Source organism: Gordonia sp. p3-SID1431 (assembly GCF_025143765.1).
GTDB classification, from domain to species: domain Bacteria; phylum Actinomycetota; class Actinomycetes; order Mycobacteriales; family Mycobacteriaceae; genus Gordonia; species Gordonia hongkongensis.
The window spans coordinates 1-56,569 of sequence record NZ_JAMBDT010000006.1 but is presented as its reverse complement, the minus strand read 5'-3'; the positions used below and the strand labels follow the sequence as shown (position 1 = coordinate 56,569).

Below are 56,569 nucleotides of genomic sequence, written 5' to 3'. Positions count from 1 at the left end.
ATGATCCCCTCGCTGCGCAAGCCGCTGCAGAACGGCAACCAGAACGCGGTGAACGTCAGGGCGCCCGCCCAGATGGCCGACGAACTGCGCCGTACCGCGGGGCCGAGGCGTGGCAGCAGCACCCGGCTCAGGACGAACCACGACACGAGTCCGGCGACGAGTTGCGGGATGTGCATCCACAGCACCGACGGCGAGACCGACGACCACGCCGCGAGGAAGCTGTAGTACCAGTCGAACGGTGCTTCGGGGATGCCGTAGAAGCGGTAGTAGTTGGCGAGGTAGCCGAAACCGTCGGCGGTACGGCCCATGTTGAGGATGTAACCGTCGTCGGGCGAACCGGCCCCGAGGACGCTCCAAACCAGCAGGATCGCGGTGACGACCAAGTCGCTGGCCCGGGGTTTCAGTGAATGCCACCACGAGCGGGTGCGCGCGCCGATCCGCCGGTGGTACCCGCCGATGCGGTCGAGCAGCCCGAGCGCGACGACGGCGACGAGTACCGACAGCGCGGCGAGCACCATCACGATGATCTTGAGGATCGACGGGGACGACTCGTACCGGTTGTCGATGGCCACCTGCACGCGCAGGCCGTTACCAGCGGCGTCGCGTGCCTGTTCCGGGCTGAGGTTGCTGAAGATGCCGTCGACCTGCGGGCGGCGGTCCGGCGGCAGGGTCGTCCACTCGCCGAGCCCGACGAACTGCGCACCCGGGCCGGTGGGGGCGGAGAAGATGCGCAGTTCCGAGCATCGGCTCAGGTCGGCGCGGGAGGCGGTCGCGGCGAGACTGTTCCGGAAGGTCACGGTGATCGCGGCGTCGGTGGCGGTGACCCACAGCGACGACGACTTCGAGCGCGGCGCATTGGTCGGCATCGTGGCGAGGACCACGCCGTCCGGTGCCGACGCCAGCGTCGCGCACGGAATGCGGGCGTCGAGGGTCTGCGGGGTCTGCGCGATGAGGGGCGCCATCACCGACGACGTGTCGGCGTTCAGATCCTGCCCGGCCGGCCACTCGAAACCTGCGTCGACGGCCTTGACCGGCAGCAGCGGGGTGAGGGCACACAGCACGATGCCGGCGACCCCCGCCACGATCGCGATCCACCGCGCGGTGCCCGCGGAGATCCTGGTCCCGTGCCCCGACGATTCCGGCCCCGACGAGGACGGTTCGGCGGAATCCTCAGGCGAGGTCGGGGCTGTCACAGGCACGGTGCCTCATCGTAAGCGACGTCCCCCGGGGTACCTAGGGCCCACCCCGCGGCTCTAAAGGTTGAGGTGCGTGAGCGCCGGTACCCCTGCTCCCTGATCCGAAAGAACGACACAACCATTGCGTCGAGAGCTGAGGAGCGGCCGGAGCTTGCGGAGGGCGCGGCCAACCACTGCTCCCTGAGGAGCGGCCGGAGCTTGCGGAGGGCGCGTCACGAAGGGTCCCACACCGCAAAGACCGCACAGTTCTTGCCCGCAGGCGGAGACTACCAGCAACCACCGACAATCCAAGGTGGCAACTCCGCGCAGCAAAGATTCTGTTGGACAACGTATTTCGAGCTGCCGTTTACCCTTCTTTCGTGTACAGTCGAACGTACATTCGCAGCAACGGTTCTCGGGCGAGGTGACCGTCATGTCCGACACCACACGCGTCGGTGGCGATTCGACAGCGCCGCAACCGCGTGCCGTTGAGTTGGTGGCCGATCTCCACCGCACCCTCGACAAGTTGCAGACCGTGGATCTGTCACCGTGTACCGATGCCGAACTCGCTGAAGTGGCCGCGGAGACCGAACGCGCCATCGCACGTCTGACCGTCGCCGGAGACCGGCAGATCGATCAGGCCGTCGCTCGCGACCTGCCCCGCAAGGCCGGCTGCCGGACCCTCATGCAGTACATGACACATCGGCTACGAGTCTCGAACCCGATGCGCCGCCGTAAGCAGATGGACGCCACCGCCCACCGGACCAGCCTCGGCGGCGAGGTCCTCCCACCCGAATACCCCTGCCTCGCGGAAGCTTTCGCACAAGGCGCGGTCGGCACCGCGCACGTGCAGGCCGCATTGGATGTCCTCGACCGCATCCCGGTCGCCGTCGACCACGACATCAAGGTCGCCGCTGAGCGGCAGATGGCCGAGATCGCCACCGACCACACCCCCGCTGAGATCACCCAACTCGGTGCCCGCCTGCTCGCCCACCTCGACCCCGACGGCACCCTGACCGACGACACCGACCAGAAACGACGCCGCGGCCTGTGGATCGGTCGGCAACGCGCCGATGGCACCGCCAAGATCTCCGGCACCCTGACACCCGCACTCGCCGCCCGACTCACCATGATGTTCGCCGTGTGGGGCAAACCCGGACTCAATAACCCCGACGACCCCGCCTCGCCCAGCGGGCCGGCCGGTGCCGCCGACCCCGACGCCCTGGCCACCGCAGCCGACCGCGACGGCCGCACCCTCGCCCAGTCCAATCACGACGCGCTCGACGCTGCACTCGCCGCAGGTTTCGCCGACGGCGCACTCGGCACCTCGCACCGCGGCCTGCCCGTCCAACTGATCATCAAAGCCGACCTCGGCGACCTCGTCCGCGAAGCCGGACTCGCGACCACCGCCACCGGAACCCTGCTGCCCATCCGGGACTTGATCGCGATGGCCGGTGACGTCCAGCCGTGGTTGGCGATCTTCAAAGACGCCACCACTGTGCCGCTGCACTTCGGGCGCGGCAGACGTCTGGCCACCCGCGAACAGCGCCTCGTCTCTTTCGCCCGCCCCGACGGGGAAGTGTGCTCGGCACCCGGGTGTGATCAGCCCGCCACCCAGGTCGACATGCATCACGCCCACAGGGATTGGGCCAAGGGCGGTCTCACCGACATCGACGACCTCGCCCCGGCCTGCCCGCGACATAACCGGATGGTCGGTGACCAGCCCGGGCAGTACACCACCCGCATCGCCCGGTCCGGACCCGACGAAGGCCGCTGCCTGTGGCGGTTGAACGCCGAACCCGGTGCACCGCCCAACCCCGAGCGCCTCAACCGCCGACCCGACATACCCCGGCGGTTCGCAGAACACCTGAACACCGTGCGCAACGAGATCCACGGACCTGCCACCAGGTCCGGCGATGACTCGCGCCCAACCCTTCGTGACGCGCCCTACGCAAGCTCCGGGCGCTCCTCAGGGAGCAGCGGGCGCCCCGACGCCGTCGGCTACGGCGACCGCGGCCGGCGCCTCGAACTCGCTTATCGCGAACTGGTCCATCCGCGAACACCGCCGGAGCACCTCACCAGCCCACCGCTGACCCCGGTCGAAGCAGAACTCGCACGCATACTCACCGACCACCGGTGACGGCAAAGCAGATCGCCTCGCCGACTACCACCGCGGCGACCGGGCCGTCGAACCGTCAGTGCCGCAACGGCGCGGGACTCCACAGTCCGCTGCGGGTGGCGGTGCCGGTCTCGATCTCGGCGAGCGTGTCGACGTCGCCGTATGGCTCGTAGCGTTCGAGGGCGCCCCAGTCGCGTCCGATGTCGGCCATCAGATAGGTCGGCACCGCCGTCGCCTGCTGGGAGACCTCGAGCCAGCCGAGCGGACCGCCGCCGAAGCGGTTCTGCCACGCCGACACCGCGGCTGCCAGGTCGGAGCCCGGCTTGATGCGCCACTTCGGGATCTCCGCGACCCCGACGTCGTGGGTGAACGGGCGCTGGCACGGGAACGCCAGGCCCGAAGTCCAGTCGATGTGGACCGGGTCGGTGCTGCCGACCACGTCCTGCAGGGTGTCCATCTGCGGGATCCGCGGCGGGGTGAGCACGATGAACCGGTCCTCGGCGAGGTTGTCGTCGGTCGCGACGATCCGCACGGCGGTGGTGTCGGACGGCAACTCGTCGGTGTTGTAGCGCAGGTTGCGCCACGACGGCCGTGGACCGGGATCGATCAGTTCGGTGTCGCCGGCGGCCTCGAGGTCGGCATCGCCGGTGTCGGGACCGATCGGGTCCGCGGTGTACTCGAGCATCACGTTCGGGTTGTCGTACTCACCGGCCACCGACATCGTGAGCAGCGGGCGGTCCCGCCAATCCGGCGGCAGCGCGTACCACCCGGAGGTGAGGCGGGCCGGGACCTGGTCGAGCTTGGAGTAGCTGCCCATGACCGGCGTCGAGGCGGGATCGAGGAAGAACGGGAGCGCCGCGGTGCTGCCGTTGATCCCGGGTTCGGCGATCTCGCCGCCGCCGGTACCGCCGGGGTTGGAGTTGACGATGTCGGGGGACTGCCAGACGTCGCCGGACAGGACACCCAGCGACCCCTCGCTGGCTGTCGACTCGAGTGCTGTCGGCACACCGTTGGGGGAGAATCCCGAGGTGGACGGCACGCTGCCCGGTGCGGGCGGTGGTCCGCCGAGAGGGTTGGGCAGCGTCGGGTCGACCGGGCGGAGCATGTCGCGGTCGGGGTCGGACTCCACCCAGACCTTGTCGGCCATCCCGCACGGGTTGCCGGCGACGGCGGCGAAGTTGGACCGGGGTACCGAGTACGACGAGCTCTGGTGGATGCCGGCGAAGATCGCGGTGACGATCTGGAAGACGACCACCGCCATCGCCAGATAGGCCAGCGGGGCGGCCGCCATCGAGGCGACCAGTCGTCGGTACCACCGCTGATGCGCGGCGTCGGCGCCGGTGGATTCCTCGACGTGCGGATCGGTCCCGGTGAACGGCTCGCGGAAGTGGAACCACAGTGCGACCAGCAGCAGGGCGAGCGCGGCATAGAGCAGCACGCTGCCGAGCATGATGCCGCCGATCTTGACCTGCTCGACGCCCCACGGCATGCCCCACGCGGAGTAGTAGTAGTACGAGTTCGGCGCGGTGAAGGCGAGTCCGCCGATGAAAAGGACGAGCGCGCAGAACAGGGTGCGGTTTCGCCTCGAGTGCATGGACTGCTGGCTGGCGGCGATGGCCGCGATCGCGGCGAGGGCGGCCGCGATACCGGCGAAGACGCCGAAGTGGTGGGTCCATTTGGTGGGGGTGAACATGAGGAACACCAGCGATGCGAAGGTGATCGCGACGATGCGGCGGGTCGGGCCGATGGCGGTGCCGGGGATGCGGTTCTTGCGGACCAGCACTGCCGCCGAGACGACCAAGCCCAGGATCATGGCCAGTACCGCGAACCGACGGGCGATGGAACCGTCGGCGGAGAAGGCGAAGAGCGCCGAGTAGCGACCGATCTCGTTGTACCAGCTCATCGACGGCCCGAGCGCCGACTTCATGCTCGACGCCTCGACGAACGACCGCAGGGTCAGGTTCGAGAACACGACGAAGACGACGAAGGTTCCGGCGGCGAGGATCGGCGCGATGAGCGCCACGAACGACCATCGCAGCGAGCGTTTGCGATCGCGGTCGGCGGTCGCGGGATCGCCGGATGCCGATCCCGCGGATTCGGTGTCGGCGGAGGACAGTTCGGCGACGACGCGGGCTCGCTTGATGAGCGCCATGATCATCGGGCGTGCGCCGGCGATCAGTGCCGCCACCGCGAGCAGGCCCGTCGGGCCGGCGGCGATGCTGAACGCTCCGATCAGGCACGCGACGGCGGCCGGCAGCATTCGACCGGTGGCGATGGCCCGCTCGACCGAACACCAGGTCAGCAGGGCACCCAGGCAGATGATCGGTTCGGGCCGTAGGCCGTTGTTGAAGGGGAACCAGCACGCGAGGAACGCGAACGCCGCCGTCCAGGCGACCATCGGGCGGGTCAGCGCGGCACGTCCCAGGCGGGGGAGAACCTCGTGACTGACGATGAGCCACACCAGGATTCCGCACAACAGTGCGGGCAGACGCATCCACGGACTGGCCACCGAGATGTGGCTGAGCAGTCCGAAGACCTGGTAGTACCAACCGAACGGCGCCTCGGGCGCGCCGTACCAGCGGAAGTAGTTCGCGGTGTAGTCGCTGTCCTGGGCCACCCTCGACATGGTCAGGAGGTAACCGTCGTCGGAGGTGTTGGGCCCGATCATGTGCCACACGATCAGCGCGCCGATCACCACATAGTCGCGCGCATTGAGTCGCCACCACCGTGCCGGGAAGATCCGACGATGCCGTCGGCCGTCGGTCGAGTCCAGTGCTGCCAGGGCGGACAGAGCCAGTAGCGTCGACGCCACTCCGACGATCACGACCAGCCACTTCGAGATGGTCGGCGCGGTGTTGTAGCGCGAATCGATGGTGACGTGGGCGTCGAGTCCCGCGATGTCGGCCGCCGGCCCGGCGAGATCGGTGAAGAGGCCGGTCACCTGGGGGCGCTGGTCGGACGAATACTTGAAGGCCTCTTTGTCCTCGGTCGTGCCGGCGAGTGGCTCGTCCTCGCCGTCCTCGTTCCGGATACCGCTCGTCATGCCGACGAATTCGGCGGTCACCGCGTCGGAATCGGCATGCACGACGATCTCTCGGCACCCCTGGTCGCGCATGTCCTGCAGCGTCGCCGACACCAGCGAGACGTTGCGGATGACCACCTCGACGCCCTGCCGGTCCAGGGGCGCATCGGCAGCACCGGTCTTGCGGATGAACAGGCCGCGCTCACCGGACTTCGGTGCCTGCTTGGGAGTCGTCGAGAGCAGCACCGACCCGCCGGGCGGCAGGGCGTTCACGGCAGTGCAGGGAATCGAGACGTCGAGGTCGACGGGCGTGTAGCCGATCAGCGGGGCCGACACCGAACCGATCTGACCGTTCTGCGGCCAGTCGATCTCGGCCGTTCGCTGCGACACCGGCATGAGGGGAGTCGCGAGTGCGAGCAGGAATCCGAGTAGACCGTTGACGATGGCGACGATCCTCGCTCGTCGAACGGTCTGCGCTGGCACAAAGAGAGATGGTAGCCGTTGGGATGTCTCACCCCCGTCGGCGGCGGTGCGGGCACGACGGGCGGGTGCTCACGGTCGCGCCGCGGCGACGCAGGAACGCCGATCGCCAGGTCAGGGCCAGTAAGGTGAACGCCATGTCCGACGCCGAGGTGCCCGACCGTCTGCCGATCCTGCTGCTCAACGGCCCCAACCTGAACACTCTCGGCACCCGGGAGCCGGCCGTCTACGGCTCGGACACCCTGGCCGACGTGGTCGACCTGGCCGAGCGCACCGCCGCCGAACTCGGTTTCGGTGTACGCGCGGCGCAGACCAATCACGAGGGGCAGATGCTCGACTGGATCCACGAATCCGTCGGCGAGATCAGCGGCATCGTCATCAACCCCGGGGGATGGACCCACACCTCGGTCGCCCTCGCCGATGCGCTCGTCGTCCCCGATGTCCCGATCCTCGAGGTGCACATCAGCAACGTCCATCGGCGCGAGGCATTCCGGCATCACTCCTATGTGTCACCGATCGCCGCCGGGGTCATCGCCGGTTTCGGCATCCGCGGTTACGAATTCGCGGTTCGCCGACTCGTCGATCTGGTCGGCTGACCAGAGCGGCACGGTTCCCAGGAACCGTCCAGGTTTCTCCCAGGGAGGGAGCAGTGGGCGCCGATAGCTTTCGTCGTATGCACAAGCGAACCTCTGCCTCTGCCCTTGCCTCTTCTCCTCGCCGCGTGCGCGTCGCCATCGTGTCGGCGCTGCTGGCCGGGGGCCTGCTCCTCGGTGGCTGCACCACCGACGCTCCCAGCACGTCATCGGCCTCGACCTCTGCGTCTTCGTCCGTGTCCTCCTCGATCACCACCGAAGACGCGTCAACCACCGCCACCACGATCTCGTCGTCCGCCGAAGCCGCTCAGGCGTTCCTTGCCACCCTGTCCGATGAACAACGCGAGCAGGTCACCTACGACTACGACGACGAGACCAAGACGACGTCGTGGTCGAACTTCCCGGTCACCTTCGTCGACCGCGCCGGGGTGAACCTCGCAGATCTGTCCGACGAGCAGCGGGCCGCCGCGATGAAGGTCCTGGAAGCGCTCCTCAGCGACGAGGGCTACGCCACCGTCACCGGAATCATGGGCAATGACAAATATCTTCATGAGAAGAGCAGTTCGACGGAGGAGTCGCTCGGCCAGTACTACATCGCCTTCTTCGGCGATCCGTCTGATTCGAGTGCCTGGGAGATCCAGTTCGGCGGGCACCATCTCGGCATCAACGCCACACTCGATGGCGCGGCCGATGAGATCACCTTCGCTCCCACACATCTGGGAATTCAGCCGGCGGTGTACACCGATTCCGACGGCAACGAGGTCCAACCGTTCGACGGCATCTACACCACGGCGTTCGCGTTCTACGACAGCCTGACCGACGAACAAAAGGCAGCCCTGTACCAGGGGTCGACCGTCGCGAACATGGTGTGCGCTCCCGGAAGCACTTGTGATTACCCCACGGGGACAGGAATTTCGGGCGCTGATCTGACGGATGAGCAGAAAAAGCTGCTGCTCGACGTCATCGCGAACTGGGTGGGCCTGTCCGACGAGGAGACCACCTCCGAGGCACTCGCCGAGATCGAAGCGACGCTCGACGAGACCTACATCAACTGGTCGGGAGCCACCGCCTACGACATGACACAGGGTGACGGTATCTACTTCCAGATCTCCGGCCCCGACGTGTACATCGAATTCGCCGCGCAGCAGGGTTCCGCCGGTGCCGATGTCGAGGGCGTGACGACGTCGGGCTGGGGACACGTCCATACGATTTATCGCGATCCCGGCAACGACTACGCCGGCAGCGTGACCCAGCAAGCCGCCACCGGCATGGCCGGAGGAGCGGGCGGTCCCGGCGGGCAGGCTCCGGCTGGATCTCGCCCCGCCAGTGGTTAGTTGTCAGCCTCGGGCAGCCGCCGTCAAGCGACTCGCGAGTCCAGAAATCATCGACTGGCGCAACCGTAGGGTTGCAGAACCTCCGGACTGCTGCAACTATGGAGTTGCAGCAATCAACTTAGGCGAGGGAGTATCGATGAGCGAGAACACAACCACACATGACGTGACCGATTCGGCGACAGGAGAATTCGACCGGATCGAGCGCGAGATCGCGATCGACGCACCCGCCGACCGGGTCTGGTCTCTGGTCAGCGAACCGGGATGGTTCATCAACGACAAGGCGATCACCGAGCACCGGATCGAACGCGACGGCGACCTGTCGACCATCCACGACCCGGTCCACGGCGCCTTCACCTTCCGCACCGTCGAACTCGACGAGCCGCGATACGCAGCGTTTCGATGGCTCGCCGATGCCGCTGATCCGCAATCGGATTCGACCCTCGTCGAGTTCTGGATCACGCCGGCGGACTCCGGCGTGCTCCTCAAGGTCGTGGAGTCCGGTTTCGCGTCGCTGCCGGGAACGGAAGCGGAGCGACGCGCACGGTTCGACGGCAACAACGAGGGATGGACCATCGAACTCGAGCTGGCCCGAACACATCTCGGCGGCGTGCATGCCTGACGTCGCTCCCGTCGAGGTCTTCGCCGCGCTGTCCGACGAGAGCCGATGGCAGATCCTCACGCGACTGGGTTCGGAACCCGCGTCCGCGTCACATCTCGCGGCCGAACTCCCGATCAGCAGGCAGGCGATCGCGAAACACCTTCGGGTCCTCACCGAGGCGGGGCTGGTGACGTCCTCACGTGTCGGCCGCGAGATCCGTTACGAAGCCGTGGGGGCACAGCTGTCGCGGGTTGCGCATCGGCTCGACACCATCGGCCGTGGTTGGGATCGCCGTCTGGCCGACATCAAACTCCGCGCCGAAGAGGGCTGAGCCGCACGACAACCCTCCATGATCCGAAAGAAGCGACACCCATTGCTCCCTGAGGTGCGAGGAGCGATAGCGACGAGCCTCGAAGGGTCCTGGTGAGACGACTCGAGAGACCCTTCGTGACGCTCGCAAGTTCGCTCCTCAGGGAGCAGAGGGGGCGTCGACTCGCTCCCTCAGCTCAGAGAGCGCAGGGCTCCTCAGGGGGCGGCTGTAGCGGAGGGAGCAGCGGATCCGATCACCTCGTCGATCGCCCTGGCGGTGTCGGCGGCGTGGGGTGCGCGGATCATCGAGATGTGGTCGCCGGAGACGTCGTGAAAGGTCACGGCGCCGGTCGACATCCGCCGCCACAGGCCCGGGTCATCGGGATTGGTGCGGGCGCGGATGACGCCGACGGGACCCGCGTACTCCCGGGGTCGGTACCGGCGGATCATCCTGGTGCCCAACCGGAAGAACACGATCCACTGAACCGGCGTCGGGAGCTCGACCATCCCCGCGGTGGGGACGAGGACGGCCAGCGCGAGCTCCTTCACGATTCGCTGGGGGAGCGGTTCGCGGGCAGGCGTGGGGTCGTCCCCGGTGCGGTCGGGCAGGGCGGTGTCGCGGGTGCCGCCGCGCAGCGCACGCAGGCGTCCGACGATCCCGACCTTCTCACCACGAACCCGCTTGGCCAGTGCCGGGTCGAAGAGCGAGTCCAGCACGACGACTGGATCACATGTCTCGCCGGCCTTGGTCAGCTGCGCCGCGACCTCCATCGCGACGAACCCGCCCAGCGAGTAGCCGCCGACCTGGTACGGACCGTGTGGTTGCACCGATCGCATGTCGGCGATCGCGCGTCGTGCCGCGGCGCGCACGGAATGATCAGCGCGGCCGCGCTTTTCGACGCCACGCGACTGGATCGCGTAGACCGGCCGGTCGGTCTGCAGTGCTCGGACGACCGGGGTGAGGCTGGTCGCCAGGCTACCGGCGCCGGCCACCAGGAAGATCGGCCGGCCCGTGCCCTGTCGCAGCGGGATGAGGGTGGCCCCCGACGCGTTCGCCGACCGCTCCTTCGCGGCCGACTCGATGCGCTGGGCGAACAGCGCGATGGTCGGCGCCTCGGCGAGCATCGCGGTGTTGACGTCCAGCTGGAGGTGATGCTGCACCTCGGCCAGCATCTTCGCGGCGGCCAGCGAGTCGCCGCCGAGTTCGACGAAATCCTCGTTCCGGCCGATGGATTCGAGGCCGAGGATCTGGCACCAGAACCGGTGCAGCGCCATCTCGGTCATCCCGCTGGGCGGTTCGTGATCCGGACGTGCGGGCGGCGAAGGCATGGCCGCCCGGTCCACCTTGCCGCGCTCGTTGCGCGGAAGTTCGGCGAGCACGATGATGTCGCGCGGAATCATCCACGGGGTCAACGTCTTCCCGAGCTCCTGCCGGATCTCGGCCGGGGAGGGTGACCACTTCTCGGGGTCCACGGCGACGTGGGCGGTGAGCCGTGCCTCGTCGCGGTTGGCGGTGACGACCGCGTCGGTGGTCCAGGGCAGCGCGCGGATGGCGGCTTCCACCTCGAGCGGTTCGACGAGGTACCCGCGGATCTTGATCGCGTCATCACTGCGCCCGAGGAGCGCGAGTTCGCCGGACTCGTCGAAGCGTCCGAGATCGCCGGTGCGATAACGTGTCCGGCCGTCGTGCAACCCGATGAAGCGCGTCGCCGTCAGCTCCGGATCCTGGTGGTAACCGGACGCTACATGGGCGGATTCGACGATGACCTCGCCCGTGCTGCCGACCGGCAGATCGTTCCCGTCCGCGTCGACGATCCGGACGTGCTTGTCCGACGCCGGCACGCCCACGGGGATGGCGCCGGGCTCGACGTCCCGCTCAGGCGGGAACAGGTTGAAGGCCAGGTTGCCGACCTCCGATGCGCCTGCCCAGCAACAGAAGACTCCGTCGGTCAGGATCGTGTCGCGGGCCAGCTGGATGTCGGCGCGGTGCGTCGGCTCACCGCAGGTCGACAGCAGTCGCAGGGATTCGACGGCGTCGTCGGCCGACAGCTCACCCAGCCAGGATCGCAGCAGCGACGGGGTGCAGTGCGCGGTGGTCGCCTCCTGTGCGACAAGCCAGTCCCGAAGCCCGGTCGTGGTGCGGCGGCGGACATCCCAGAGCAGCATGGTCGACCCGTTGAGCAAGCTCATCGCGAGCGCGTCGAGGCCGCCGCCGAAGCTGAGGGGCAGTAGGACGACGGCGCGGTCGTCGGGTCGCATGCCGAGGAAGCGACGGCCGTCCCGGGCGTGGTTGACCGGCATCTTCTGCGCCAGCACCACGCCTTTGGGGGTGCCGGTCGAGCCCGAGGTGAACAGCAGGACCGCCGGATCGTCAGGACCGGGCTGGTCCGCGATACGCGTCTGACCTGGTTCTCGGGCATCGGCTGCGGTGTCCAGGACATGGGCACCGGACCGTTCCAGCACGACCTCGCGTCGGTCCGGCGGCAGGAACGGGTCGAGAAGGACGAGGGGGCGTCCCGAACACAGCACCGCCAGCATCCCGATCACCGAGTCGATGTCGGATTCGATCTCCACCGCGACGGGTCGGTCCGGATCGGTGGTGGCGACGATCGTGCGCGCGAGGTCGTCGACCCGGGAGGCGGCGTCGGCGAACGTGATCGACTGCTCGGGGGTCTGGAGTGCGACGGCCTCGCCACGTACCGCGGCGACGGCTCGCCATCGGGCCGCGGCGGTGTCGGCGGCGTCGACGCCCGGAAGGTCGGTGACGACCGTGGCGCCGGTGGGAGTCACCCGGGCTTCGGGAGGGTTATGGCTGTTCATGTCCTCAAACTTCCGCGGAGCGGGAAACGTCGACGGTCATGGACGGGCCAGGCGAACTCGAGCCCGGGCAACGGTGCCACGCCGCGCGGGACTCGGCCCCTCCTCCGGTCCCGACAGCTTGCCTGGCAAACCTACCCTTAGTCGCGCGAAGGAGCACGATCGGAGCGGGTGGGAGTACGGAAGCGGCCTGGTCGGCCGGGCATGACACCGGAAGCGGAGACATCCGGCCGGTCGGCGGTAACGTGTTCACCGGTCGTCGGACGGTGTGGTCCTGCATCGCCGTCCGCGACGACGGGTGTTCGAGGCGTGCGAGGAGAGATCGACGATGCAGTACGACGAAGTGGTCTTGGGACGTCGCAGCACCCGCGGGTTCACCTCCGACCCCGTGCCTCGGGAGCTCATCGAGGAGATCCTCACCCTCGCCATGCGAGCCCCGTCGTCGATGAACACACAACCGTGGAACTTCCACGTGATCACGGGCGAACCGTTGGATCGCATCCGCGCGGGCAACACCGAGCGCAACCTGGCCGGCGTTCCCCATTCGCGAGAGTTCCGGACGGGCGCGGAGAAGTTCACCGGAACGCACCGCGACCGTCAGGTCCAGGTTGCGAAGCAACTGTTCGGCGCGATGGGCATCGCCCGCGAGGACATGGAGATGCGGCAGGACTGGGTGCTGCGGGGGTTCCGTCAGTTCGACGCCCCGGTCTGCGTGATCGTGACCTACGACCGCATCCTCGACGGCAGCGACGACACCCCGTTCGATTGCGGCGCGGTCTCGAATGCGCTGGTCAACGCCGCCTGGTCGCGCGGTCTCGGCGCGGTCATCAACAGCCAGGGCATCATGCAGTCGCCCGTGGTTCGCGAGCACGCCGGGATCCCCGACGATCAGGTGATCATGAAGAGCATCGCGCTCGGCTGGCCGGATGAGACCTTCCCGGCCAATGCGGTGGTCTCCGAACGCAAGTCGGTCGCCGAGGCCGCGACGTTCGTCGGCTTCGAGTAGCGGTGGGGCTGATCCTGCCGGGGCTCAGCGTGACAGCGCCGCACGCGCGGCCGCGGCCACGCCCCCGTGATGAATCGGGCCGTGGCCCGGGAGCAGGATGTCGGCGTCGAGGTCGGTGAACCGTTCGACGCTGCGTCGCGCGGTGGGTTCGTCGTGCTGGAAGAGCGACGGGATGCACTGCGGGCCGGTGATCGACGAGATCTCGTGTCCGCTCACCAGTGCGTCGCCGGACACCAAGGCGCGGCCGTCGGCGACGAGGTAGGCGCTGTGGCCGTCGGTGTGGCCGGGGCTCGCCACGGGGACCGGTGCGCCCGGGAGGTCGAGCGGTCGGTGCCCATCGGTGGAGAACCCCGACGCCCGCGCGAGACCCGCGCGGCTGAGGACGCCGAGCGGAGTGGTCTTGGCCAGCCACGCCCACAGGCGGGGATTCGCCACCTGCGGGGCGAGATCGAGCGCGTTCGCCTGCTGGAGGTGATGGCGCAGCGCGTGATCCACCTCGACCGGGTCCATGTAGACGTCGAACCCGTACTGCGCCTGCAGCTTGACGAGACCACCCAGGTGGTCGACGTGAGCATGGGTGAGGAGCGCGCCACGTACGTCCTCGGGCTTGCGGCCGATCCGTTCGATGGACTCGACGACCTGGGCGGCCTGGCCCGGATAACCGCCGTCGATGAGCGTCAGCTCGCCGTCCTGCTCGAGCAGCACCCAGTTCACGACGTCGGTGGAGACGAAATGGGTTGTCGACGAATCGCCGTCGACCCGGGTGATCGTCATCGGTCGCGCGGTACGGAACGGGAGTCGCATCATCGTCACTTCCGGACGACGAGGACGAACGGACCGCGCTCGGTGACCTCGAAGCGCGGGTCGTCGAACACCGCCGGGTCGAATGTGACCGTGTAGCGTTTCACGTTCGGATCGTTGGGATAGACGTCCTCGGCGAGGCGGAGCGTGTAACCGTCTGCGCTGTAACGGAACAGGAAGACATTCGGCGGGGTCCAGGGGGATCGGTCGAGCGCGTCGACGAGCTGGTCGGCGTTCTCGCTCTTCGCCCAACGCTCGATCGCGGCTGCGCGCTTGTCGAATTCGGCCAGCGGGTTCGCGTAGTGCGAGGTGAGTCCCTGGAATCCCCAATACGGGTAGATCGACAGGAAACCGAAGTCGGCGGTGAGGACGACGTTTTCGGTGCGCGGCCGGCCGGTCTGTTCACCGATCAGCTTGTCCAGCTCCGCGAAATAGGATTCGGCACCCGCCGGGCGGGCGTCGGCGCGTTCGCCGTATCCGTCGGTGTCGGTGTAGGCGGTGGTGATCTCGGTGGCGAGATGACCCGGGATGCTCTGTGCCATCGCGATTGCCGAGAGGACGGCGAGTGCGCCGACGACCACACGAACGTCACCGAAGCGCCGTACCGCCGCATGCGCGAGGTCGACGACACCGAAGACGCCCGCCGCGCTCAGTGTGGCCACCAGGATCGGCTCGAGACGGAACGAGAGCAGGGTCGTGCCCAGGGCGGTCATCAGCATCGACAGCAGGCAGAAAAGATAGACCGTCACCACCGTGACGCCCATGGCCAGTGCGACGGTGCGGGTGCGGAAGCGCAGCAGAATCCAGAGGAGGCCGATCATCGTGATCGCGCCCACGAGGTTCAGCCCGAACATCGGCAGCGGCAGCACCGAACCGCGTTCGGGCAGATAGTGTTCGGCGGTACCGCCGCTGGCGGGCGTGTTGGTCAGGCGGGCCCACAGGTAGGGCGCCCACACCAGCAGGGCGATCAGGCCGGAGATGACCCCGACGGCGACCAGACGACCGATCACAGCGAGCACGACACCGCGCCGGCGGCTGGTCACCGTGGCCGACGGAGTGGCCTTGTTCGACGCGCTCAGCCAGCCTTGGACGGCGAAGTAACCGGCCAGCAGGACAGCTGAGAGGGCGAACAGTCCGGTGTAGAGCGTGTAGGTAGCGGCCGAGATCCCCAGGAACACACCGGACGCCGCCACCGCAGGCCAACTCGTCGCGCCGAAGAGCGGACCCACGGGTCCGTCGGCGGCACGGGTTCGTCCGCGCAGCGCGTAGGTCAGCGTGATCAGCATGGGTACGCCGATCAGCACCAGAATGGCCGCATACGGCTCCGGCGAGGCGTACAGCAACGTTACGGTGGTGACCGCGAGGCCGAGCGCGACACCGCGATCCGCCCCGAACATGCGGATGAACAGGACGACGCCGACGGCCGCGGCCACCGCCATCGACACGATCGCCCAGGTCTTGTAGGCCTCCCAGCCGGGTTGGCCGAGCAGGTTCGCGAACCGGCCGCCCCACCAGAACCAACCGGCTGGGTAGTAGGGCGGCAGATCGGTGTAGGTCATGTCCGCCAGGTGCGGGCTCGACGTCATGCGGGTGAGGTACTCGGTGCGGAACTCCTGGTCGACCGAGAGTCCGAAGAGGTAGAGACGTGTCGCGCCCAGCGGCATTCCGATGGTCACCGTGACGAAGCCGGACATCGCGGCCGCCGACAGCACCGGCACCAGCAGTCGGCCCTTGCCGTAGCGATAGAGCAGTGCGGCGACCACCAGGATGGCGATCGCCAGCACCTGTCCGGCGGTCGTCAGCGACCGGGTCACGTTGGAGGAGTTGAACGCCGGCCACTCGACGGTCCCGATGGCCGTCAGTCCCGCCATCGACACCAACCCGCCGACCACCACGGCGATCAGCAGTGACAGGACGGCCCGCCCGTAGCCTGTTGTACTTCGAAGGTCGGCCGGCGAGGCTTCCCCCGCTCCCTGAGGTGCGGTTGGCGACTCTCCCCCGGCTCCCTGAGGTGCGGTGGGCGACTCTCCCCCCGCTCCCTGAGGAGTCCCGGAGCTTGCGGAGGGACGTCTCGAAGGGTCAGGTCGGTTCATCACGTCCACTCAGACTCTGCTGTTCAGCGATTGGGCGATTCAGCGATCAGATCGGCAGCTTGCGGAAGATCGGACGCGGGATGTGGCGGAGCACCATCATGATGTAGCGGAACGGCCCCGGCACCCAGACGATCTCCTTGCCCTTGGTGGCCGCGGCCACCGCGAGGCGACCCACGTCCTCCTTGTCGACCGTGAGCGGCGCTTCCTTGACATGCGCCGACAACCGGGTGCGCACCTGGCCGGGACGGATGACGAGGACGCGAGCACCGAAGGGGCGCAGCGCCTCTCCGAGCCCGAGGTAGAAGCCGTCGAGTCCGGCCTTGGTGGAGCCGTAGACGAAGTTGCTGCGGCGGACGCGCTCGCCGGCGACGGAGCTCATCGCGATGATCTGTCCGTGCCCCTGCGCCTTGAACTTCTCGCCCAGCAGCACCCCGACGGAAACGGCTGCAGTGTAGTTGATCTCGGCTTCGGCGACCGCGAGACCGTGGTCCTGCCAGGCCTGCTCGTCGTCACCCTGGATGCCGAAGGCGACGATCGCGACGTCGACGTCACCGTCGGCGAACGCCTTGTCGATGACCGCCCGGTGCGTGTCGGTGGCGCGGGCGTCGAAGTCGATCTGCGTGACCTCGGTGGCGCCGGCGTTCTTGGCCTTCTCCACCGCCGCGTCGGCGGTGGGATCACCCGGCAGGGTGGCGAGGATGACCCGCGCGGGGCCCTTGCTGAGGTACTCCGCGGTGATGGCGAGCCCGATCTCGGAGCTGCCGCCCAGGACCAGGATGGACTGTGGGACGCCCACGGCGTTGATCATTGTGTACTCGCTTTCGGTGACGTAGAGGTCGGGTGCGCGTGCGGCGCGTCGAAAAGGGCAGTCGGTCAGGCGAGTTCGAGTCGCCGACCCATGTCCGACATGAACACCCGGTTGGGGTCGATGCGACGACGCGTCGCGATCCAGACATCGATCTCCGGGTACATGGCGTGGAAGTTCTCGGCCGAGGTGCGCGAGTCCTTGGCGGTGTAGAGGCGGCCGCCCATCGCCATGACGCGGCGGTCGAGCTCGTTGAGGAACTCGGCGAGGCCGGCCTTGACCGGGAAGTCGAGGCAGACGTTCCACCCCTTGAACGGGAAGCTCAGGGGCGCGCGATTGCCCTCGCCGAAGAGCTTGATGACGTTGAGGAAGCTGACATGGCCAGACGCCTGGATGTCCTCGATGAGCGCGGTGAACTCGCCCTCGTTGCCGGTCGGCACGATGAACTGGTACTGGCAGAAACCGCCGCCGCGTCCGTAGGCGTTGTTCCAGTCACCGAACACGTCGAGCATGTGGTAGAACTGCGCGAGATTCTTGACCTTGCCCTCACTGGGCGGTCCGATCCGGTAGTACGCCTCGCCGACCGCCGAGAAGCTGAGCTTGTTGGCGAGCCCGCGCGGGAAGATGTCCGGGAAGCGGACCAGTGGCTTGTTGTTGAACGACAGCGGGTTGTCGCGGTACTTCTCCGGCAGTTCGTCGACGCGGGCGAGATTGCCCCGGGAGAACGTGCCGCGGCCGAGCTTCGGCGGCGCGCTGATGGTGTCGAACCAGCCCGAGGCGTACTCGTATCCGTCCTCGAATCCGTCCTGGAGATGCAGGTCGAGGGTCTCTTGGAGCGAGCCGGTGCGCGCGGTGTCGGCGATGAAGTAGGCGCTTTCGGTGCGCTTCATCTGGATCTTGGCGCGCAACACGATGCCCGTCAGTCCGATGCCGCCGATGGTCGCCCAGAAGAGTTCGCCGTTCGGGTCGTCGGCCGAGCCGCCCGGCGTGAGGGCGAGGATGCGGCCGTCGGCGACGAGCAGTTGCATTTCGACGACGTGGTTGCCGAAGCTGCCCTGGCTGTGGTGGTTCTTCCCGTGGATGTCGTGCGCGATCGCGCCGCCCACCGTCACCTGTCGGGTACCCGGGAGCACCGGGACCCACAAGCCGTGGGGGAGCGCCGCCTGCATGAGCGTGTCCAGCGAGACGCCGGCGTCGAGGTCGACCGTGGCCGACTCGTCGTCGATCGCGTAAATCCTGGTCAGTGGGGTCATGTCGATGGTGAGGCCGCCACTGTTCTGGCCCGACTCGTTGTACGAGCGGCCCAGCCCGCGGGCGATGACACCGCGCTTGAGGTAGTCCGGCTTGTCCGCGTTGTCGTCGGCCACGCGGGCCACCGCCTCGGCGATGACCTCGGGATACGGCGTGGACAGGACGTGACCCTCGATCGGGGTGGTGCGAGACCAACCCACCAGCTTGCGGGTCGTGATCGGCAGCAACTCTTCAGTAGACATCGCTAGAGAGATTACCTGGGCGGGGTTCGCGCACCGACCGTCATGCCGAGGGGAGGCGGAGTCGTACCGCGGGTCGAGCGCCCCGTCGATGCCATCGAGAAACGCACCATTGACTGATGGCACGATCCGTGGTGGCATGAATCACAGACGTAATACCGCGCACGACGAGGAGCCCGGCATGGAAGCGCTCAGAGATGTGACCCGTTCCGACGACGGAATCGACGAGGTGTCGCAGCGCCTGCTGGCATCTGCCGCGCGGTTGTCGCGCAATGCACTGACCGAGATCGACTGGGATGCGCCGCTCGAGAAGGACAAGTACGGCTGCAGCCCGGAGTGGTCGACTCTCTATGGAACGGCCTACTGGGATGAGATGACCGAGCAGCAGCGGATCGCCCTCACCCGGCACGAGACGGCGTCGATCATGAGCATCGGCATCTGGTTCGAGATGATGCTGCAGGAGATGGTGATCCGCGATCAGTACCTCGGCGACTACCACCGCCCGGAGTTCCAGTTCGCCCTGACCGAGGTCGCCGACGAGTGTCGGCACTCGCTCATGTTCGCCAAGACGTCGTACAAGCTGACCGGGACCAGCTACACGCCGCACCCGCGCCTGGGTCGCTTCGGCAAGTTGTTCATGCGCGTCGCGGGCAGTGAAGTCGCCTACGCCGGAATCCTTGCCGCCGAGGAAGTCCTGGACGTGCTGCAGCGTGGCTGCATGCGTGACGATCGGGTGCTGCCGCTCGTGCGCACCGTCAACGAGATCCACGTCCTCGAGGAATCTCGCCACATGCGTTTCGCGCGTGAAGAGGTGCGCCAGTCCATGGCGGACGCCAGTTGGATTCGGCGACAACTCAGTTCGGTGATCACCGCGATGGCCGTGTCCTACATCCTCGTCAGCCTCGTCCGCCCGAAGGCCTACGCCGACGCCGGTCTGGACCACCGTCGGGCGGTCGGAGAGATGCGCCGCAACCACCATTTCCAGTCGATGGTCCGCTCGGGTTGCGCGCACTTGATGGGCTTCCTCGACGAGGTGGGTCTGCTCACCCGGCCCGCGGCGCGCATCTACCGCAAGGTGCACATGCTCTGACGGGCCGGTGCCGAACGTCCCCGGCGATCACGAATCCTGGTGCGGCGGAGTGATGATCGCGGCGTTGACCAGCGAGAGCAGGTCTTCGATGCCGGTGCCGTCGGGCAATTGGTCGGCGAAGTCGGTCTCCAGTGCGGCCAGGCCGTGCGCCATGGCGAAGGTTGCGACGGCGATGAGGTTGCCGGGCACGCCGCCGCCCCAACCGTGGTCGGCGGCGTCGGAGACGGTGCGCGTGTGCAACTCCCATCCGCGCGCCCGTGCCGCGACCAGGTCGGGCGCCTTGTTGTCGACGAGTCGTGAGCCCATCATCAGCGTGACCGTGGCGCGGTTGTCACGCGCGAATCGGACGTAGACCTGCCCCAGCGTGGCGACGGCCTCGCCGAGCGGGGCGTCGTCCGGCAGCTGCTCGAGCGCGCGCATGTGTTCGGTGTGGAGGTTGTCGAAACCGCGTACCGCGACCGCGGTGAACAACGCCCGACGATCGGCGAAGTGGTGGGCCACCGACTGATGCGTGATACCCACCCGGCGGGCGATCGCACGCAGGCTCGCGTTCTCGGGTCCGGCCTCGTCGAGTTCGGCGACAGCCGCGACGAGCAGAGCTTCACGGACCTCGGGCGCGGTCCGGCGTCGGATCGGGCAAGCCGGCTTCTGCATGCCCGCGATTATGGCTCACCGCGTTCGTGACGTGGCATGACCTCGCCCTCATGTGCGAGCCGGGCGGCGGGTCGGCCAGGACGTCGGCTTCGGATCTTCACGGTTGTGTTCCGATCTGGGCGTCCGACGGGCGATTCATTCTGCGACGATGGGTGCCATGGAGCCAGCCCACGCCAGTCCGGTCGACGGCACTCGATGAGAACGACCGTGCTGGGTGTGCCCAGTAGTGCCGGCGCCTACTGCGTGGGTGTAGAACGAGCGCCCGGCGCGTTGCGAGCTGCCGGCCTTGTCGAACAGCTGCGGGCGTCGGGCACGGACGTCGTCGATGCCGGCGATCTGACGACGCGGCTGTGGTTTCCCGACCGTGAGCGACCGTTCGCGCAGAACCTCGGCGAAGAGGCGGATGCACTCGTCGAGCTTTCCACCGCTGCGGCGAGCCTGCTCGCAGCGGAGCAACGTCTGCTCGTGCTCGGCGGAAGCTGCACAGTCGCCGTCGGACTCTGTGACGCGATGGCACGTGCCGGAGAACGGCCCAGCTCGTCTACATCGACCGGCATCTGGATCTCAACACCCCCCGCTCGACGACGGAGGGCTCACTGAGCTGGATGGGGATGGCACACGCGCTGGGTCTCGAGGGGGCCGCGCCGGAGTTGGTCGATCTGATGTACCGCACACCGTTGTGCAGCCGTCGGAGCTGGTCTACCTCGGCGTTGATCTGAGTCGAGAAACAACTGATTGGGAACGCGGACAGGCTGCAGAACACAGAATCGCGGTCGTCGATCAGACCGCGCTCTGCGACGACCCCCGAGGTGCGGCCGCCGACGCCCGCCGGATTCTGGCGTCCGGACCGTTCCTGGTGCATCTCGATGTCGACGTACTCGACTTTCTGGACGCGCCGATCGCCGAGAACGTGAACGGCCGAAACAGCGGGCCGACCATCGCGATACTCGGACAGGCACTCGGCGCGCTGCTACAAGATCCCGACCGCTGGGGGTTGTCGATCGGGCAGCTCGACCCGGCGCATGCGTCGGCAGATCGAACCGCGATACCCAGGCTCGTGTCGGTGCTCGTCTCGGCACTGAGCTCCACCTAGCCCCGTGTGGTGACACCCGCTCACTTGCGTCTGTACCGGCTCGATCCGCGGTGAGCTGATCCGGCCGTGTCCCGAGTCACCGACCCATGGAATAGAACTCGTGATTGGGTGCCACCGCCGTCAGGTGTGCGAGTCGGTTCGACGCGGCGAAGAACGCAGTGATCGCCCCGACGTCCCAGATCTCGTAATCGGTGAGCCCCGCTTGCCGGGCGCGAGCCATGTCGCTGTCCGCGAACAGTTCTGGGGTCCTGGTCAGGGCGAGAGTGAGATCGACGATCGCGCGCTGACGCTCATCCAGGACCGCTCCGGCAGGGTTGGTTGCCACGTGATCGGAGAGGTGTGGATCCTTGGATCGCACGCGCAGGATGGCGCCGTGGGCGACGACGCAGTAGATGCATCTGTTCGCTCCGGACGAGGCGACGACGACCAACTCGCGTTCGGCTTTCGACAGCGGGCCCGGTTCCTCCATCAGGACGTCGTGATAGTCGAGGAACGCTCGTAGCTCGTTCGGGCGATGCCCCAGCGCGCGAAAGATGTTGGGGACGAAACCAGACTTCTCCGCGATGGGGTGGATGCGATCGCGAAGGTCATCCGGCAGGTCGGCGAGTTCGGTCAAGGGGAATCGGCTCGTGGTCATGGCAAGGCCTTCCGTCACAGGGGCGCACCCTGCTCGCTTCGCGAGGAGTCCATGGTCGCGCCTTGCGACGTGACTCACCACCCCCGGAAGAAGGGGTCACGGCCATCACGCATGGAGTTCATGGCGGAGGTCCGCGTCGGATGGCTTCGAAGCAAAGACGCGGGCGTTCGGTGGACCTTGCCAACGTGCGATGTCACATATAGAGTCCCTGCCACTGGCAGGCAGAACGCGGCTCGGCAGGCATAAGGCCAGGTCGAGGCGCGGATGCCTGATGTCGATGGGGGTCCGATGAAGAAGTCCGTTGCGTATGCAGGCTCGTGGTGGATCGTGTGGGTGGTCATCGCGGTGATGTCCGTGTCGGCGTTCTACGTCGGCAAGCTGCGCCTGAGTGAGATCCCCGACCGGGCGACTGGCCACTCGCCGGCGGCGCCTGAGGCGGGCGTCGTGCGCGACAAGTCGATCGAGTACGTGGTGACCGGCCCGGCGGGCTCGTCAGCGCGGGTGTCCTACATCGAGCCCGGGGGACGGGTCGTCGACGACAAGGTGTCCGTTCCGTGGCGAGTGATTCTCCGTACCCGGGAACTGACGACGTCCGTCGGGGTCCTGACCCAGTCATCGGGCCGCGGGACGGTGTCATGTGCGGTGCGGGTCAACGGATTCGAGCGCGTACGCCAGGCCGGTACGGGCGCCGACGGCAGTACGGTCGCCAAGTGTCTGGTCCCGGTGGCGTAGATGAACACCGACGACGGGGAGCCTTCGATGGTCAACGCACGCGAGCGGTTCGCTCGACTTCGCCAGGGGCTCGCCGTGGAGATCCGGCGGCCCGTACGTTTCGACGTGATGCGTCGCGACTCCTCGCGGCCACGATTCGCGCGATTTCTCTACGCGTGTTCGGTACCGGTCATCGTCATCTGGCTTCTCATCGCAGGTGGTCTCAACATCGTTGTATCGCAACTGGAATCGACGGTCACCGAACATGCGCAGTCCTTCCTGCCCGACGAGGCGTCGTCCGTGCAGGCGCTCGTCAAGATGGGTGAGTACTTCGGCGGCGGGGGCAGCAACAACTTCGTCTACGTCCTGATGGAGGGCGACGAACCCCTTGGGCCCGAATCCCGTACGTACTACACCGACCTGTTGGCCGAGTTGACCGCGGACACCGAGCACGTCAACTCTGCGATGGACCTGTGGTCGAACCCCGACCTCGCCCCGGCCGCGCAGAGTGCCGACGGCCACGTCGCCTACGTCCTGGTGAACCTCGCCGGCAACATGGGCACCGCGCTCGCCATGGAATCGACCCAGGCAGCGCGTGACACCATCGCCGCGTCGACGCCGCCACCCGGCATCGACGTGCACGTCACCGGGCCGTCGGCCGTCGTCAACGACGAGATGGTCGCGATCAACGACTCCATCATCCTGCTGGTGTCGGTGTGCGCGTTGCTGGTCGGTGCCGTGCTGCTGCTCGTCTACCGGTCCGTGGTCACCGCGATGGTCCCGCTTCTCGGGGTGGGGCTGGCGTTGGCCGTGGCCCGCGCGACCATCTCGTTCCTGGCGGAGAACGAGATCATCAAGGTCTCGATCTTCGCGGCAGCACTGTCGGCGGTGATCGTCCTGGGCGCGGGCACCAACTACGGGATCTTCCTGGTGGGCCGATATCAGGAGGCGCGCCGAAAGGGACGTGACCCCGAAGACGCCTACTACGACGCACTGGCCGGCGTACAGCACATCGTTGTGGCGTCGGCGCTGACAGTGGCCGGTGCGATGGCGTGCCTCGCGGCAACGCGTCTGGCGATGTTCAGCACCTCCGGATTGCCGTGCACCATAGCCATTCTCATCACCCTCGCGGCTGCGCTCACCCTCGGCCCCGCGGTCCTGGCCCTCGCCACCAGGCTCGGGTTCGTGGAGCCGCGCGAGTCGGCGTCGCCACGACGCTGGCGCCGGATCGGAACCACCGTCGCTCGATGGCCGGCTCCGGTGCTCGCGGCCGCACTCGCGGTGCTCGCGGTCATGATCGTCCCGCTCGCCATGTACGCGCCGAGCTACAACGAACGTCGCGCCCAGCCGGCGGACTCACCGGCGAACGTGGGATTCGCTGCGGCAGATAGGCACCTGCCGCCCAACATCATGGCGCCGAGCGTGCTCATCGTCGAGTCCGACCATGACATGCGCAATGCGGCGGATCTGGTCGCTCTCGCGCAGATGACCGACGCCGTCGCCTCGATCGACGGGGTGAACGCGGTCCAGGGGATCACCCGCCCCCTCGGGCAGACCCTCGACCAAGGGACTCTCACGTCGCAGGCCGGGTACATCGGTAGCCGCTTCGGTCAGATGACATCGCTTCTGCGCGATCGGATCACCGATCTCGACGCGATCGGCGTAACGGTCGATCGTCTGGACACCGCCATCGACGGCCTCGACACCGCGCTGCAGCAAGGGGCGGCCGGCGCGGGATCCTTGTCCGATGCCACTGCGCAATTGCGGCGCACGAGCGAGTCGACGCTCACCAAGGTCGACGAACTGTCGGCGGGGATCGCACCGGTGCGTGGACTCGTCGAATCGGTTCCGCAGTGCCGGGACGTCGACGCATGCCGCACCGCACTGAGCGGGCTGTCTGTTCTCGATGACGTTCCGGCACTGCGCGAATCGGTCCGGGATCTCGCCGGCGGCACCCGCTCCCTGAGTGGCGCGTTGCCCACCGCCGCCGCGCAGATCCCGACGCTGCGCGCCACGGTCACCGACATCCGCGAGCTGATCGGCCCCTTGCGCACGACACTGGGTGCGCTGCTCCCGCAGGTCGGCGAGATCACCGACTTCCTCGACGAGGTCAGTGGCGCCTACTCGGCGGGCAGCCCCGCCGCCGGCGCCTTCTTCCTGCCCAGCCAGGCGTTGGAGAGCCCGCTCTTCCAGAGCGGTATCCCGTACTACTTCTCCGATGACGGCAAGGCGACGCGGATGATCGTCACCCCGCAGCGCGAAGGTTTCAGCCGCGACGCGATGGACGTGAGCGCGGAGGTGATCCCGACGTCACTCGCGGCGATCAAGAACACATCGCTCGCCGGATCGACCGTCAGCATCGGCGGGCCGGGCGGCATGCTCCTCAACATGGAGTCGTTCGCGCACGAGGACTTCATCGCGATCGTCGTCGCCGCCTTCGCCTTCGTGTTCTGCGTCGTCCTGTTCCTGCTGCGCAGCCTCGTCGCGGCACTCGCCGTGATCGGGACCGTCGGGCTTTCCTACCTGTCCGCGATGGGGGTGTCAGTGTTCCTGTGGCAGGGTCTCATCGGTAGTCCGCTGCACTGGTCGGTCGCGCCCATCGCGTTCACCTTTCTGGTCGCCGTGGGTGCCGACTACAACATGTTGCTGGTCAGCCGTTTTCGTGAGGAGTACGGCGCGGGCGGTGGAACCGGTCTGATCCGCGCGATGGTCGGTACGGGCAGCGTGGTCACCCAGGCCGGCCTCACCGTCGGGATCACGATGCTGGCCATGCTCGCCAGCTACGTCCACAACGTCGCGCAGATCGGCACGACCGTGGCGATCGGACTGCTGATCGACACGCTCCTCGTCCGCACGCTGGTGATGCCGGCCATCGCGCGTTTGTCCGGTCGCTGGTTCTGGTGGCCGACGCCGTTCGTGTCGCTGCCTGCGCGAGTAGCGGATCGGGCTACGACGACCATCGCCGATGACCGTCCCCTCGCCGAGATGCGCCCGTAGGGCCCCGTCGACGGGTTTGACGCCAAGCGCCCTCGGGCACGCAGATATCTCACGACCCGACAACAGGAGCGCGGCAGATGAGTCACAAGCCACCGAAGGACGTCCAAGAGGCTGCCCAGCGCGCGGTGCGATGGATCGACGACGGCAAGGCGGGTAAGGGGTTCACCGACACCGGCCGCCATCGGGCCCACCAGTTGGCCGACGGCAAGGACGTCGACGACGACCAGATCAAGAAGATGCGCAACTACTTCTCTCGCCACGAGGTGGACAAGAACGCGACCGGGTTCAACAACGGCGAGGACGGCTTCCCGTCAGCGGGACGCGTGGCCTGGGATGCGTGGGGCGGCGACCCGGGACGCCGGTGGGCGAATGCGCAGAAGATCGAGGGTGACTGACCGGGTGTGGAGGTCCGGCCGTGATGTCTAACGAGGCAACGCGAGCGCGCCCGCACCCAGGACCGCCGCCGCGGCGTTACGGCCGGGGATACCGCTGACCCCGCCGCCGCGGCGAGCGCCCGCGCCGCACAACAGAAGTCGCGGATGCGGGGTCTCCACGCCCCACTGGCCGACTTCCGACACGGTCTCGGCCCACGGCCATTGCAACGGCCGGTGGAAGATGTGCCCGCCGGGCAGTCCGACGGCGTCCTCGAGGTCCTGCGGGGTCTTCGCCTCGATGCACGGCCGGCCGTTCGCATCGTGCGCGATCACCGACTGGATCGGTTCCCCCAACACCGAATTCAGCGAGGCGAAGGTCGCGCCGACAGCGTGCTCGACGGCACCGGGTTCGTCGAACACCTCTGATGGCATGTGCATCCCGAAGAGCGTCAGCGTGTGTTTGCCTGCGAGCTCCGGGCCCAGGATCGACGGGTCGGTGAGCGTGTGGCAGTAGATCTCGCACGGCGGGACTTCCGGCACCTCACCACGATTTGCTTGCCGCCACGCGTCGTGCAGCTGGGTGGCGGTCTGGTTGATGTGAAAGGTCCCGGCGAAGGCCGACGCGGGCGGGGTCGACCCGTCGCGGAGTCGCGGCAACCGGTCGAGCAGCAGGTTGATCTTGAGTTGCGACCCGCGGGCGTCCGGCTCGCAGGGGATCGGCGTCCCGTCGAGGAACGTGTTGAACACCTGCGGCGCGCACGCGGCATAGAGCATCGAACCGCGGAAGGTGCCGCTCGTCGTCTCGACGGTCCCGTCGCCGGGATCGACGCCGGTGATCTCGACGCCCGTTCTGATCTCGGCTCCCGCCGAGGTCGCCGCCTGGTAGAGCGCACCCGACACCGCGCCCATCCCGCCGACCGGGACGTCCCAGTCGCCGGTTCCGCCGCCGATCACGTGGTACAGGAAGCAGATGTTCTGGCGCAGGGACGGATCATCGAGGTCGGCGAAGGTGCCGATGAGTCCGTCGGTGGCGGCGATCCCGCGGATCAGGTCGTCGTCGAAGTACTGACGGAGCAGCGAACCCAGCGGCAGCGTGGTGAGCGCCTCCCACAGTTCGGCGGTCGACGTGTCGGTGGTGGACTTGCCTGGGCCGACGACGAGGTCGTGCATGTCGGCGGCGGTCCGCAACGGCTGGGTCATGGTCGGGAAGACGCGGTCGGCGACCACGCCGAGCCGACGGTAGAACGACTGCCACGCGGTGAAGCCGAGGTCGGAGCCGGTCACCCGCCGGAACGACGCGGCCGTCGCATCGTCATCGAGGTTGTCGACGAGGATGCCGCGCGCCGGATCCGACGGCAGGGGCGTGTACGACGAATAGCGGCGTCGGATGAGTGTGACGTCGAGGTCGAGGTCGGCAATGATCTCGCGCGGCATCAATGAGACCAGGTACGAATACCGCGACAGGCGCGCGGAGAGACCGGCGAACGGTGTCGCCGACACCGTGGCGCCGCCGACGTGGTCGGCCTTCTCGAGGACGAGCACACGCCGGCCGGCACGAGCGAGGTAGGCGGCAGCCGTGAGGCCGTTGTGTCCCGCGCCCACCACGATGTCGTCGTACGACGCGTCGTCTCCGGTGCTCATCGGTCAAGCGTTCCAGATCGACCGGCGGCGCAGGATGTGGTTGTCGACATATCCTGATGCGGTGGACATCCCCTCGGTCGAGCTCAGCAACGGCACCTCGATCCCCCTGGTGGGGCTCGGCACCTACAACATGCTCGGCCGGCCGGCCGTCAGTGCCGTCAGCTCGGCGATCAAGTCCGGATACCGCCTCCTCGACACCGCGCCCCGGTACAGCAATGAGCTGAGTGTCGGGATGGGGCTGCACGGGACCGGCGTCCCGCGCGAGGAGATCGTCGTGCAGACCAAGTTGAGCGGCGGCGACCAGGGTTTCGACGAGGCGATCAACGCGGCCAAGGAGAGCGCTCGCCGACTCGGTGTCGCGCATATCGACGTGTACCTCATCCACTGGCCGTGCCCCAGCCTGGGCCGCACCGTCGACTCCTGGAAAGCGCTGCTCACGCTCGCCGACGAGGGATACGTCCGCACACCCGGCGTCTCGAACTTCAAACAGCACCACCTGCAGATGCTCTTCGACGAGACGGGACGATGGCCGGTTCTGAATCAAATCCAGTGCTCTCCCTCACTGCCACGGACCGAGTTGCGGGAGTTCATGTCCGACAAGGGTGTTCATGCTCAGGCGTGGCATCCGACCGGCCGCAAGGAAGGCCTGCTCGCCGACCCGGTCATCCTCCGGATCGCGCGCAAATACGGCAAGTCGCCGACGCAGATCGCATTGCGTTGGTCGGTGCAGAACGGCATCAGCGTCGTCCCGAAGTCGTCGCACACCGGCCGCCAGGTGGAGAACGCCGACCTGTTCGACTTCGCTCTCGACCCCGCCGACCTGGCCGAACTCGCCACCCTCGACCGCGGTGAGCGCGCCGCCCGTGACTCCGACGTCGACGAGGAGTTCTGACCCGCCCGTCGACTGGGCGTCCGCTTTCGTTGACCGTGCGTTCTCGGGTCAGCGGATCTTGAAGATGACCATCCGCTGGACGACGAAGTTGATGACCGTCGCCGTGCCTTGGGCGACAACGTACGCCGCGAAGCTGTACAGCAGCGTTTCCTGCCAGGCATGCGACAGAAGCGTGTAGATGCCGACGTTGACGAAGTAGGTCACCACGTAGAGCGCGACGACCGACACGAACCGCGCCATGCTCGGTTCGGCTCGGAATGTCCATCGACGGTTCAGTAGGTACGCGACGGTGGTGCCGAGGATGAACCCGGCGGATTTCGCGGGCCAGAACGGGACGTCCAGACCGTATTGCAGGAGGATCGTCAGCCCGAAGTCCAGCAGCCCGGAGAACCCGCCGGTGATGACGAAGCGCACCAGCTGGGTCTTCAGGCCGACATTCGTCGACGCCTCTTCGTCGTCGAGGGGCAGCTCGATCGGCATCGGCGCATGGCGCGTGGCGAAGTCCTCGTGGCTCGGTTCTTCGTCATCGCGGACGTGGTCACCAGGGTCGGGTCGAGACACGCTGACACCCTAGCCGACGATGTCCTGGCTACCGTGCCGACGGGCGTTGCGGGGTTTCGACGCACAGTCGACGAAAACCAGCGCACAGTCGACGAGATCGGACGCACAGTCGACGGGTCAGGCCCGCTGCGGGACCTCCGGCGGGATGGCCGCGAGCAACGCGCGGGTGTAGTCGGTCGCGGGGTCGTGGAGGATGGTCGACGCCGGTCCACTCTCCACGACCTTCCCGTCCTGCATCACCGCGACGGTGTCGCTGATCTGCTCGACGACGGCCAGGTCGTGCGCGATGAACAGGTACGTCAGCCCCTTCTGACGCTGGAGCTCGGCGAGCAGGTCGAGGACGCTGGCCTGCACCGACACGTCGAGCGACGCCGTCGACTCGTCCAGGATCAGGACCTCCGGGTCGGACGCCAGCGCGCGGGCGATGCTCACCCGCTGCCGCTGGCCGCCGGACATCTCGTGCGGATAGCGGTCGAGGTATGACGCGTCGAGGCTGACGTCGGCGAGCAACTCTTCGGCACGACTCCGCGTGCCGTCCCGGCCGTCGGTGAGGCCGTGCGTCCGCAGCGGTTCGGCGATCGACGCCGCCACCGTCATCCGCGGATCGAGCGAGGCGGCCGGGTCCTGGAACACCATGGCGACGCGGCGTCGGAGCAGGGCCTCGTCGGCACCGCGTGCCCCGATGGCCTCGACCCGCCGGCCGTCGAGGGTGACGGTCACGCTGCCCCGCACCGTCGTGCCCTGGGCGGACGTGATGAGGCCGGTGATGACGCCGGCCACGGTCGACTTCCCCGATCCCGATTCGCCGACGATCCCGAGCGTCCGGCCACGAGCGACCTGCAGGTCCACCCCGTCGGCGGCGTGCACCACCCGGCGCCCCGACGGGCCGCGGACCACATAGTCGACGCCCAGCCCCGTGACGCGGAGCAGTGGGTCGGCGTGGGTTCGCTTCTGAAGAGGCGACGCGCCATCACGTTCGGTGACCTTGCTCAACAGCGGACGTGAGTCCAGCAGTGTGCGGCTGTACTCGTCCTGCGGGTCGTCGAACAGCGTTGTGACGTCATTGCTCTCGACGATCCGGCCGGATCGCAGCACCATCACCCGGTCGGCGATCCGCCCGATGACGCCGAGGTCGTGGCTGATCCAGACCACCGCCATACCGCGCTCGCGCTGTAGTTTCGCGACGAGGTCGATGATCTGTGCCTGCGTGGTCACGTCGAGTGCGGTGGTGGCCTCGTCGGCGATGAGGAGTTCCGGATCGCAGGCCAACGCGATCGCGATCATGACGCGCTGCCGTTGGCCGCCGGACAACTGATGCGGGTATGCGCGCAAACGGCTTTCGGGGTCGGGCAGGTTCACGTCGCGCAGCAGGGTAAGGGCCCGTTCGCGCGCCTCGCCCCGCGAGAGGCCGAGATGCCGGCGCGGACCCTCGGTCAGTTGTTGTTCGACGGTGAGCAGGGGATTGAGGCTCGACGACGGGTCCTGGAAAACGAAGCCGACTCGCGAACCGTGGAGGGCCCGGAGTTTCGCCGGTGTGGCGCCGACTATTTCGGTGTCACCGAGGCGGGCCGACCCGCGGACGTACGCGCTGGGCGCGTCGAAGAGCCCGGTCGCCGACAACACGCTCAGTGACTTGCCCGAACCGCTCTCCCCGACGATCCCGAGCGTCTCACCCGGCGCGACCGAGAAACTGATGCCGTGCACGATCTCTCGCGGACCGACACCGACGACGAGGTCCTTTACGCGCAGCACCGATCCGTCGGAGTCGACGTGTTTCGAGGTCGACGGTGTGGTCACCGTCGGCGACTTGCGTTCGTACCCGCGGTTGCGCAGCAGCGTGCGCTGGCGCGGGTCGAGCACATCGCGTACGCCGTCGCCGACGAGGTTGAATGCGAAGACCGTCACGAGGATCGCCAGACCGGGGAACACGCCCATCCACCAGGCGGTGGTGATGAACCCCTGTGCGTCGAAGAGCATCCGGCCCCACGACGGGTCCGGCGGCTGGACGCCGAGACCGAGGAACGACAGCGCCGCCTCCGACAGGATCGCGAACGCGAGCGAGATGGAGGTCTGGACGATGACCGGACCCGAGATGTTGGGCAGCACATGCCGCATGAGGATGGCCGATGTCCCCACACCCATCGTGCGTGACGCCTGGACGTACTGGGTCTGTCGCACACGCAGGGTGTCGGCGCGCGCCACCCGGGCGAAGATCGGTATGTAGACGACGCCGATCGCGATCATCGCCGAGGTGACTCCCGGTCCCAGGATGGCGACGATGGCCAGCGCGAGTAGCAGTACCGGGAAAGAGAAGACCACATCGACGATCCGCATGAGCGCGGTGTCGAGGACGCCACCGGCGAAACCGGCGACCATACCGAGGATCACGCCGACGGTGAGGGAGATCGCCACTGCGATGACCGCCACGCGCATGCTCACCGACGCGGCGAGCACCACCCGGGAGAAGACGTCGCGACCCAGGTCGTCGGTCCCGAAGAGATGGGACCAACTGGGTGCCTGCAGCGCATTCGGGACGTCGATCTCGTTGGCGCCGTATGGAGCGATGAGCGGACCGAACACCGCGCACACGAGGACGACTGCGATGATGATCAGCCCGATCACCGAGGTGCGGTTGCGTAGCAGCAATCGCCAGGCCGAATCGGTCGACGTTCCGCTGTTGAGCTCGGTGCCGGCCGGTTCGTCGTCGACTCCGGTACCGGGCTCCGGCGGGTCGGGTGAGGTGAGGGTCATGACAGTCGAATCCTGGGATCGATGACGGCGTAGAGGATGTCGACGACGAGGTTGACGACCAGGAAGATCACCGCGATGAGCAGGATCGCACCCTGTAGGACCGGGTAGTCGCGCGCGGCGACCGAGTCGTAGACCAGCAGACCCAGTCCGGGCCAGGCGAACACGACCTCCACGACGATGACACCACCGAGCAGACCTGCGAACTGGATACCGGAGATGGTCAGCACGGGTACGAGCGCGTTGCGTCCGACGTGATCGAGGAGAACACGCTTGGTGCTCAGCCCTTTTGATTCGGCCGTCGTCACGAACGGTGCGTTCACCACGTCGAGCACCGACGAGCGCACGTAGCGCGTCATGATCGCCCCGGTCACCACCCCGACCGTGATCGCCGGCAGCACGAGGTGTTCGAGCCAACCGAGTGGGTCGTCGGCGAAGGGTTGGTACCCGGCCGATGGTAACCAGCCGAGCGCGGTGGAGAAGAGACCGATCAGCAGGATGCCCATCCAGAAGTCGGGCACGGAGATCCCGAACTGGCTCACCACGCGAATGACGTTGTCGGCCAACCGACCTTCCCGCAGTGCCGCCCAGAAACCGAGAGGGACGGCGATGAGCAATGCGACGACGATCGCCGCGGTCGCGAGTGTGATGGTGGCGGGAAGCCGATCGAAGAGCATCGTCGTGACCGGTTCGCTGTTGCGGAAGCTGACGCCCAGGTCGCCGGTGAAGGCACTGCCGACATAGTTCACCAGCTGTGATGCGAGCGGCTGGTCGAGTCCGGAGGCGCTGCGCAGGGCCTCATACGATTCCGGGGTGTAGCGGGTGCCGAGTGCGATGCGGACGGGATCACCGGGCACGACCTGCATCAGGAAGAACACCGCGACGATCACGCCGAGCAACACCGCGACCGTGTAGAGCAGCCGCACGATGATGAAGCGCGCCAGCGGCGAGTGCAATGCGGTCATCTCAGCTCCTCTCCAGCCGGGCATCGCGGAACCGGATGGCCTTGTCGGGTCGGACGACATATCCCCGGAGCTGCGTCACAAAAGCCTGGGTCGACGACGGGTTGTAGAGGTAGAGGTAGCTCACGTCGTCGGCGATGATGCTCGCGGCCTCGGCGTAGATCCGCTTGCGGGCCTCGACGTCGAGTTCGGTTCGGCCCCGGTCCAACAGCGCGTCGACCTCGGGGTTCGAGTACTTCTGCGAGTTCGACGTGCCCTCGGAATGGTGTTGGGCGTAGTAGAAGTCGTCCGGGTCGATGTTGCCCAGCCAGCCCAGTAGCAGGGCGTCGAAGTCGCCGGCGGCCTGGCGATCGAGCCATGCGCCGAAGTCGAGTTGTTCGATCCGCACGTCGATCCCGACGTCGGCGAGGTTCGACGCGATCACCTGCGCCGCCGTCACCGTCTCGGGATACTCGGTGGTCACCATCAGGCGCATGTCGAGTCCGCGGATGCCGGCCTGCCGGAGCAGGTCTCTGGCGTTCGCGACGGCGGCGTCGCGGTCGAGTCCGGCGGTATAGCGGTCGTAGGGTGCGAACCAGGGACTGGTCGAGGGGATCGCGAGCTCGTTGGGCGTCGCGGTCCCGTATCCGACGACCTGCGCGATCGAGTCCCGGTCGATCGCATACGCGACCGCCTGGCGGACCCGGGTGTCGTCGAACGGTGGGGCGTCGAAGTTCATCGTGACGTACCAGTAGTCGTTGGCGACCACGGTCCCGACATCGAGTGTGTCGTCGCGGCGCAGGATGCTGAGCTGCTGGGCGGGAATGGCGTCGGTCCAATCGATCTCACCCGACCGTAGTGCGGACACCGCGGTGGTGCCCTGTGAGATGAAGCTGTAGCGGACCCCGTCGACGGCGGGTGCGCCACCCCAGTAGTCGGGGTTGGCCGCGAGGACGATCGAGGCGCCGGGGGAGCGGGAGACGAAGCGGAACGGGCCTGTTCCCACGGGTGTGGTGGCGATCTCGCCGGATTCGACGTTGCGGCGGTTCACGATGGCCAGGCCCTTGAACCCGCCGATGCTGGTGAGGAGATTGGGCGTGGGAGCGGTGACGGTGAACCTGACCCGGCGTTCGTCGAGCGCGGTGATCGAGGCGATGGCATCGAGTTTGTATGCGTTGGAGAGCTCTTCGTCGATGATCCGACGGAAGGAGTATTCGACGTCGGCCGCGGTGAGTGGGTCGCCGTTGTGGAACGTGACCCCGTCGCGCAGGGTGAAGTCCCAGTTCAACCCGTCGGCGTCGACCACCCAGCTCTCGGCCAGGGCAGGCCGCATCTGCAGCTTCTCGTCGGGCTCGACGAGGGTGTCGAAGACGTTCTCGAGAACCTCGAACGTGAAGTAGGAACTCGATTTCTGCGGATCGAGCTGATCGGGCTCACCCGCGATGGCTGCCTTGATCGTGCTGGCGGTGTCCGATGATCCACCACCGCATGCGGCCAGCACGGACGTGCCCAGCAAGGCGGTTCCGGCGACACCGGCGACGCGAAGGAACCCGCGGCGATCGAGAACGTCGGGTCTGCGCGGCGGAAGCTGCTCGCGCACAGATGAATACACCGACCCGCTCGGCGAATCGGTCATCACTGTCCTCCCGCCCGGCGAGTGTTCGCCTCGGAGTCTCACCGCACGTCGGCCGCGCCACGGCATGCGTGAGGCGCCCTGCTGTGCAGTGTGCCCCAGCGGTACAGGTGGTGCAACCGTGCCATACCCCAGGGCAGGGCGGAGAATACCGGGAGAGGCAGGACGATCAGCCGTTGACCTTGGCGATCACGTTGTCGGCGTACCAGTTCAGATGGTCGATCTTGGTCTGCAGCGGCTCGGTGTCGTCGCCCATGACATACGGCAACCGGAAACCGACGATCACGTCGGTGATCCCCTTGTCTTCCAGCCGCTTACATCCGTCGACGGTGTAGGCGTCCATGGAGATCACGTGGATCTCGAACGGATCGTTGGTCTTTCCCTCGGCCATGCGGATCTCGTTGATCCGGTCCAGCAGCGTCTCGAGCTCCTCGGGCGGACCGCCACCGTGCATCCAACCGTCGCCGCGGATGACCGCGCGACGCAGCGCGGCGTCGGCGTGACCGCCCACGAGTAGCGGGATCGGTTCGGTGGGCGCGGGGGTCATCTTGATCTTGGGGATGTCGTAGAACTCGCCGTGGAACTCGAAGTACTCGCCGGTGGTCAGGCCGCGGATGATGTCCATGCACTCGTCCATCCGCTTGCCGCGGCGCTTGAAGTCCACGCCCATGAAGTCGTAGTCCTCGGGCCACGGACTCGTGCCGACGCCCATCGCGAAGCGGTTGTTCGTCAGGTACGCCACCGAGCTGGCCTGCTTGGCGACCAGCGCGGGCGGGCGGACCGGCAGCTTCACCACGAAGGGTGTGAAGCGGATGGTCGAGGTGACCGCGCCGAGCGCCGCGGCCTGGATGAAGGTCTCGATGAACGCCTTGCCGTCGAGGAACTCGCGATTGCCGTCGGGGGTGTACGGATACTTCGCGTCCGATTCCTCCGGATAGGCCAGCGAGTCGGGAATGGTGAAGCCGGCGTACCCCGCGGCTTCGGCGGCCTGCGCGAGCGGCGCGTAGTACGACGGATCGGTCATGGCCTCGGCATACGTGAACCGCATCATGCTCCTCGGGACGGCAGTGAAACTCCGTCCACAGTAGAACACGTTCTAGTTATTCGATATGGACTTCGTCATCGTCGCAGGTCTCCAGCGCGCAGGGGGATGGCAATTGTCGGCTGGTGGCGCCCAGGGTCAGCGAAGCCCTGCGAGGGGATTGTCCGAAGTCGCGCCGGGGCCCGGGTGTACGCGCAGTTCGCCGGTGCCGATTCGCTCGCCGCACGCGGAGCACGTCGGCTCGACCGTCATCGTCTGGCCGCATGAGTGCGTCGACACCACTGGTGCGCCGTCCTCGGCGGTCCACCGGTCACCCCACTGACGTAACGCGGCCAGAACCGTCCAGAGGTCCCGGCCCTTCTCGGTGAGGCGGTAGTCGTAGCGCACCGGGTTGTCCTGGTACGGCTCCTTCGCCAGGATCTCGTGTTCGACGAGGGTGTCCAGCCGCTGGGTCAACACATTGCGCGCGATGCCGAGCCGCGACGAGAACTCGTCGAATCGCGTCACGCCGAACATCGCGTCCCGGACGATCAGCAGCGTCCACCATTCGCCGACGATCTCCAGCGTCTGGGCGATCGAGCAGTTCATCTCGGCGAACGAGGCACGGCGCATAGGATCGAGAGTAGTGGGTTGCGTGACGCAACTCAACCTGCTTGCATGAGTTTCATGAAGCAACTCAGCAGGCAAAGCGCTATCGATGACGGATTGTTGGACAGTTTCGGAGCGACCCCGACCGGAGACGGTCGATGGTCGGCGACCATCGACCCCTCCTGGTGGGGATGGTCGGGTCCGCACGGTGGTGCCATCGCGGCGCTGGCCGTCCGGGTCGGCGCCGACGCGGCGCCGGGTACGTCGGTGCGCGCTCTCGATCTGCGATTCGTCGGCAAGCCCGACGGCGGGGAGTTGCTCCTGACGCCGACGGTCCGGGAGGTCGGCCGGCACACGAGGGTCGTCGACGTCACGGTCACCCAGGCGGGCGTCGACATCGCGTCGGCATCAGTCACGACCGGGCGGGTCGGGGAATCCGCACCTGCCGATGTCATCGACCGGGGCGCGGGCGTTCCCGGCCCGGAAGGGCTGGACCCCTTCATGATTCCCCCGGAGATCGTGCCGATGGGCGCGCAGCTCGATGTGCGACCGGTGGACGGTCCGCTCGCGCTCACCGGAGCCGACGAGGCCTGGATGCGGGCATGGATCACCACCCGAACCCCGATGGCCGTCGACGCCGGTTACCTGGCCCTGCTGGCGGATTGCCTACCGCCCGCCGTCTTCCCGATTCTGACTGCGCCGCTTGCACTTCCGACGGTGGCATTCTCCATGCATGTGACGGCGCCGCTGGACGACGCCACTCCGGCGCCGATTCTCGTCCATACGCGTAACACCTCGACGTCCGGCGGCTGGTCGGTCGACGACACCACGCTGCGCGACCGCGGCGGCCGGCTCCTCGCCTCCGCGCGCCAGAGTCGCCGGGTTCTCGGATGGCCGGTCCGATGACGGTCACTCGAAGCGGCCCGGCGACGCCGGCGCCGACTGTCGCGCGGCCCGGCCTCGTCCTGCTCATCCTGTCTGGGGCGGCGTTCATGGCCAGCCTCGACGTGTTCATCGTCAACGTCGCCTTCGACGACATCGGTGCCGACTTCACCGGTGCGACCCTGTCCCAGATGTCCTGGATCCTCAACGCGTACGCCATCCTGTATGCGGCGCTCCTTGTTCCGGCGGGCCGGATCGTCGATCGGTACGGCCGCAAGGGCGGCTTCCTGCTCGGTCTCGCGATCTTCACCGCGGCGAGTGCGGCATGTGCCGCGGCGCAGGGCGTCTGGTGGCTGGTGGCATTCCGCGCACTGCAGGCACTCGGCGCGGCGATTCTGACCCCGGCGAGTCTGGGTCTGGTCGTGGCGACGTTGCCGCCGGAACGTCGGGCCCGGTCGGTGCGCATCTGGGCGGCCACCGGCGCCTTGGCCGCGGCCTTCGGGCCGGCCGTCGGTGGTCTTCTCGTCGAGGCGTCGTGGCGTTGGGTTTTCCTGGTCAACGTGCCCGTCGGCGTGGCGGCGATCGTCGCCGGGGCGATCGTACTGTCACGTCCTGACAACATCTCGGCGAGTGGCTTTCCCGACGCGTTGGGCGCGCTCCTCCTGGTCGTCTCGGTGGGGGCCTTGACACTCGGTCTGGTCCAGGGGAGTGAGTGGGGTTGGACGGACGCGCGGATCACCGGTGCGTGGATCGTCGCCGGGGCAGGGCTCGTCGGCTTCGTCCTCAGTTCGGCGCGTCATACCGAACCGGTGATCTCGCCTGCACTGCTGCGGATCCGGGCCTTCTCGGTCGCGAACGTGACGATGCTGCTGTTCTCCATCCCGTTCGCCGGCGCACTTCTCGCGAACATCCTGTGGTTGCAGCAGGTCTGGGGCTTCTCGCCGATCGTGACGGGTCTCGCGGTGTCAACCGGACCGCTGATGGTCCCGATCTTCGCGGCCGTGTCGCATCGCCTCAGTGCGCGGGTCCCGGTGGGGCGACTCGTCGCCTTCGGTTGTGTGCTCTTCGGTCTCGGGTCGGCCCTCATCGCCCTGTCGGTCGACGCCACACCGGATTTCGCCACCGAGTTCCTGCCGGGCTGGCTGATCGGCGGTGTCGGAGTGGGCTTCGCGTTGCCGTCGATCCTCTCCTCGGCGACCGCCGACCTCCCCGCAGATCAGGCCGCCACCGGAAGCGCGGTGGTCAACATGAGTCGTCAGATCGGCATGTCGCTGGGTGTCAGCTTGCTGGTCGCGATCATCGGCACCTCGGCGGTGTACGCCGATGTGCACAACTCGTTCCTGACCGCCTGGTGGGTACTCGCGGGAATCGCTGCGCTGGGCGCGATCTCGGCGTTGGGGATGACCCCGCGAGCGGTGCTGAATTCCGCTGCCTGAGGTGTGAGGACCCATTGCTCCCTGAGGTGTGAGGAGCGCAAGCCGCCGGGCCGAGCAAGCGACGAAGGAGCGCGTCGAGGTCGACGAGCCTCGAAGGGCATGGTGACGTGCCTTGTGAAACCCTTCGTGGCTCGCTTCGCTCGCAGCTCAGGGAGCAGTGAAGGATCAACACCTCAGGGCCGCGTGAACCGCTCTCGGCGACCGAGGCCGCGGAGCCGCACCCACTCGGCGAAGCCCTTCGGATCACGTTGCTGCACAAGGAAGAACCAACCGAAGCGGGCATACTCCTGCGGCAACAGCCTTCGGAGTCCGGGCTGGCTCATCAGGTAGCCGCGGTTGCGGTAGGTGAAGAACCGCTTGGTGTCGTTGTCGGGGTACTGGGTGTGCATGCGACCGCCCAGGATCGGTCGGAATTCCGCCGAGCCGTCGGGGTGGAGGTATCCCGCGCGAAGGCAGGTGCCGAACCGTACGCCCGAGCGGACCAGTCGACGGTGCACTTCCACTTCGTCGCCGCGGAAGAACAGTCGCAGGTCCGGCACGCCCACCTGTTCGAGGCACCGTGCGGAAAACAGAGCGCCGTTGAACAGCGACGCGATGCCGGGCAGCAGATCGTCGTCCTGGGTCTCACCGATGACATCTGACCCGCTCGCTTCGCTCCCGGCGTCGGCAAAGAGTTCCGACCGCTTCCGTCGCCACACGAGTCCGCGTCGCAGCGGAAAGGCGAGGGTGTCCGGGTCGTCGAGGTTGGCGACCACTGGCGACACCTCGTCGAGATCATGCCGTGCGGCGCAGTCGAGCAGCGTCGAGAGAACCGTCGGACCGTCGGGTCGGCCGTCGTCGTCGGCGCACCAGACCCAGTCGGCGCCGAGGGCGAGCGCATGCAGCATGCCCAGCGCGAATCCGCCGGCACCGCCGAGATTGCGCTCCGATCCCAGATACGTCGTCGAAACGGGCTGCGCCGCAACGAGTTCGGCGACTTCGGGTTCGTCCGCGTTGTCGACGACGATCAGATGGTCGACGGGCCGGTCCTGGCCCGACACCACGGCCAGCGACTCGGCGAGCAACTCCGCGCGACGGTGCGTGACCACGACCGCGATGACCTTCGGAGCGACGGCGCCCTCGGTCACTCCGGAGTCCCCTTCTTGTCCGCCTTCTCCAGGTCGGCGATCACCCGGCGGACGTGTGCCGCGGCGTCGGGGCCCTCATAGGCTTCGACGACCTCTTCGATGCCGCCTTCCATGCGGACCTGTCCGTGGTCGATCCACAGGGCGCGGTCGCACAGCTGGGCCAGGAACTCGTTGGAATGGCTGGCGAACACCAGGATTCCCGACCGCTCGACGAGCGCCTGGAGCCGACCCCGCGCCTTGCGCATGAAGTCGGCGTCGACGGCGCCGATGCCCTCGTCGAGGATGAGGATCTCCGGGTCGATGGAGGTCACCACGCCGAGAGCGATGCGCACCCGCATACCGGTGGAGTAGGTGCGCAGCGGCATCTGCAGGTAGTCGCCGAGCTCGGTGAACTCCGCGATGTCGTCGATCTTCTTGAGCATCTCCTTGCGCGTCATGCCCAGGAACATGCCGCGGATGATGATGTTCTCGTAGCCGGAGATCTCGGGGTCCATGCCGACGCCGAGGTCGAAGACGGGGGCGACCCGGCCGTGCACCCGGCAGGCGCCGCGCGTGGGTTCGTAGATGCCCGACAGCAGACGCAGCAGCGTCGACTTGCCGGCGCCGTTGTGGCCGACCAGCCCGATCCGGTCGCCGTGCTTGAGGTGCAGGTTGATGTCCTTGAGCGCCTCGACGACCACCACGTTCGACTCGGTGGAGCCGATGACGCCGCCCGCCGCGCCGATCACCGACTTCTTCAGCGACCGCGTCTTGGCGTCGAAGATCGGGAAGTCCACACACGCGTCCCACGTGTCCACGCGGACGCGGGTGTCTCCGAGATCGTTGTTCCTGGCCATCGAATCCGTCCCTACACCCAGTACGCCACGCGGGCCCGGTAGTTGCGCAACACCAGCATGGCCAGCACCCAGCCCACGGCGGTGCAGCCCAGGACGACGGCCCAGTGGTAGAACTCGACTGGCTCGCCCAGCAGCGGTCCGCGTGCGATCTCCAGATAGTGGAACATCGGGTTCAGCTCGACGAGCTTCAATCTCGACGACGCCTCGCCGGTCGCGTTCCCGAGGCTCTGCGTCGTCCAGATGATCGGCGTCATGAAGAAGACCAGCTGCACCGCGGTGGTGAGGAGCTGGCCGATGTCGCGGAATCGGGTCGACAGGATGCCGAACACGATCGTCACCCAGATCGAATTGACCACATACAGCGCGAGGGCCGGGACGATCAGCGTGACGGTCCAGTTGAGCGGAGGCGGGAAGATCAGGAACAGGATGACGATGATGACGACGTTGTGCGCGAAGATGATCAGCGCTCGCCACACCACTCGGTAGACGTGCACGCTCACCGGGGCCGGAAGCTGTTTGATCAGCCCCTCGTTCTTCGAGAAGACCTCGGAGCCCTCGAGGATCGAGCTCGAGATGAAGTTCCAGAAGATGAAGCCGAGCGCGACGTACGGCAGGAACACCCTGATGTCCATGCCGAAGAGCTCGCCGTAGAGCAGGCCCATGGCGATCGCGGTCACACCGGTCGCGATCACGATCCACAGCGGTCCCAGGACCGAACGTCGGTAGCGCTGCTTGATGTCCTGCCAGCCGAGGTGGAACCACAGTTCGCGGCTCGCGAAACCGTCGCGGAGGTCCTTGACCGCGCGCGCGAAGCTGCGCGAATCAGAGCCCTGGGGACGCGCGGGGATCGCGTCGTCGTCTACTACCGCTGACACGAGGAGTCAGCGTACCCCTCGGCCCATCCGCTGCCCGCTGCCGGTTGAGCGGGTGACCCTCAGCCGGTTGAGCCGGTGTGGCGACCTAGAGGTACTGCCCCGTGCTGTGGCCGGGTCCGCCGGCGCCGCCGGGGGTGGGCATGCCGGGCGGAAGCGCGCCCTGACGCATCTGTTCGAGCTGGGCGCGGGCGGCCATCTGCTGGGCGAACAGTGCGGTCTGGATGCCGTGGAAGAGTCCCTCGAGCCAGCCCACGAGCTGGGCTTGGGCGATGCGGAGCTCGGCGTCCGACGGGGTGCCCTCGTCGGAGAAGGGGAGCGCGAGACGTTCGAGTTCTTCGCGCAGCTCGGGCGCGAGCCCCTCTTCGAGTTCACGCACCGACGATTGGTGGATCTCACGCAGGCGATTGCGCGACGCGTCGTCGAGAGGAGCCGCACGCACCTCTTCGAGCAGCTGCTTGATCATCGTGCCGATGCGCATGACCTTGGCGGGTTGCTCGACCATGTCGGCGACGCTGGTCGATTCCGACGACTCGCCGTCCGTCTGCCCATCCGTGCCCGCGCCGACGACGATCACGTTGTCGGAGTCGCCGGCCGAGCCGAACGGTCCTGAGGTGGGGCCGGGTCCTGGAGTGCCTTCGATAGCCATGCGTCCCATTGTGCCCGGACACCGCGAAACGGCAGATGGCCGACGTCTATCCTCGTGCCCATGGCTTTCGACGTCGCCTACGTGCGTGGATTGATTCCATCGCTCGGCGACGGCTGGATCCACCTCGACCCGCAGGCGGGGATGCAGATCCCCGATTCGGTCGCGACCGCTGTGACCACCAGTTTCCGCTCTCTGTCCGCCGCCCCGGGCGGGGTCTACCCGTCGGCTCGCGCGAGCGCGGAGGTGGTCGACGGTGCCCGGCGCGCGATCGCCGATGTCGTCGGCGGAGACGCCGCGGGTGTGGTGCTCGGACCGTCGCGGTACGTGCTGCTGGCCGGTCTGGCGGAGGCCCTCGCGCCGCATGCGTGGCTGCGGGGTGACGTCGTCGTCACGCGTCAGGATGACGAGCCGAACATCGTGCCGTGGCTGCGCGCGGCGGATCGTTACGGCGGCCGGGTTCGCTGGGCCGAGGTCGACGTCGAGACCGGCGGACTACCGGCCTGGCAGTTCGGCGATCTCGTCACGCCCGATACGGAGGTCGTCGCGGTGACCCTCGCGTCGTCCACGACGGGAGCCGTCACCGACATCAGCGAGATCGCGCCGCTGGTCCGCGAAGCCGGCGCGCTTCTGGTCGTCGACGCCACCAACGCGGCGCCGTACATCAGCCTGGACATCCACGACCTGGGTGCCGACGTCCTCGTCGTCTCGGCCGAGCGGTGGGGTGGTCCGCGCATGGCGGCCATGGCCTTCCGCGAACCCCACCTGATCGACCGGCTGAAGCTGATGTCGATGGACCCGTCCGCGCGCGGGCCCGCCCGGCTCGAACCCGAACCGCATCAGGGCGCGATGCTCGCCGGGGTGGTCGCGTCGGTGGAACACCTCGCCGGACTCGACGAGGCCGGGATCGGCAAGCGTCGGCGGCGTCTCGTCACGTCGATGGACGGTGTCTACGAGTATCTGCAGCGCCTCAACTATTACCTGGTCACGACACTGTCCCAGCTCAACCATGTGAACCTCGTGGGGACCGAGGAGAACCGGATACCGCTGGCGAGCTTCACCGTGGAGTCGGTGGGTGCCGACAAGGTCGTCCGGCGTCTGGCCGACAACGGTGTCTGCGCACTCGCCGACCTTCCCAACCGCGCACTCGCACGGATGGGCGCACCCGACTTCGGCGGTGCCGTCACGGTCGGGCTGGCCCCGTACTCGACGCCGTACGAGGTCGATCACCTGGTGCGAACGCTGGGTTCATTGGCCTGAAGTGCCCGGCAACCTTCCGAAATTCACTATGGTGTTGTTTGGGTTAACGACAATGTATGTTGTCATGCTGTGTCGGCAAAATCGATTGATGGTCCACGAAAGGGCCCGCCCCGGTCGCTCACCGCTGCGGAGGCCGAGAGCTGGATGAACCTCGTCGACGGCGGCTGGGCGCTCTTCGCCCGCGTCAACGACGAGTTCGCGAGACGAGGACTCTCCGTTTCCGATCTGCGCATTCTCGAAGCGGTCTGTACCAATCGGCAGTTGAGCGTCAGCGAGGTCGCCGACGCCGTGCACATGCGGATCAGCACGGTGTCGCGCATGATTGGCCGGCTCAGCGACGACGGCAACATCCACCGGTTCGAGTCGAAGGCCGACGGCCGACACCGACTCGTGCGTCTGACCGATCACGGTCTGCGCACCCTCGCCGACCATGTGAGCGTCCGAGACCAAGTGATCCGGCAGTTCGTCGTCGACGCGATGACCCCGGAGGAGTTCGCCGCCCTCGGCGTCGCGTTCCGCAAGATCCGGGAGGCCCTCGACGCCGCAGAGTCTGCATCTTCCGACTGAGCCCCCGCTCAGTCCGCGACGCTCAGCAGTACCTTCCCGACCACGTCACCGCTGTTGAGATGGTCGTGCGCGGCGCCGGCGTCGGCGAGCGGTAACACGCGATCGACGACGGGTACGACCGTCCCGGCCTCGATCAACGGCCAGGTGCGGGTCAGTGTCGACGCCACGACCTCGGCCTTGCCGCCCGGACCGTGGACGGGCCGGGCGCGCAGCGTCGTACCCATCACCGACAGCCGCTTGGCCAGCAGATGCCCGAGGTTGATCTCGGTCGTCGTGCCGCCCTGCATGCCGATGATGACGAGGCGCCCGTCGGTACGCAGCGCCTTCAGGTTCGACTTCAGGTACTTCGCGCCGATGATGTCGAGGATCACGTCGGCGCCGCCGGCGTCCCGGAGGATCTCGGCGAAGTCCTGGCTCGAGTAGTCGATGAGGATGTCGGCGCCGAACTCGCGGCAGCGCTCGAGCTTGTCCTGCGTGCGGGCGGTCACCGCGACGCGAGCGCCCATCGCGTGTGCGATCTGGGTGGCGTGGGTGCCGATGCCGCTGGACCCGCCGTGGATCAGCAGGAGCTCGCCGGTGGTCAGGTGCGCGGTGTCGAAGATGTTCGACGACACGGTGCACGCCACCTCGGGCAGCGCCGCCGCCGACACCAGGTCGACGCCCTTGGGTACCGCGAGGACCTGCTCGACCGGAACCGCCACCTTCTCCGCGTAACCGCCGCCGGCGAGCAGCGCGCACACCTCGTCGCCCTCCGACCAGCCGCTGACCCCGTCGCCGAGGGCCGAGATCCGCCCCGAGACCTCGAGTCCGAGGGTGTCCGACGCACCGGGTGGCGGGGGATAGTTGCCCGCACGTTGGAGGATGTCGGCGCGATTCACGCCGGCCGCGACCACATCGATCACGACCTCGCCGGACGCGGGAGTCGGGTCGGGCACATCGGACAGGGACAGGTTCTCTGATTCGACGACGATGGCTTTCACCTCTTCAATGGTGTCACAGCGCACCGCAGTGCCAGGCGAGGTCCGGTCCGGCGTTCGTGTGTAACCTTGCTCGTCAGGGAAGCGTGGCAGAGCGGCCGAATGCACTCGCCTTGAAAGCGAGCGTGGGTAAAACCACCGGGGGTTCAAATCCCTCCGCTTCCGCCAAGGGCCCTCAACTCTCACCCGGGTGGGGGCTTTTTCGTGCAACGCCCGGCCTACCGGTTGGGGCCCCAAGACGTGGAAGGTAGGGACATGGGCGCCGGTGGATTCACCGTGGCGTCGTTCAACGTCAACGGGATCCGCGCCGCGCGCCGTCGTGGGTTCGACGCCTGGCTCGCCGGGCGACAGCCCGACGTGGTCGGACTGCAGGAGTTGCGGTGTGGCATCGACGACGTCGGAGAGTTCGACGGTTATCACGCGGCGATCGACGTCGGCTCCATCGCGGGACGTAACGGCGTCGCGGTGCTGACCCGCACCGAGCAGGCCGCGGTGCGCACGTGGCTGACTCACCCGCCGAAGGCTCGCGGTCTGCCTGCCTTCGCTCACGAGGGTCGCTACGTCGAGGTCGACCTCGCCGATCGTCCACTGACCGTCGCCAGTCTGTATCTGCCCAAGGGCGGACTCCCGGCCGAGTTGCAGCGCCCCGGATCGATGCGCGAGGCGCCCGACGGCGGCGCCAAACACGCACGCAAGCAACGCTTTCTGGCCGGGTTCACCCGTGAACTCGAGCGCAACCGGCTCGCCGCCCGCCGCGCCGGCCGGGAGTTCCTGCTCCTCGGCGACCTCAACGTGGCACACCTCGAACACGACGTCACCAACTGGCGCGCGGCCCGCAAGATGGAGGGCTTCCTGCCCGAAGAACGCGCCTGGTTCGGCGAGATCACCGGTCCGCGCCGGCTGGTGGACGTCGTCCGCGCCCTGCACGGCGACCGTCCCGGGCCGCTCACCTGGTGGAGTTGGGCGGGGGAGTCGTTCGTCAAGGACATCGGGTGGCGCATCGACCACCAGCTCGCCTCGCCCCCGCTTGCCCGGCGGGCGCGCGCGGTGACGGTCGACAAGGAGGCGTCGCCGGACCTTCGGCTGTCCGATCACGCCCCGCTGGTCGTCGAGTACGCCGAGCTGTGATCCGGGGCTCGCGCGTCCCTGTTCGATGGTGGTCGCCGGGTGGCTTCGACTCGGCGCCTCGCTGGCGCTCGGTGCCGGCTCAACCAGCGGTGGTTGCGGCTCGGGCAGCTGTGGTTGCCGGGTGGCTTCGACTCGGCGCCTCGCTGGCGCTCGGTGCCGGCTCAACCAGCGGTGGTTTCGGCTGCGGCTGCGGCTCAACCAGCGGTGGTTGTGGCTCACCCGACCGTCAGCACCGCGCGGAGATACTCCCACTCCATCCGTCCGTTGGTGAGGTAGCGGTCGGCGTGCGCGGCGATGGCGGCGTCGAGTTCGTCGACGCGCGCGGGGTCGTCACCGACGTTGCGGTACGCCATGATGGTCGGTCCGTAGTGCGCCTTGAAGAAGTCGCGGAACGCCACGCCGTCGTTGAACTCGCTGATCTCGACGGTTTCGGTGACGAACTCGTGGTCGGTGACAGCGGAACCGAACAGCGACCGCACGTGTTCGGCGTCGCCCCAGAGCGGCCCCGGCTGCGCACCGGGCGGCGGTGGCGGGGCGTACGGCTTCATCACCGCGAACAACTCACCGATGAATCCCGTTGGAGTCCAGTTGATCAGGCCGATCCGTCCGCCGGGACGCACGACTCGCACGAGTTCGTCGGCGCACTTCTGGTGATTCGGCGCGAACATGACGCCCACGCACGACGTCGCGATGTCGAAGTCGTTGTCGTCGAACGGGAGATCTTCGGCGTCGGCGGTGCGCCAGGTGATCGGCAGGTCGCGGTGCCGGGCTTCGCCCACGGACAGGAGCTCGGGCGTGAGGTCGCTGGCGACGACGTGCCCGCCGGCTTCGGCCGCGGGTACGGCGACGTTGCCCGCGCCGGCGGCGACGTCGAGGAGTTTGTCCCCGGCGGTGATGTGCAATGCGTCGACGAGGCGTCGGCCCAGCGGCGCGATGAGGTCGGCGACGGCGGGATAGTCGCCCGACGCCCACAGCTTGCGGTGGCGGGCCTTGATCTCGGCGTCGAACGGGGTGGGGTGGGTCGTGGTCATGATGGCGGTCCCTCGAAGTCGTCGAATGGTGGTCGTCCGTGACCGGACACAACGAGCATCCGACGAAGTCCGACCCGTCCTCTAGACCAACATCTGTACTGGCGGCAGTTCAGTTTCTGTACTGGTCATCAGCCGGCGACGGGTGTGTACTGGGTCGGGGGAGGTTTCGACACGGCGCCTCGCTTCGCTCGGGGCCGGCTCAACCAGCAAGAGGCGGCGCCGGCTCGACCAGCAGTGGGGAGGCTGCGATGACATCGTATGGACAGTTCTGTCCGGTGGCCAAGGCGATGGAGTTGCTCGACGAGCGCTGGACGATTCTCATCGACCGCGAACTGCTCTTGGGCAGTCGGCATTTCAACGAGTTGCGACGCGGGGTGCCGAAGATGTCGCCGGCTCTGCTCACCAAGCGCCTACGCAGTCTGGAACGTGCCGGGGTGATCAACCGCAGCGTTGTCGGCGGTCGTTCGGTGTACACGTTGACGACGATGGGTGAGGAGCTCACCACGGTCGTAGAGGCATTGAGCGCGTGGGGTATCCGCTGGATCGGCGAGCTGGGCGACGCCGACCTCGACCCGCATCTGCTGATGTGGGACATGCACCGCACCGTCCCGATCGACCGGTGGCCGCGACGACGCACCATGGTGCAGTTCGTCTTTCACGATGTCATCGGCAAGGCGAGCACATGGTGGCTGGTCGTCGCGGGTGGTGAGGCGCAGGTGTGCGACTTCGACCCCGGTTACGAACTCGACGCCACCGTGATGACCGATCTGCGTACTCTCACCGAGATCTGGCGGGGCGACATCGACTGGCGTCTGGCGCTCGCCGCCGACCGCGTCGAGATCCACGGTGCCGCGGGGGTGGCACGAGACGTGCCGTCGTGGATCGGGCAGAGCCTCTCGTCGGCGGTCCCGCGACCGGCGTGAGCGCCGACGGCACCGTCAGGCGATGTCCCGGCGGAACGTCGTGTAGCGACCGATGACCGCGAACGCGGCGATGTAGGCGAGTATGACGAGGGCGCCGGCCCATTGCGGGAGCAGGTCGTCACTGCCACCACCCATCGTGGCGAAGAAGCTGGAGCCGACGAGGGCGTCGGCGGCGGACCCGGGCAGGAACTTCGACACCGACGACGTGACGTCGAAGGTCGCCAGCGCGATGCGTGCGATCGGTTCCACGAGCTGGGTGAAGGCCAGCAGGATCACGATCGCGGCGACCTGGTTGGACACCACGGCGCCGAACGCCACCCCCATCGCGGTCCATAGGACCATCACCAGCATCGACAGGCCGATCACCTCGAGGGTGGAGCTGTCGCCGAGGAATGCGCCGTCCCCGACCGTCGCGAGGATCGGTGCCGCCGTCGCGACGACCGCGAGAGTGCCGAGGACGCCGTAGAGGAGTCCCATCGGGATGCCGGCGATCAGTTTGGCCACCAACAGGATTCCGCGTCGCGGTTCGACGAGCAGGCTCGCCGTGATGGTCTTGTGCCGGAACTCCCCGGTCACCGCGAGGCTGCCGATCACCAGGGCGAACACGTAGCCGATCGGGCTGGTGAGGGCGTAGATCGAGCGGGCCAGATCGGCGCCGACGAGGGTCGTGGGTTGTTGCATGGCATTCTCGGTCGTCATCGAGAACGCCAGGGCCGCACCGATGAACCCGAGGTAGGCGACCATGGCGATGAGCAGGACCCACCACATCCGCGTGGAGGTGAACTTGCGGTACTCGGCGATCAGGGCGGCCCTCATCGGACGGCCCCCGGCGACGTCGGTGCCCCGTTCGGGCCGGGATCGGCTGACCCGCCGGCGAAATGACTGGTCGGTGCGTCCGAAGACTTCGTGAGATGCAGGAAGACCGCCTCGAGGTCGGCGCCGACGTCGGCGAGTTGGTGGAGTTCGATGCCCGCGGTGAAGGCGGCCGTCCCGACCGTGGCCGCGCTCACGCCGGGCACCCGGAAACCGTCGTGCGTGTCCTCGAGGTGCCACCCGCGCTCGCCCGCGAGTGCGACGAACGACGCCCGTGACGGCGTCCGCACGACGACCGCGTGCTCGGCCAGCGCCTCGAAGTCGGCGAGCGTGGAGGCCCGGACCAGTTTGCCGTTGCCGATCACCACCACGTCGTCGACGGTGCTCCGCACCTCGGCGAGCACGTGGCTGGAGACCAGGACCGTCCGGCCCTCGTGGGCGAGCGACCGCAGCAGCCCGCGCAGCCACACGATGCCCTGGGGGTCGAGACCGTTGGCCGGCTCGTCGAGCAGGATGATCTGCGGATCGCCGAGCAGTGCGGTGGCCAGGCCGAGGCGCTGCCGCATGCCCATCGAGTAACCACCGACGCGGCGGTCCGCGGCCTGGGCGAGTCCGACGAAGTCGAGCACTTCCCGGCACCGCGACGTCGGGACCCCGACCTGCGGGGCGAGTGCCTTCAGGTGCCCGAGTCCGCTGCGACCGGGGTGGAAGCTCGACGCCTCCAGTGCCGCGCCGACGTGCTGGGCGGGTCGCGGGATCTCCCGGAACGGGCGGTCGCCGATGAGTGCCCGGCCGGCGGTCGGTTCGACCAGGCCCAGGAGCATCCGCAGGGTCGTGGTCTTGCCCGATCCGTTCGGTCCGAGGAACCCGGTGACGCGGCCGCGGGCAACGGTGAACGACAGGTCGTCGACCGCGGTAAGGCTGCCGAATCGCTTGGTGAGACCGTCGATCGTTATCGCGGGTGACTCCATCGGTGCCTTCCGTCGGTGGGCTGGCCCATACGCTATCAAACGCGCACGTGGTCAACCGCTTTCATGTCGAAACCTGCCGTGTACGAGTCACACTCGTTGCAGGACAACACATCCGACGATGCGGTCACAACCAATCGCGTTTGCGGAACGACAGATAGAGGCCGACGACCACGACGACGATCAGCGTCGTGCTGGTGATGAAGCCGAGTAGTCGCTCGAAACCGGGAAACGGCACGTTCTGTCCGTAGAAACCGGTGATGGCCGTCGGCACGGCGATGATCGCGGCCCACGCGGTCAGCTTCTTCATGACGGTGTTGAGTCGCGCGTCGGCGAGGGTCAGGTTGGTCTCGAAGACGGTGGTGATCATGTCCCGCAACGACTCCGTCCACTCCGACGCCCGGAGCGCGTGGTCGTAGAGATCGGAGAAATGCGGGTCGAGCTCCGGTGGCGCGTGGTTGTCGAACCGCCGTCGTTGGATGCCGGCGATCACCTCGCGCATCGGCAGGACCACCCGTCGCAGGACGACGAGATCCTTGCGCAGGTCGTAGGTTCGGCGCTGCAGTTCGCGGCCGGGGATGCGCTCGTCGAACAGCAGTGCCTCGAGGTCCTCGATCTCGTCGTCGAGGCGCTGCACGGCGTCGAAGTGCCCGTCCACGACGACATCGAGCAGTCCGTGCACGAGCGCGCCGATCCCGTACTGCGTGGCCCCGCTGTCCGACCATCGCCGCATGACCTCGTCGATGTCGAGCGCCGGGGTCGGTCGCACGGTGATGAGTGCGTTGCGCTTGACGAAGATCGAGATGCGGTGCAGGTCGAACATCCGCGCCCGACCGTTCGCGGAGGCGCGGAAGTCGGTGGCCGCGGAGCCGTCGTCATCGTCGTCGTCCCGGTCGTCGGCCGGCGCGTCGCCGTCGTGCAGCGACACCGCGTAGACCATCACGAAGGTGTGCCCGGTGTAGGTGACTGTCTTGACCCGTTCGGCCGCCGCGACCGTGTCCTCGATCGCGAACGGGTCGAGGTCGAGTTCGGCCGCCAACCGGGACAGGGTCTCGTGGGTGGGGCATTCCAGATCCGCCCAGATCAACTTCTCCGGATTGTCGAGACAGGTGGAGATCTCCTCGAGGTCGAAGCCATCCACCGGGTCGCCGTTCCGCCAGATCTGACCACGGATGCGTTCGACGCCGCGAGGTCCCGACACATCCGAGGGAACTGTCATGTGGCCATCGTGACACCCGTGGGGGTGTTCCGTCGGTGCGACAGGCAGGCGAGACGTCGACCACACCGGGTGGTCGTCGCCCGCGGGTAGCATCGAAATCGGTGTCTGTGGACGGGCGCGGACACCGATTCTCCAGGTAAGGCGGCGGCATGGTCGACAGCAGTTCCCGCGGACATCGCTTGATGCCCGCGCGCACGAGCGAACAGATCCGCGAGTGGTGTGATCGTTCGGCGGTACCGGGCGAGCGGCGCGAACTGTCGGACACCGCGGCGCTGCTCATCGCCTCCGGATACCTCACCCCGGGTGGTCGTGCCATCGTGGTGCGCCGGATCTCCACCGGTCGGCCGATGCCGTCCACGTCCGCGGGTTTCGGCGATCTGCGCCGCCTGCAGCGCGCGATCGTCCAGATCGAACACCAGTTGTCGAGTCCGGTGGTGCCCGGTGTGGTCGCGGCCGTGATGCGCAACCGGCTCAACGGCCTGCAACGACGCCGCGAGGACGCCCGCAAGCAGATCGTCGCCGGCAAGGGTGTGTTCGCGTCGGGGACCCGGGCGATCCGACGCGAGCGACGGGAGAACGTCTATCTCGAGATCGAGGAACGAGACCGGTTGTTCGCCGGGCTGCTGTGCACCCCGACCCCCAACGTCAACGCGTCGAGCTATGTCCGTCGCGCCGGCACCGCCGCGTTCGACCGGATCGCCGGCGTGGTGGGGCAGGTCGCCGCGAAGTCGGGCAACTCGCAGGCGGGGCAGTGGGCGGACCAGTTCCTGTCGGGCGTGCGCGAGACGCCGGGCGGAACGACTCAGACCGGCGCCCCCCGCACCGCGGCCTTCGTCGACGGCTACGAGACGCTGCTGTTCATCACCGGTCACTACTACGACCGCATCCTCGGCAACCCCGCCTGGCGCTCCGACCATTTCGAGGTCCAGCGCACCCAGGTGAACCTGCACGCCGAGGTCGCCGAGATCGCCGCCGACGTCATCGCGTTGCGAGCGGTACGCATCGACCTCGACCGGGCCAAGCGCAACGGCGGCTTCGACCGCACCTTCGCCGCGCAGATCGATCAGCGTGAGACGACACTGCGACCGGTGTGGACCGAACTCATCGATCGTGTCCAGGCGCTCGGCGAGGTCGCGCATGTCGTCGAATCCGCGGCCGTCGAGCTGCAGGTCCTCGCCGAGTACAACAAAGCGGCCACCCTCGACGACCGCATCGACGCGTTGATCGCGCGGTCGGGCGACCGGGAGATCTCCGTCGACAACGCCAAGCGACTCACCGAACAGGTGCGCAGCGGCGAAGAGCAACTGCGGATCTATCGAGATGTGTTGCAGGGCAACATCGCGCGGATCTCGCCGGCGGTGCCGCGCGAACTACCCGCCCGCTACGAGCCGTCGTGACCACGTGCTGAGGTAGTCCTTCTCGGTGGGGGACAGCCGCCGCAGGGTGTGCTTCTCGATGTCGACGACGGCCATCTGCGTGCTCGCGACGCACGCCGGCCGACTGGCGTCGTCGGCATCGCCGCTGCGGATCTCGTAGCCGATGGTGAAGTCCACCGAACGGAAACCCTTGATCCACATCCCGATTCGCAGCGGCGAGTCGTCGTGACGCAGCTGGGCCTGGTATCGGATGTCGACGTGCACGATCATCGCGCTGGTGATCAGCGGGGCGTAGTCCTCGCCGGCGCTCAACAGCCACGCGATGCGCGCCTCCTCCATCAGCGTGACCATCCGCGCGTGGTTGATGTGTCCGAACGCGTCCATGTCCGACCAGCGCACCCCGACCTCGGCGACGAAGGCGAAGTCGTTCGGACCGAGTCCCGTGGTCGACGGTGGTTCGTGCCGCTGGGAACGCGCGTGGTGAACAGAAGGTGAAGTGGGCATCGTCGACTTTCCTCGGGGGTCCCGGTGCCCGTGAGATGCCGTGGTCACGACCTTCCACTCGGCTGAACGCCGGGTAGTCTGTGAGTCTAGATGTCCGCGTCGGGCCGATCCGGTCGGCGCGGACTCGCACGTGGTGACACGACGAGGTCCCGGGTGCACTCCGGGGGGATTGTCGGTGAGGGAGTTGGCGAGATGTCGAGGCGATTGATCGCGGGTCTGGTGTGCCTGATGGTGGGGATTCTGTCGACCCCGGCCATCGCCGACGCCGCTCCCAAACAGGTGGCGCGCATCGCCAAATCCGAGAAGCTGAGTGCGCTGCGTACCGACATCTGGGTCTTCTCACCGGCGATGAACGAGCGGATCAAGCTGTCGGTCCTCACCCCGGTCGGCGGATCGACACCGCGGTCGACGGTCTACATGCTCGACGGCGCCGGCGCCGAGGGCGAGGTCAGCGACTGGATCACGAAGGGTCGCGCCGGACGCTTCTTCGCCGACAAGAACGTCAACGTCGTACTCCCCACCGGAGGCAAGGGCACCTTCTACACCGACTGGCAGAAGAAGGACGCCGCGCTCGGCAAGCCGATGTGGGAGACGTTCCTCACCAGGGAGCTGCCGCCGCTGATCGACGAACGGTTCGACGGCAACGGCCGCAACGCGGTCATCGGGCTGTCGATGGGTGGGCAGGCCGCGTTCTCCCTGGCCATCCGGCACCCGGAGATGTACACCGGCGTCGCCTCGCTCAGCGGCTGCCCGCCGGTGTCCGGTCCGGTCAACGAGGCCTACGTCCGTACGACGGTCGGTCGCGACGGCGGCGACGCCACCAACATGTGGGGCCCGTTCGGCTCCGCGGGCTGGCGCGCACACGACCCGAGCCTTCATCTCGACCGGTTGCGCGGGAAGAACATCTTCATCGCCGCCGGTTCGGGAGCCATCGGCCCCCTCGACCTCCAGCGTCAGATCGAGCCGGACGAGGGGCCGCGCGACGTCGTGACGGCATCCTCGTCGGCGCTCGAACTGGGTGCCTACCGCTGTTCGCTCGAGTTCGCCATCACGATGCGTGCCGCGGGGGTGCCCTACACCGACGGTTTCCGCCTCATCGGAACCCACACGTGGGCGTACTGGGAGCGCGACCTCGCGGCCCTGTGGCCGACCATCGGCCGGGGGCTCTGACCGGCTCGGGGTCCAGGATCAGCTCCGGGGACCGTCCCAGCTCTCGGCGAACCGCAGGAACACGTCGTCCTCGGCGGCGTTGGTGACGGTCACCCGCACGCCGTCGCCGTCGAACGGGCGGACCACCACCCCGGCGTCGACGCAGGCGCGCGCGAAGTCCATCGACGCCGCTCCCAGGTCGAGCCACACGAAGTTGGCTTGCGAATCGGGGACCCGGTAGCCCGCGTCGCGCAGTCGTGCGGTGACGCGGGCCCGTTCGGCGACGACCGCGTCGGTGCGGGCCAGCAACTGGTCCCCGGCGTCGAGGCTGGCGAGCGCGGCGGCCTGGGCGACGCTGCTGACCGAGAACGGCACATGAACCTTGCCGAGGGCGGTGATGACCTCCGGATCGGCGATCGCGTAACCCACGCGCAGCCCGGCCAGCCCGTACGCCTTCGAGAAGGTGCGCAGCACCACGAGGTTGCGGAACTCGCGTCGGAGTTCGAGTGCGTCGTACGCCTGACTCGACGGCAAGCGCAGGTATTCGAAGTACGCCTCGTCGAGAGCGACGATGACGTCGGACGGCACGTTCTGCAGGAACTCCCGCAGGTCGGCTGCCTCGACCACGGTCCCGGTCGGGTTGTTCGGATTGCACACGAAGATCAGCCGCGTGCGGTCGGTGATCGCGTCGGCCATCGCGCGCAGGTCGTAGGTCAGATCGCCGGTGAGCGGGACCTGGACCGGTGTCGCGCCCGCGACGCGCGTCGCCAGGGGATAGGTCTCGAAGGACCGCCACCCGAAGACCACCTCGTCGCCCGGTCCGCTGGTGACGAGGATGAGGTTCTGGCAGAGGATGACCGACCCGCATCCCACCTGGACCTCGTCTTCGGTGACCCCGAGGCTCTTGGCCAGCGCTGCGGTCAGCTCCACCATCCCGTTGTCGGGGTAGCGGTTCACGGCTGCGGCCGCCGCGCCGATCGCCTCGACGACGCTCGGCAGCGGACCTTCGGTGACCTCGTTGCTGGCGAGCTTCACCGCTCCCGGAAACGTCTTGCCCGGTACGTATACGGGAAGGTCGTCCAGGTCGGGGCGGATTCGCAGGCTCACCCGACCAATGTAGGCCGCGACCCCGATGAGGCAGAAACCGGCTCTGACCAACCGGTTTGCTTGTGGACGCGAAGGGTGTGTAACCTTTCGACTCGGCAGTTCGAAAGGACTCCGCCAAGGAGGCGTGCCAGAGCGGCCGAATGGGACTCACTGCTAATGAGTTGTCTCGCTAAAACGGGACCGGAGGTTCAAATCCTCTCGCCTCCGCCACCGCAGTCGGCCGACGGCGGTACAACTGAATAGCACGCGCCCGTAGCTCAACGGATAGAGCATCTGACTACGGATCAGAAGGTTTGGGGTTCGAATCCCTACGGGCGCACAGAGAATCGCCAGGCGAGACCATGTCTCGCCTGGCGTTTTGTTTCGTCTTCTCACCACGAGATGCTGATCCCCAACTATAGTTGCGATAGTCTAACTTTAGTTGGAGGGGAGTCGGAGATGCAGCTCCACAAGCCGTTCGCGACGGTGACGCCGACCCTGGACGGCGACGTGCTCGATGTCCTTGCGAGTGCAGACGAAACATTCACGATCACTCAGGTCCAGCGCATTCTCACCTCTGCGTCGGGAGAAGGAATTCGCAAGGTCCTCAACCGCCTCACCAAACAGGGCGTGGTGCTGCATGACGAGGTGGGTAGGACCCACACTTACCGTCTCAACACCGAGCATCTAGCGGCTGACGCAATCATGGCGGTATCGCGCCTGAACTCGACTTTTCTGCGCCGACTCGAACAACACCTGAGCAGCTGGGGGAGCACGCTGCGTTACGCCGCCGTGTTCGGTTCGGCCGCCACGGGGCGGATGGCGCTCGACAGCGACATCGATTTGTTCCTGGTGCGGGGCCCTGATTCCTCCGACGACGGGGACGACTTGTGGGAACAACGGGTGACCGAACTCGCTCGACTGATCACCGCGTGGACCGGTAACGACGGCCGGATTGTCGAGTACGCCGAGCAGGAGTTTCATGCCGCGGCCTCTGCCGGTGAGGCTGTGTTCGACGACGTGTCGAAGCAGGGCCTGACCGTCGCGGGGACACGGTCCTGGTTCAACGCGCAGCTGCGTTCGGTGAGGAGGCCTTGATGGCCGGACAGCGGAACTGTGACTCCGGGGTCACCGCGGGGCGTCTGTCGAAGGCGAACGAATTTTTCGACGCCGCAGAACTTCTCGTCGACGAAATGCCCAACGCTGCCGGCGACTTGTACGTCGATGCGGGTATCGCTGCCGCGGACGCGATCTGCTGCGTGCGCCTCGGTACGCACTCGAACACCGGCAACCACAGTGAGGCTGTTGCCCTGCTCCGGCGAGCGGACAGCGGATCCGAACGGCATCTGAATACGCTGCTCAATTTGAAGAACAAGGTTGCTTACACACATCAGGACCTGAGCTCCGCAGAGTTGAAGAAGATGAATCGCGCTGCGGAACATTTGGTCGAGGCGGCGAAGCAGGCGGTTGCGGCTCGGGGGTAGCGCCGCGTGCAGAAAGTCTGGGGTTCGAATCCCTACGGGCG

General features: G+C 67.5%; 50 protein-coding genes and 3 tRNA genes (1 of these 53 cut by a window edge). 26 read left to right on the top strand and 27 right to left on the bottom strand.

The genetic code is table 11. The annotated features are described in order from the left end of the window. Positions 1–1,199, bottom strand: partial view of an arabinosyltransferase domain-containing protein gene (locus tag M4D77_RS03255; protein ID WP_259935545.1) — the 5' portion only. 2,182 nt of this gene lie to the left of the window's left edge; the window shows 1,199 of its 3,381 coding nt (coding positions 1–1,199); it begins with the start codon at positions 1,197–1,199; its stop codon lies off the left edge, out of view. A 409-nt stretch (positions 1,200–1,608) separates the two neighbouring features. On the opposite strand from M4D77_RS03255, the gene M4D77_RS03250 reads away from it, so the two are divergent. Then, positions 1,609–3,315, top strand: coding sequence for an HNH endonuclease signature motif containing protein (locus M4D77_RS03250; RefSeq protein ID WP_259935544.1), 1,707 nt, complete (start codon positions 1,609–1,611; stop codon positions 3,313–3,315). A 55-nt stretch (positions 3,316–3,370) separates the two neighbouring features. Here the strand turns inward: M4D77_RS03250 and M4D77_RS03245 are convergent, their stop codons facing one another. Next, the gene (locus M4D77_RS03245) at positions 3,371–6,799 is read right to left on the bottom strand and encodes an arabinosyltransferase domain-containing protein (RefSeq protein ID WP_259935543.1); all 3,429 of its coding nucleotides are present in this window, start codon (positions 6,797–6,799) and stop codon (positions 3,371–3,373) included. 134 nt (positions 6,800–6,933) lie between these two features. Here M4D77_RS03245 and aroQ point away from each other — a divergent pair, with 134 nt between their 5' ends. The 4 genes from aroQ (at position 6,934) to M4D77_RS03225 (ending at position 9,652) form a co-directional block, all read left to right on the top strand. After that, positions 6,934–7,392, top strand: coding sequence for a type II 3-dehydroquinate dehydratase (gene aroQ, locus M4D77_RS03240; protein ID WP_068971650.1), 459 nt, complete (start codon positions 6,934–6,936; stop codon positions 7,390–7,392). Positions 7,393–7,469: 77 nt separating this feature from the next. Beyond that, positions 7,470–8,723: a DUF3500 domain-containing protein gene (locus tag M4D77_RS03235; protein WP_226512114.1), complete on the top strand. Its 1,254-nt coding sequence runs from the start codon at positions 7,470–7,472 to the stop codon at positions 8,721–8,723. Positions 8,724–8,859: 136 nt separating this feature from the next. Then, on the top strand, positions 8,860–9,342 hold the full coding sequence (locus M4D77_RS03230; protein ID WP_137811045.1) for an SRPBCC domain-containing protein: 483 nt from the start codon (positions 8,860–8,862) through the stop codon (positions 9,340–9,342). After that, positions 9,335–9,652 carry a metalloregulator ArsR/SmtB family transcription factor gene (locus tag M4D77_RS03225; protein ID WP_068971647.1) on the top strand — a complete coding sequence of 106 codons (318 nt, stop codon included), beginning with the start codon at positions 9,335–9,337 and terminating at the stop codon, positions 9,650–9,652. The genes M4D77_RS03230 and M4D77_RS03225 overlap by 8 nt, the downstream gene beginning before the upstream one ends. Before the next feature lie 194 nt (positions 9,653–9,846). On the opposite strand, the gene M4D77_RS03220 is transcribed toward M4D77_RS03225, so the two are convergent. Further along, positions 9,847–12,450, bottom strand: coding sequence for an AMP-binding protein (locus M4D77_RS03220; RefSeq protein WP_259935542.1), 2,604 nt, complete (start codon positions 12,448–12,450; stop codon positions 9,847–9,849). A gap of 325 nt (positions 12,451–12,775) precedes the next feature. On the opposite strand from M4D77_RS03220, the gene M4D77_RS03215 reads away from it, so the two are divergent. Continuing rightward, entirely contained in the window at positions 12,776–13,453 is a 678-nt protein-coding gene (locus M4D77_RS03215; RefSeq protein WP_065631369.1) for a nitroreductase, read from the top strand. A gap of 24 nt (positions 13,454–13,477) precedes the next feature. Here M4D77_RS03215 and M4D77_RS03210 read toward each other — a convergent pair whose 3' ends face one another. The 4 genes from M4D77_RS03210 to M4D77_RS03195 form a co-directional block, all read right to left on the bottom strand. Next, complete coding sequence (locus M4D77_RS03210; protein ID WP_137810779.1) at positions 13,478–14,257, bottom strand: MBL fold metallo-hydrolase; 780 nt, start codon at positions 14,255–14,257, stop codon at positions 13,478–13,480. A gap of 5 nt (positions 14,258–14,262) precedes the next feature. Continuing rightward, positions 14,263–16,125: a galactan 5-O-arabinofuranosyltransferase gene (locus tag M4D77_RS03205; RefSeq protein ID WP_249356504.1), complete on the bottom strand. Its 1,863-nt coding sequence runs from the start codon at positions 16,123–16,125 to the stop codon at positions 14,263–14,265. A 268-nt stretch (positions 16,126–16,393) separates the two neighbouring features. After that, positions 16,394–17,155 (bottom strand): decaprenylphospho-beta-D-erythro-pentofuranosid-2-ulose 2-reductase, encoded by a 762-nt coding sequence (locus M4D77_RS03200; protein WP_065631239.1) that lies wholly within the window; start codon positions 17,153–17,155, stop codon positions 16,394–16,396. Between the two features lie 65 nt (positions 17,156–17,220). Continuing rightward, positions 17,221–18,645, bottom strand: a complete 1,425-nt coding sequence (locus M4D77_RS03195; RefSeq protein ID WP_259935540.1) for an FAD-binding oxidoreductase — start codon at positions 18,643–18,645, stop codon at positions 17,221–17,223. 178 nt (positions 18,646–18,823) lie between these two features. On the opposite strand from M4D77_RS03195, the gene M4D77_RS03190 reads away from it, so the two are divergent. Next, positions 18,824–19,732, top strand: a complete 909-nt coding sequence (locus tag M4D77_RS03190) for a diiron oxygenase (protein WP_137810763.1) — start codon at positions 18,824–18,826, stop codon at positions 19,730–19,732. Between the two features lie 27 nt (positions 19,733–19,759). Here M4D77_RS03190 and M4D77_RS03185 read toward each other — a convergent pair whose 3' ends face one another. After that, a complete protein-coding gene (locus M4D77_RS03185) occupies positions 19,760–20,386 on the bottom strand; it encodes a TetR/AcrR family transcriptional regulator (RefSeq protein ID WP_259935539.1) in 627 nt (208 codons plus the stop codon). Positions 20,387–20,422: 36 nt separating this feature from the next. On the opposite strand from M4D77_RS03185, the gene M4D77_RS03180 reads away from it, so the two are divergent. Continuing rightward, positions 20,423–20,986, top strand: a complete 564-nt coding sequence (locus M4D77_RS03180; protein WP_311199294.1) for an arginase family protein — start codon at positions 20,423–20,425, stop codon at positions 20,984–20,986. A 79-nt stretch (positions 20,987–21,065) separates the two neighbouring features. Further along, complete coding sequence (locus M4D77_RS03175) at positions 21,066–21,479, top strand: hypothetical protein (protein ID WP_259935537.1); 414 nt, start codon at positions 21,066–21,068, stop codon at positions 21,477–21,479. Between the two features lie 76 nt (positions 21,480–21,555). On the opposite strand, the gene M4D77_RS03170 is transcribed toward M4D77_RS03175, so the two are convergent. Further along, on the bottom strand, positions 21,556–22,116 hold the full coding sequence (locus M4D77_RS03170) for a peroxidase-related enzyme (RefSeq protein ID WP_259935536.1): 561 nt from the start codon (positions 22,114–22,116) through the stop codon (positions 21,556–21,558). Between the two features lie 288 nt (positions 22,117–22,404). Between M4D77_RS03170 and M4D77_RS03165 the strand changes: the two genes are divergently transcribed. From M4D77_RS03165 to M4D77_RS03155, 3 genes are all read left to right on the top strand, one after another. Beyond that, positions 22,405–22,848 (top strand): MmpS family protein, encoded by a 444-nt coding sequence (locus tag M4D77_RS03165; protein WP_259935535.1) that lies wholly within the window; start codon positions 22,405–22,407, stop codon positions 22,846–22,848. Further along, complete coding sequence (locus tag M4D77_RS03160) at positions 22,849–25,824, top strand: RND family transporter (RefSeq protein WP_259935534.1); 2,976 nt, start codon at positions 22,849–22,851, stop codon at positions 25,822–25,824. 77 nt (positions 25,825–25,901) lie between these two features. Next, a complete protein-coding gene (locus tag M4D77_RS03155; RefSeq protein ID WP_078111854.1) occupies positions 25,902–26,219 on the top strand; it encodes a hypothetical protein in 318 nt (105 codons plus the stop codon). A gap of 27 nt (positions 26,220–26,246) precedes the next feature. Here the strand turns inward: M4D77_RS03155 and M4D77_RS03150 are convergent, their stop codons facing one another. Beyond that, positions 26,247–27,839, bottom strand: coding sequence for an NAD(P)/FAD-dependent oxidoreductase (locus M4D77_RS03150; RefSeq protein ID WP_259935533.1), 1,593 nt, complete (start codon positions 27,837–27,839; stop codon positions 26,247–26,249). Positions 27,840–27,900: 61 nt separating this feature from the next. On the opposite strand from M4D77_RS03150, the gene M4D77_RS03145 reads away from it, so the two are divergent. Further along, entirely contained in the window at positions 27,901–28,731 is an 831-nt protein-coding gene (locus M4D77_RS03145; RefSeq protein WP_259935532.1) for an aldo/keto reductase, read from the top strand. A gap of 48 nt (positions 28,732–28,779) precedes the next feature. Here the strand turns inward: M4D77_RS03145 and M4D77_RS03140 are convergent, their stop codons facing one another. The 6 genes from M4D77_RS03140 to M4D77_RS03115 all read right to left on the bottom strand — a co-directional run bounded on the left by M4D77_RS03140 (position 28,780) and on the right by M4D77_RS03115 (position 36,268). Continuing rightward, entirely contained in the window at positions 28,780–29,292 is a 513-nt protein-coding gene (locus M4D77_RS03140; protein WP_082652886.1) for a GtrA family protein, read from the bottom strand. A gap of 117 nt (positions 29,293–29,409) precedes the next feature. Continuing rightward, a complete protein-coding gene (locus M4D77_RS03135; RefSeq protein WP_259935531.1) occupies positions 29,410–32,043 on the bottom strand; it encodes a dipeptide ABC transporter ATP-binding protein in 2,634 nt (877 codons plus the stop codon). After that, the gene (locus tag M4D77_RS03130; protein ID WP_159369845.1) at positions 32,040–33,005 is read right to left on the bottom strand and encodes an ABC transporter permease; all 966 of its coding nucleotides are present in this window, start codon (positions 33,003–33,005) and stop codon (positions 32,040–32,042) included. The genes M4D77_RS03135 and M4D77_RS03130 overlap by 4 nt, the downstream gene beginning before the upstream one ends. Position 33,006: 1 nt before the next feature. Next, positions 33,007–34,617 carry an ABC transporter substrate-binding protein gene (locus M4D77_RS03125; RefSeq protein ID WP_159369846.1) on the bottom strand — a complete coding sequence of 537 codons (1,611 nt, stop codon included), beginning with the start codon at positions 34,615–34,617 and terminating at the stop codon, positions 33,007–33,009. A gap of 166 nt (positions 34,618–34,783) precedes the next feature. Then, entirely contained in the window at positions 34,784–35,662 is an 879-nt protein-coding gene (locus M4D77_RS03120) for a TIGR03619 family F420-dependent LLM class oxidoreductase (protein ID WP_065631365.1), read from the bottom strand. Between the two features lie 132 nt (positions 35,663–35,794). Next, positions 35,795–36,268 carry a helix-turn-helix domain-containing protein gene (locus tag M4D77_RS03115; protein WP_247450965.1) on the bottom strand — a complete coding sequence of 158 codons (474 nt, stop codon included), beginning with the start codon at positions 36,266–36,268 and terminating at the stop codon, positions 35,795–35,797. A 54-nt stretch (positions 36,269–36,322) separates the two neighbouring features. On the opposite strand from M4D77_RS03115, the gene M4D77_RS03110 reads away from it, so the two are divergent. Continuing rightward, positions 36,323–37,150, top strand: coding sequence for an acyl-CoA thioesterase II (locus M4D77_RS03110; RefSeq protein WP_259935549.1), 828 nt, complete (start codon positions 36,323–36,325; stop codon positions 37,148–37,150). Further along, complete coding sequence (locus M4D77_RS03105) at positions 37,135–38,562, top strand: DHA2 family efflux MFS transporter permease subunit (protein ID WP_259935530.1); 1,428 nt, start codon at positions 37,135–37,137, stop codon at positions 38,560–38,562. Before M4D77_RS03110 ends, M4D77_RS03105 begins: the two co-directional genes overlap by 16 nt. Before the next feature lie 173 nt (positions 38,563–38,735). Here the strand turns inward: M4D77_RS03105 and M4D77_RS03100 are convergent, their stop codons facing one another. The 4 genes from M4D77_RS03100 to M4D77_RS03085 form a co-directional block, all read right to left on the bottom strand. After that, the gene (locus tag M4D77_RS03100; protein ID WP_137810773.1) at positions 38,736–39,689 is read right to left on the bottom strand and encodes a glycosyltransferase; all 954 of its coding nucleotides are present in this window, start codon (positions 39,687–39,689) and stop codon (positions 38,736–38,738) included. After that, positions 39,686–40,525, bottom strand: a complete 840-nt coding sequence (locus M4D77_RS03095) for an ABC transporter ATP-binding protein (RefSeq protein ID WP_137810774.1) — start codon at positions 40,523–40,525, stop codon at positions 39,686–39,688. The genes M4D77_RS03100 and M4D77_RS03095 overlap by 4 nt, the downstream gene beginning before the upstream one ends. 11 nt (positions 40,526–40,536) lie before the next feature. Continuing rightward, positions 40,537–41,400 carry an ABC transporter permease gene (locus tag M4D77_RS03090; RefSeq protein ID WP_065631226.1) on the bottom strand — a complete coding sequence of 288 codons (864 nt, stop codon included), beginning with the start codon at positions 41,398–41,400 and terminating at the stop codon, positions 40,537–40,539. 85 nt (positions 41,401–41,485) lie between these two features. After that, the gene (locus M4D77_RS03085; protein WP_068971149.1) at positions 41,486–42,046 is read right to left on the bottom strand and encodes a bacterial proteasome activator family protein; all 561 of its coding nucleotides are present in this window, start codon (positions 42,044–42,046) and stop codon (positions 41,486–41,488) included. A gap of 60 nt (positions 42,047–42,106) precedes the next feature. On the opposite strand from M4D77_RS03085, the gene M4D77_RS03080 reads away from it, so the two are divergent. Both M4D77_RS03080 and M4D77_RS03075 read left to right on the top strand, forming a co-directional pair. Continuing rightward, a complete protein-coding gene (locus M4D77_RS03080; RefSeq protein ID WP_068971147.1) occupies positions 42,107–43,303 on the top strand; it encodes a cysteine desulfurase-like protein in 1,197 nt (398 codons plus the stop codon). A gap of 144 nt (positions 43,304–43,447) precedes the next feature. Beyond that, positions 43,448–43,870 carry a MarR family winged helix-turn-helix transcriptional regulator gene (locus M4D77_RS03075; RefSeq protein ID WP_068971146.1) on the top strand — a complete coding sequence of 141 codons (423 nt, stop codon included), beginning with the start codon at positions 43,448–43,450 and terminating at the stop codon, positions 43,868–43,870. Between the two features lie 8 nt (positions 43,871–43,878). On the opposite strand, the gene M4D77_RS03070 is transcribed toward M4D77_RS03075, so the two are convergent. Further along, a complete protein-coding gene (locus M4D77_RS03070; protein ID WP_068971145.1) occupies positions 43,879–44,850 on the bottom strand; it encodes an NAD(P)H-quinone oxidoreductase in 972 nt (323 codons plus the stop codon). Between the two features lie 77 nt (positions 44,851–44,927). On the opposite strand from M4D77_RS03070, the gene M4D77_RS03065 reads away from it, so the two are divergent. Together M4D77_RS03065 and M4D77_RS03060 are read left to right on the top strand one after the other, a co-directional pair. Continuing rightward, positions 44,928–45,015 (top strand) — tRNA-Ser (locus M4D77_RS03065). Positions 45,016–45,102: 87 nt separating this feature from the next. Beyond that, entirely contained in the window at positions 45,103–45,975 is an 873-nt protein-coding gene (locus M4D77_RS03060) for an exodeoxyribonuclease III (protein WP_259935529.1), read from the top strand. A gap of 215 nt (positions 45,976–46,190) precedes the next feature. On the opposite strand, the gene M4D77_RS03055 is transcribed toward M4D77_RS03060, so the two are convergent. Next, positions 46,191–47,006 (bottom strand): class I SAM-dependent methyltransferase, encoded by an 816-nt coding sequence (locus tag M4D77_RS03055; RefSeq protein WP_259935528.1) that lies wholly within the window; start codon positions 47,004–47,006, stop codon positions 46,191–46,193. A gap of 248 nt (positions 47,007–47,254) precedes the next feature. Here M4D77_RS03055 and M4D77_RS03050 point away from each other — a divergent pair, with 248 nt between their 5' ends. Continuing rightward, positions 47,255–47,929, top strand: coding sequence for a helix-turn-helix domain-containing protein (locus M4D77_RS03050; RefSeq protein WP_259935527.1), 675 nt, complete (start codon positions 47,255–47,257; stop codon positions 47,927–47,929). A 15-nt stretch (positions 47,930–47,944) separates the two neighbouring features. Here M4D77_RS03050 and M4D77_RS03045 read toward each other — a convergent pair whose 3' ends face one another. The 3 genes from M4D77_RS03045 to M4D77_RS03035 all read right to left on the bottom strand — a co-directional run bounded on the left by M4D77_RS03045 (position 47,945) and on the right by M4D77_RS03035 (position 50,929). Beyond that, positions 47,945–48,745, bottom strand: coding sequence for an ABC transporter permease (locus tag M4D77_RS03045; protein WP_259935526.1), 801 nt, complete (start codon positions 48,743–48,745; stop codon positions 47,945–47,947). Beyond that, on the bottom strand, positions 48,742–49,713 hold the full coding sequence (locus tag M4D77_RS03040; protein WP_259935525.1) for an ABC transporter ATP-binding protein: 972 nt from the start codon (positions 49,711–49,713) through the stop codon (positions 48,742–48,744). Before M4D77_RS03040 ends, M4D77_RS03045 begins: the two co-directional genes overlap by 4 nt. A gap of 124 nt (positions 49,714–49,837) precedes the next feature. Beyond that, positions 49,838–50,929, bottom strand: coding sequence for a magnesium transporter CorA family protein (locus M4D77_RS03035; RefSeq protein WP_259935524.1), 1,092 nt, complete (start codon positions 50,927–50,929; stop codon positions 49,838–49,840). A 149-nt stretch (positions 50,930–51,078) separates the two neighbouring features. On the opposite strand from M4D77_RS03035, the gene M4D77_RS03030 reads away from it, so the two are divergent. Further along, entirely contained in the window at positions 51,079–52,326 is a 1,248-nt protein-coding gene (locus tag M4D77_RS03030) for a hypothetical protein (RefSeq protein WP_259935523.1), read from the top strand. Here the strand turns inward: M4D77_RS03030 and M4D77_RS03025 are convergent. After that, complete coding sequence (locus M4D77_RS03025) at positions 52,300–52,809, bottom strand: thioesterase family protein (protein ID WP_259935522.1); 510 nt, start codon at positions 52,807–52,809, stop codon at positions 52,300–52,302. The genes M4D77_RS03030 and M4D77_RS03025 overlap by 27 nt on opposite strands. A 192-nt stretch (positions 52,810–53,001) precedes the next feature. Here M4D77_RS03025 and M4D77_RS03020 point away from each other — a divergent pair, with 192 nt between their 5' ends. Continuing rightward, positions 53,002–53,979: an alpha/beta hydrolase family protein gene (locus M4D77_RS03020; RefSeq protein WP_068972625.1), complete on the top strand. Its 978-nt coding sequence runs from the start codon at positions 53,002–53,004 to the stop codon at positions 53,977–53,979. Between the two features lie 18 nt (positions 53,980–53,997). On the opposite strand, the gene hisC is transcribed toward M4D77_RS03020, so the two are convergent. After that, complete coding sequence (hisC, locus tag M4D77_RS03015; RefSeq protein ID WP_226512136.1) at positions 53,998–55,065, bottom strand: histidinol-phosphate transaminase; 1,068 nt, start codon at positions 55,063–55,065, stop codon at positions 53,998–54,000. A gap of 118 nt (positions 55,066–55,183) precedes the next feature. Between hisC and M4D77_RS03010 the strand changes: the two genes are divergently transcribed. The 4 genes from M4D77_RS03010 to M4D77_RS02995 all read left to right on the top strand — a co-directional run bounded on the left by M4D77_RS03010 (position 55,184) and on the right by M4D77_RS02995 (position 56,528). Next, positions 55,184–55,275 (top strand) — tRNA-Ser (locus M4D77_RS03010). 36 nt (positions 55,276–55,311) lie between these two features. Further along, positions 55,312–55,384 (top strand) — tRNA-Arg (locus M4D77_RS03005). A gap of 119 nt (positions 55,385–55,503) precedes the next feature. After that, positions 55,504–56,142, top strand: a complete 639-nt coding sequence (locus M4D77_RS03000; RefSeq protein ID WP_065631213.1) for a BlaI/MecI/CopY family transcriptional regulator — start codon at positions 55,504–55,506, stop codon at positions 56,140–56,142. Further along, a complete protein-coding gene (locus M4D77_RS02995) occupies positions 56,142–56,528 on the top strand; it encodes a hypothetical protein (protein WP_065631212.1) in 387 nt (128 codons plus the stop codon). The genes M4D77_RS03000 and M4D77_RS02995 overlap by 1 nt, the downstream gene beginning before the upstream one ends. The last annotated feature ends 41 nt before the right edge of the window (positions 56,529–56,569 follow it).

What these genes read in the sequence shown, in the direction of transcription:
- M4D77_RS03215 (WP_065631369.1), top strand. Translation starts at nt 12,776, where the DNA reads ATGCAGTACGACGAAGTGGTCTTGGGACGTCGCAGCACCCGCGGGTTC.
- M4D77_RS03020 (WP_068972625.1), top strand. Translation starts at nt 53,002, where the DNA reads ATGTCGAGGCGATTGATCGCGGGTCTGGTGTGCCTGATGGTGGGGATT.
- M4D77_RS03190 (WP_137810763.1), top strand. Translation starts at nt 18,824, where the DNA reads ATGGAAGCGCTCAGAGATGTGACCCGTTCCGACGACGGAATCGACGAG.
- M4D77_RS03105 (WP_259935530.1), top strand. Translation starts at nt 37,135, where the DNA reads ATGGCCGGTCCGATGACGGTCACTCGAAGCGGCCCGGCGACGCCGGCG.
- M4D77_RS03035 (WP_259935524.1), bottom strand. Translation starts at nt 50,929, where the DNA reads ATGACAGTTCCCTCGGATGTGTCGGGACCTCGCGGCGTCGAACGCATC.
- M4D77_RS03150 (WP_259935533.1), bottom strand. Translation starts at nt 27,839, where the DNA reads ATGAGCACCGGAGACGACGCGTCGTACGACGACATCGTGGTGGGCGCG.
- M4D77_RS03235 (WP_226512114.1), top strand. Translation starts at nt 7,470, where the DNA reads ATGCACAAGCGAACCTCTGCCTCTGCCCTTGCCTCTTCTCCTCGCCGC.
- M4D77_RS03025 (WP_259935522.1), bottom strand. Translation starts at nt 52,809, where the DNA reads ATGCCCACTTCACCTTCTGTTCACCACGCGCGTTCCCAGCGGCACGAA.
- M4D77_RS03115 (WP_247450965.1), bottom strand. Translation starts at nt 36,268, where the DNA reads ATGCGCCGTGCCTCGTTCGCCGAGATGAACTGCTCGATCGCCCAGACG.
- M4D77_RS03210 (WP_137810779.1), bottom strand. Translation starts at nt 14,257, where the DNA reads ATGCGACTCCCGTTCCGTACCGCGCGACCGATGACGATCACCCGGGTC.
- M4D77_RS03060 (WP_259935529.1), top strand. Translation starts at nt 45,103, where the DNA reads ATGGGCGCCGGTGGATTCACCGTGGCGTCGTTCAACGTCAACGGGATC.
- M4D77_RS03030 (WP_259935523.1), top strand. Translation starts at nt 51,079, where the DNA reads ATGGTCGACAGCAGTTCCCGCGGACATCGCTTGATGCCCGCGCGCACG.
- M4D77_RS03055 (WP_259935528.1), bottom strand. Translation starts at nt 47,006, where the DNA reads ATGACCACGACCCACCCCACCCCGTTCGACGCCGAGATCAAGGCCCGC.
- M4D77_RS03205 (WP_249356504.1), bottom strand. Translation starts at nt 16,125, where the DNA reads ATGGCGGGACTGACGGCCATCGGGACCGTCGAGTGGCCGGCGTTCAAC.
- M4D77_RS03225 (WP_068971647.1), top strand. Translation starts at nt 9,335, where the DNA reads ATGCCTGACGTCGCTCCCGTCGAGGTCTTCGCCGCGCTGTCCGACGAG.
- M4D77_RS03170 (WP_259935536.1), bottom strand. Translation starts at nt 22,116, where the DNA reads ATGACCACGAGCCGATTCCCCTTGACCGAACTCGCCGACCTGCCGGAT.
- M4D77_RS03220 (WP_259935542.1), bottom strand. Translation starts at nt 12,450, where the DNA reads ATGAACAGCCATAACCCTCCCGAAGCCCGGGTGACTCCCACCGGCGCC.
- M4D77_RS03095 (WP_137810774.1), bottom strand. Translation starts at nt 40,525, where the DNA reads ATGGCCAGGAACAACGATCTCGGAGACACCCGCGTCCGCGTGGACACG.
- M4D77_RS03110 (WP_259935549.1), top strand. Translation starts at nt 36,323, where the DNA reads ATGAAGCAACTCAGCAGGCAAAGCGCTATCGATGACGGATTGTTGGAC.
- M4D77_RS03045 (WP_259935526.1), bottom strand. Translation starts at nt 48,745, where the DNA reads ATGAGGGCCGCCCTGATCGCCGAGTACCGCAAGTTCACCTCCACGCGG.
- M4D77_RS03180 (WP_311199294.1), top strand. Translation starts at nt 20,423, where the DNA reads ATGACCTCGCCCTCATGTGCGAGCCGGGCGGCGGGTCGGCCAGGACGT.
- aroQ (WP_068971650.1), top strand. Translation starts at nt 6,934, where the DNA reads ATGTCCGACGCCGAGGTGCCCGACCGTCTGCCGATCCTGCTGCTCAAC.
- M4D77_RS03135 (WP_259935531.1), bottom strand. Translation starts at nt 32,043, where the DNA reads ATGACCCTCACCTCACCCGACCCGCCGGAGCCCGGTACCGGAGTCGAC.
- M4D77_RS03195 (WP_259935540.1), bottom strand. Translation starts at nt 18,645, where the DNA reads ATGTCTACTGAAGAGTTGCTGCCGATCACGACCCGCAAGCTGGTGGGT.
- M4D77_RS03125 (WP_159369846.1), bottom strand. Translation starts at nt 34,617, where the DNA reads ATGACCGATTCGCCGAGCGGGTCGGTGTATTCATCTGTGCGCGAGCAG.
- M4D77_RS03085 (WP_068971149.1), bottom strand. Translation starts at nt 42,046, where the DNA reads ATGGCTATCGAAGGCACTCCAGGACCCGGCCCCACCTCAGGACCGTTC.
- M4D77_RS03250 (WP_259935544.1), top strand. Translation starts at nt 1,609, where the DNA reads ATGTCCGACACCACACGCGTCGGTGGCGATTCGACAGCGCCGCAACCG.
- M4D77_RS03040 (WP_259935525.1), bottom strand. Translation starts at nt 49,713, where the DNA reads ATGGAGTCACCCGCGATAACGATCGACGGTCTCACCAAGCGATTCGGC.
- M4D77_RS03185 (WP_259935539.1), bottom strand. Translation starts at nt 20,386, where the DNA reads ATGCAGAAGCCGGCTTGCCCGATCCGACGCCGGACCGCGCCCGAGGTC.
- M4D77_RS03130 (WP_159369845.1), bottom strand. Translation starts at nt 33,005, where the DNA reads ATGACCGCATTGCACTCGCCGCTGGCGCGCTTCATCATCGTGCGGCTG.
- M4D77_RS03080 (WP_068971147.1), top strand. Translation starts at nt 42,107, where the DNA reads ATGGCTTTCGACGTCGCCTACGTGCGTGGATTGATTCCATCGCTCGGC.
- M4D77_RS03160 (WP_259935534.1), top strand. Translation starts at nt 22,849, where the DNA reads ATGAACACCGACGACGGGGAGCCTTCGATGGTCAACGCACGCGAGCGG.
- M4D77_RS03000 (WP_065631213.1), top strand. Translation starts at nt 55,504, where the DNA reads ATGCAGCTCCACAAGCCGTTCGCGACGGTGACGCCGACCCTGGACGGC.
- M4D77_RS03165 (WP_259935535.1), top strand. Translation starts at nt 22,405, where the DNA reads ATGAAGAAGTCCGTTGCGTATGCAGGCTCGTGGTGGATCGTGTGGGTG.
- M4D77_RS02995 (WP_065631212.1), top strand. Translation starts at nt 56,142, where the DNA reads ATGGCCGGACAGCGGAACTGTGACTCCGGGGTCACCGCGGGGCGTCTG.
- M4D77_RS03155 (WP_078111854.1), top strand. Translation starts at nt 25,902, where the DNA reads ATGAGTCACAAGCCACCGAAGGACGTCCAAGAGGCTGCCCAGCGCGCG.
- M4D77_RS03200 (WP_065631239.1), bottom strand. Translation starts at nt 17,155, where the DNA reads ATGATCAACGCCGTGGGCGTCCCACAGTCCATCCTGGTCCTGGGCGGC.
- M4D77_RS03230 (WP_137811045.1), top strand. Translation starts at nt 8,860, where the DNA reads ATGAGCGAGAACACAACCACACATGACGTGACCGATTCGGCGACAGGA.
- M4D77_RS03050 (WP_259935527.1), top strand. Translation starts at nt 47,255, where the DNA reads ATGACATCGTATGGACAGTTCTGTCCGGTGGCCAAGGCGATGGAGTTG.
- M4D77_RS03075 (WP_068971146.1), top strand. Translation starts at nt 43,448, where the DNA reads ATGAACCTCGTCGACGGCGGCTGGGCGCTCTTCGCCCGCGTCAACGAC.
- M4D77_RS03120 (WP_065631365.1), bottom strand. Translation starts at nt 35,662, where the DNA reads ATGCGGTTCACGTATGCCGAGGCCATGACCGATCCGTCGTACTACGCG.